The organism is Sphingomonas sp. S2-65 (assembly GCF_021513175.1).
In the GTDB taxonomy this organism is placed as follows: Bacteria; Pseudomonadota; Alphaproteobacteria; order Sphingomonadales; family Sphingomonadaceae; genus Sphingomonas.
Genome location: NZ_CP090953.1, coordinates 1,211,248 through 1,268,161, shown reverse-complemented (window position 1 = coordinate 1,268,161; position 56,914 = coordinate 1,211,248). Strand labels below are relative to the sequence as shown.

Here is a 56,914-nt window from a genome sequence, read left to right as displayed (position 1 = left end):
CAAAGCCAGACGACGAGCTGGACCTTGAAGCCGAGCGAAAGCCCGTCGCCGCCGACATTGATGAGGACCGTGAGCAGCAGCGCCACGCACGCGGTGACGAACATCACCGGATTGCGGACGAGCTCGTTCGGATTGAGTTTCTTGAAGGCATCCTTGATCGCCGGAACGATCAAGTCTGCCGTGAACAGCGATTTTGTCGCGGTGCGAGCCATGGTGGCGCTCCCGTCAGAACAGTTGGCCGCGGATCATCGCGAGATGATCGGCGATGGGACCGAGTGCGAGGCTCGGCAGGAAGGTCAGGCCACCCAGGATCAGGATGATGCCGACGAGCAGACCGATCCACAGTCCTCCGGTGGTGGGGAATGACCCCGCGCTGGCCGGCGTGTACTTCTTCGCCGCGAGGCTACCGGCGATCGCCAGCATCGGCACGATGATGAAGAAGCGGCCCAGCCACATCGCAACGCCGAGCAGACCATTGTACCAGGGGGTGTTCGCGGTCAGGCCGGCAAAGGCCGAACCGTTGTTGGCGACGCCGCTGGTAAAGGCATAAAGGATCTCGCTGAAGCCGTGCGGTCCCTTGTTGAGCGGACCTGCCAAGCCTTGGCCGGTTACCGCCGACAGTGCGGTGAAGCCGAGGATGACGAGTGGCAGGATGGCAATGGCGAGCACCGCCAGCTTCACTTCGCGGCTTTCGATCTTCTTGCCGACATATTCCGGCGTGCGCCCGACCATCAGCCCGGCGACGAAGACCGCCAGGATCGCGAACAGCAGGAAGCCGTAAATGCCTGCCCCGACGCCGCCGATCACGACTTCGCCCAATTGCATGTTGAACAACGGGATCATGCCGCCCAGCGCGGTGAAGCTGTCGTGCATCGCGTTGACCGCGCCGCACGAGGCCGCGGTGGTGACGACCGAGAAGAGCGCGGTGGCGGCGATGCCGAAGCGGACTTCCTTGCCCTCCATGTTGCCGCCGGCGATGCCCAGATTGTGCAATACCGGGTTGCCCGCGGCTTCCTGCCAGTAAGTCACGCCGGTACCAGCGAGGAACAGGATCATCATTGCGGCCAGGATCGCCCAGCCCTGGCGCGTGTTGCCGACGGCCTTGCCGAAGCACCAGGTGAGGCCCACGCCGATCAGGAAGATCGACAGCATCTGGATGAAGTTGGTGAGTGCGCCCGGGTTCTCGAACGGGTGCGCGGAATTGGCGTTGAAGAAGCCGCCACCATTGGTGCCGAGCATCTTGATCGCCTCCTGGCTGGCGACGGGGCCAAGCAGGATCGATTGCTGGGCGCCTTCCAGCGTGTTGACGCTGACCGCGCCGCCCATCGTCTGCGGAACGCCGCTGGCGATGTAGAAGACGGTCAGGATTACGCAGAGCGGCAGCAGCAGGTATAGCGTGACGCGCGTGCAGTCGGCCCAGAAATTGCCGATCGTCGCCGCGCTGCGCCGAGCGAAACCGCGGAACAGCGCGAACGCCAGCGCAATACCGGTCGCGGCGCTCAGAAAGTTGTGGATGGTGAGGCCGAGCATCTGGCTGAGGTTCGACATGGTCGACTCGCCGGCATAGCTCTGCCAGTTGGTGTTGGCGCCGAAGCTGATGGTAGTGTTGAACGCCAGGTGCTCGCCGACGCCGGGGAGTCCTTGCGGGTTGCCGGGCAGCACGCCTTGGAGGCGCAGCACGGCGTAGGTGAACAGCATCAGCACGGCGTTGAAGATCAGCATGTGCACTGCGTAGCGGCGCCAGCTTTGCTCAGCGTCGGGATCGATGCCGGCCAGCTTGTAGAAGCCGCGCTCGACGGGGCCGAGCACCACGTGCAGTGGCGTGCGGCGGCCTTCGTACAGCGCGAACAACCAGGCGCCCACCGGTTTGGTGAGCGCCAGGAGGACGCCGACAAAGGCGAGGATCAGGATCCAGCCCTGGAGTGTCATGGTTCCGCTCCCTTCAGAAGCGTTCGGGGCGGATGAGCACCGCCACCAGGTATAGGAGAAGGCCTAGCGCCGTGATGGCGGCCAGCCAGAGGTCGAGCGTCATGGGTGCCGCCTCCTCACGCTTTGTCGCACAGGCGGACATAGGCCAGCGTCAGCGCCAGCAAGCCCCCCATGATGCCGATCCAGAGCAGATCCTGCATGGTTCGTTCCTTTCGTCAGAAGGCTGCGGTGAGCGAAACCAAGCCGGTGCCACCGGCGATGTTACCGGTGCCGTCCTGGCCCTTGCTGAAGCTGGGGCGCAGATAGGCCGCGTCGCGGTCGGAGATGTCGGTGCCGACATAAGCGACGCCCAGCGTCAGGTTGCGCCAGGTGGCATCAACGCCGACCGACCAGTCCCAATAGGTACCGGTCGGCGCCAGACTGGTGGCGTTGGGGCCGAGGCCGGAATTGCCGTCGGAGTAGCCCAGGTGTGCCTTGGCGGTCAGCGGCGTGCCGGTCAGAGCAACGGCGGCGTCTCCCCACAGGTAGAGATTGTCTTCCTTGTCGCCCGCGTCGGTGTAGACGCCTGCCGCAGCTTCGGCGCCCGTACGGTACCAGCGGCCGAGCGCTTCCTGCGCGGGGGCATAGGCGACGCCGGCAGTGAGCGTGGCAGGGCCGCTGGTGCCGGTCAGCTTGGCATAAGGCTCGACAAAGTCGGTCTCGTCCGCGCCGCCCGGGTACATGTACCAGGTCGCACCAACGTCGAGCGTCGCGTTGTCCGACAGCTTGGCCTTGTAGCCGGCGATCAGATCCAGTTCCATGTTGGCGCCGCCGAACGTGCCCCAGCCGGAGAGGTTCGACGCCCAGGTTCCGACGTAGGCGCCGCTTTCATGCGCGACGGTGATGCTGCCTTGCACGGCCATCTCCTGATCGGACTGTGACACGCCGCGGAAGCGGTAGTCGGAGGTGATCGATGCCGATCCGGACACGGTCACGGCGGGCGCGGGTGCTGCTTCGTCGGACTGGGCCAGCGCCGGAGCGGCGGCAGTCAGGGCGGCGAGAACGGCGATGCTACGAATACTCACGGTACTTCCCCCACGAAGTCCATCGCCGCTGCCGGGAAATCCGGCGCAGCGTGTCTTCACAGGCCAGCCAATTAGGCCGCGTGCACGTAGCTATTCGAGACCGATTGCACAGAAGCCGCGTATGTTTCGCATATGTTTGCGGGAGGCCGCCGAGGTCGAGAGGCGGCCGACGGCGATAACCTTGCGCTAACCCTATGGCAGGGTGGACGCTGCGGCAGCGGCGGTGGTATGGAGATGGCTGGTAAGTGTCAGCGTAAGCATCAGAAAAATGAAGGTACTTGTAGCGGAGGACGATCCGCTCACCCTCGCGGGGATCGAGATCCTCCTGGACAGGACGAACTTCGAAGTGGTGGCCACCGTGAATACGGGCGTGGCCGCGCTCGATGCGCTGGCGAAATGCCGTCCCGACATGTTGATCATGGACAATGGGATGCCGGAGCGGACAGGGCTCGACGTGCTACGAACCCTGCGCAATCGGGGCGACAACCGCCCGGTCATCCTGCTGACTGGCAGCATCAACGATCAGCTTTCCAAGGAAGCGATGCAATTGGGCGTCAATGGCATCGTCATAAAGTCCACGGCGCCGCGCGATCTGCTGACTTGTCTGGAAAGCGTTGCGCAGGGCCGCCGCTGGCTCGACCAAGAGGTGATGCAGCGTGCGATGGATCTGGCGATGTCTCCCGATGCGGCACGGGATCCGCTGGAGGCATTGAGCGGACGTGAGCGGGCAGTGGCGTCGCTTGTTCAGCGGGGCCTGCGCAACAAGGAGATCGCCGAGGAACTGGGGCTCACCGAAGGCACTGTGAAGGTTCACCTCCACAAGGTTTTCGACAAGCTCGGCGTGCGAAGCCGGACCGAACTGATCCTCCTGGCGCAGGGGCGCGAGGACTAGACTATATCGAAAGCAATAGCCGCTTTCGGCCTTTGGTAAGGATCATTCTCACCGGCGGTTGAATGTTTCCGGCCTCTTTCATGGTGCATCTCTCCATCATTCGGCGGACCTGACCGCCACGTGATAGGCGAGAGATGAAGCGGGTTTGCGTGCAGATGTTGGCGATATTGGTGGCGATCTTTGCCATCAGCCAGCCTGCGCGTGCGCAGGTCACCGCTTACGCTGCCGGCCAAGGCGCAGTGAATAGCGTGGAAGTCGGCATCGAGGTGCGTGCATCGGTGCGTAGCCGCTGCGGGTTCGCAACGGGCGGTACTCCTTCGGGAAGCGTCGACCAGGTGGACTTCGATCAGACCGGGTTTACCAAGGATTTCGCGATCCAGCTCAATTGCACGGCCGCTTCCCGCATCGCCGTCGCCTCCGCCAATGGTGGCATGGCGGCTCAGGGTTCTGCCAGCGCCGGCTATGGGAGCAAGGCGCCCTATCAGGTGGCGCTGCGTATGATCGCCGACAACGGCACCAGCGCGTCCGGGTCGTGCGAAGCCGCGGGTTTGTCTGCCGGCGGTAGCTGCAGCTTCGCAGGCATCGCGGGTACGGCAACGGGGCTTCGGCTCGGCGCAGCGTCTACCAAGGTCAACGGCTCGTACCTCCGCGTGAGCGCACCGACCTATACCGGCTCGGCGCCGTTGGTGTCGGGCCGTTACTCGGACACTCTCACTATTACGGTTAGCGTGACTCCTTAAAATGCCGATAAGTATTTAATCCTATGAACTATTCACGCGTCGGGGCGTATAGCCTGCGATATGAAGCGGGTAGCGGATCTTTGTCGTCACCTTTCGCCGAAGGTAGTCGGTGTGGCCATTGTGTTGGGCGGGGCGACTTTCGCGGTGCCGGCTCAGGCGCAAACCTCTCAGCTCGACCTGTTCGGCTATGTTGCTCCCCGCTGTTGGGTGTCGAGCGGTTCTACCCTGCCGAATACGGATGGAGCGGTGCTTCCGCCACGTGCGATCTGCAACCAGTCGGCGCCGCGGCTGGAATCGCGCATGCGCACGCTGAACGCCGACGGCACGCTGACGGCTCAGATGATCCCCGTCGCGCTGACGACGCAGGACGCGACGCAACAATCGAGTCGCGCCGCTTTGGAGATCGTCGTAACTCCTCAACTATGAGGGTTAGGCGTAGCGCGTTAGCACTGGGAGTATTCATCGGCACGGGCGCGCTCGCATCGCCCGCTGCCGCGCAGACGCAAATCTCCGCGGTCTGCGGCGTGAGCGGCAGCGCTACCGCCCCGGCCAGCATCACCTACGATCCCTTTTCTGCCGCCGGTCTGTCCGACGTCACGATCCCGTTGGTGCTGCGGCGTAATCGCGGAGTATTAACGGGCCGCACGAACGAAGTGAGCCTAATCCTGGTGGCGCCAACCGGCACGCCGCCACTGAATGTCACGTACAACGGGTACAAGGTACTCTATCAGGAAGGCTCGACTGCAGGACGTCCACGTGCGCTCAGTTCACGCGACAATGGCGCGGGGGCAGCGGGCGAGATTCGCTATGACTTTGGCGGGTTGTTCGCATCGGATATCTCCTCGGCCTTGAATCTGCGCGTATCGGTGCCGCCGGGTACCGATCTGTCCGCAGGTCAGCCGATAGTGTTGGACATGCTTTACATCTGTTCAGGTGAAGGCGGCACGCTAAGCGTGCCCACGCCGACCCGCGAGGTCGGAGCAGTCCGGATCGACGTCAACACCGTCAGTGCGCTGCAGGCTTATTATGCCGGATCCCTCCTCGATTTCGGTGAGATAGGCGATGCGACTACCGCTGCCGTCCTGGCAGCCCCCGATCGATACACCACTTCGTCTGCCAATTCGCTCCGGGTCCGCAGCTCGGGGCCCTTCGAAGTGCGCGTGCGATCGCAGAACGATTTCCGCCTGACCTTCCCGGGCGGCAGCTTGACGGACGCAGCCCAGACGATCCGCTACAGCGCCCGCTTCCTTGGGCAGGACATTGCCTCCAACTCCTCGTTTGGCACGCGCACCTGCGCGCGTGCCGGTGTTGGCGGGGAGGCCGGAACCTTGCCGCTGCGTGCCACGCTGAAAGAGGGCGGTTCGGCCAAGACGCCAGCGCCCGACTATGCTGACGTCATCAGCATCACCTTTACGCCGATCGTTACCAGTTCCACGACGACGAACTGCGCGGCGCTTTGAACGCCCATTCTATATCCTCCGCTATAGGCGCTTGTGGCTGAAGGTTAGCCGCCTTTTGGCCGCCCGCTAAATGGGGAGCGCCGCCGATTCGAGTCATAAGAAGGTCATCGGGCAAGAGCCCAACGCATTCCTTCGGAGACTTAAGATGAAGAAGCTGGTTCTGTCCGCCCTGATCATTGGTTCGACCTTTGCCGCTGCCCCGGCCTTCGCTCAGGCCACTGGTTCGGTTGATGTGACCGGCACCGTGTCGGCACGTTGCTCGGCGGTGACGCCGCTGAACGGCAGCATCACGCTGGGTGAACTCGCCAAGGCCGATGGCACCATCGACACCGCGTTCTCGGGCAACACCGGTGGCCTCAGCCGCAACTTCACGGTGAAGTGCAACGGCTCGAACCCGAAGGTGTCGGTTGAAGCCAAGCCGCTGGTCAACGCATCTGCCGCCACCACCGCGCCAGGATACACCAACACCGTCCACTACACCGCGACCGTGGTTGCAATGGGCGCCAAGGGCGGTTCGGCCAGCATTGCCGATCAGTCGCTGACCTCGGGTGCCACTTCGGCGCAGATCGGCGACCGCCTGGCCGCTGTCACGAACAACATCGCTCTTACCGTCGGCACCGGTGCGACCAGCGAAGCCACGGCGATCCTCGATGCCGGCACCTATGCCGGCAAGGTTGAGATCACGATCGCTCCGACTGCCTGAAGCTGAAGTGCTCCGGCAGGCCCAGCAATGGGCCTGCCGGATGCCTTGTGTGCCGCATGGAGCTCGAGACGCCTCAAAGACTTGCGACCGAGCTTCGGGCTCGGGCGCTTTCAGCAACCGACGAGGAGCGATTCGACCTGCTATTCCTCGCCAGCGAATATGAGCGGCTTGGAGATGTGCTGAGCTGCGACATCGGCTACCGGCCGCTACAGGTTTACCTGCCCAAGTAATCTAGTGGAAATGAACACCCTTCACCCTTGGGTTCTTCCTGGCTTGGCGGAAGTGTCCGATCCAGCCATTAGTGAGCCGCCCGCATCCGGTGATCGATGCAAAAGCGTGTAGGAGTAGGTGTGTGAAGCTGCAGCGTAGATCCTTTGTTCGCATGGCGATGGCGTCGGTAGCGATGATCGGCATTTCGACTGCGGTTTACGCGATGACCGTCCAGCCGGTGGTTATTGATCTCACCACCTCGGGCCGCGGCATGAGCCAAGTGGTCACCGTGGAAAACAGCTTCGATCGACCGCTTCCGGTGGAGCTTCGCATGGAGACGCTCGACCTGACCTCAGACGGCGTCAAGGCGACGGGGCGGGACAGCGGCGAACTGGCAGTCTTTCCGCCGCAGGCGCTGATCGCTCCTGGGCAGCGCCAGAACTTTCGCGTGCAGTATGTCGGGGATCCGGCGCTTGCCCGGAGCAAGCACTATTTCGTGACCGTCGCGCAGCTGCCGGTCCAGTCTAACGACACCCGGTCGAACATCCAGCTCCTCTACAATTTCCAGGTGCTGGTCAGCGTGTCGCCCGACGGCGTAAAGCCGGCGCTGAAGGTAGGTTCTGCCGAGATCGGCAAGGACGCGGACGGGCGGCCTGTGCCGGTGATCACCGTGTCGAATGCCTCGGCCGCCCATGGATATCTATCGCGCGGGCGCTTACGAATCGTGCAGACCGCGCCAGACGGCCGCGAGCTTCTTTCCAAGCAGATCAGCGGGCCCGAGCTCCAGCAGTCGATCGGCTATGGCCTGATCGGCGGCGGGCAGACGCGGCGCATCACGCTGCCGCTGCGCCTGCCTCAGGCCTCTGGCCGGATCGAGGCGCAGTTCACGCCTGAAACCTGAGGCCTTCGTCTGGCATGACTTTGCACGGCTCCGCGGCTGTGGTGCTGATCGCCGCCGCGCTGCTATCGCCAGTTGCTGCGCAGGCGCAGACCGGCGACGCGGCGCCGGCGCGCGTGGTGATCGATCCTGAGGGCAATCCTGCCGCCATAAACCCCACCGGCAAACCCATCGTCCTGACCGCGCCTGTATTGGATGGTCAGGCTTATCTAGGCGACGTGACGCTGACGCTGGACGCCGGGGGGCGCGCCAGCTTCGCGGCGGCGCGGCTGATCGCCTTGTTGGAGCCGCGCATCGCCGCGCCGTTGCTTGCGCGGTTGCGCGCGCGCGTAATGGAGCGCGGGCAACTCGATCGAAGCGACCTTCAGGGCGCAGGCGTGACCGCGCGCTACGATTCCCAAGCGCTGCAACTTACGCTGGAGATCGCCGCTGCCAGCCGCATCAGCCGGGCGGTAGCTCTGAGCGACAATGGCGCACATGGGCCGGCGAGCTATGTCAAACCCGCCGAGCTCAGCGCCTATCTCAACATCCGCGGGACTCTCGACTGGGTTCAGCAGGGTACGGACGAAGGGCTGACCGCGCCGGTCACCTTCCTCGATGGTGCGGTTCGTGCGGGTCAGGTGGTGCTGGAAAGCGAGGCGAACTGGCAGTCTGGCGCCGCCGGTGCCGACTTCCAGCGGCGCGGCACGCGGCTGATTTACGACGATCGTCACAACCTGGTGCGGTGGACCGCCGGTGATTTGCAGACGCTTGCCCGTGGCTTCCAGTCCGCGCCGGAGATAGCGGGCCTATCAGTATCGCGCTTCTATTCATTGCTCGATCCACAAGCGATCATCCGCCCGCGCGGCAGCCGCAGTTTCCAGCTCGATCGCCGCTCGACGGTTGAGGTCCGCGTCAACGAACAGTTGGTACGCCGGCTGGAGCTCGACCCGGGCACCTTCGACTTGCAGGACTTCCCGTTCACGCAAGGGGCGAACGACGTACGGTTGACGATTACCGACGACGCCGGGCGGACGGAGTCGATGAACTTCAACATCTTTCTCGACCAATCCCAACTCGCCAACGGGTTGAGCGAGTTCGGCTTCTATGCCGGAACGCTTGCACCCACCGGCGCGCGGGGTCCGGTCTATAGCGACGATCTCGCGTTCAGCGGCTTCTATCGTCGCGGCGTGACCGACCGTTTGACCCTGGGCGCCAACGCGCAGGTCGACAATGGCGGCTGGATGGGCGGCGTGGAGACCGTGATCGCGACACCGATAGGCTCGCTCGGCAGCTTCGCCTCCGCCTCGCACATAAACGGCGTTGGATCGGGCTGGGCGTCGATCACGACGTTCCAGCGTACGATCACGCGAAGCGGCAACCGGGCTGATGCGTTGTCGCTGTCGTTCGAAGCGCGCAGCCGGAACTTCGCGCCGATCGGCACCCGCGCACCTTCCAACCCGTATCGCTACATCGCCGGGCTCAGCTACAACGCCACGATTACCGACGCCGTTTATGGCGGACTGGATCTGCGGTTCTCGCGCGGCCGCGAACAAGAGAGTGACGTTCGCAGCATCCGCCTGACGGGGGGCTGGCGCGTCAGCCCGGATTTGAGCTTCACCGGAGACCTAGGCTATGAGCAAGATGGACGCGGCAGACGCGTTGCCGCCTTCCTGTCGCTGACATATCGGCTCGGCCGATCCTCCAGCCTTCGTGCGGATTACGACAGCCGGTCCAATCGGACTCGGCTCGGGTATCAGAGCTATCACGGCTCAGGTACGGGAGCGTACAATTTGAACGCCGACATCGAGCGCAGCGACCTGGGCGCGGGGGCCAATCTGAACGGCGTCTATTATGCCAATCGCGCCGAGCTGGGCTTCAGCCACTACGGTACATTCGAGCGCGATCTTGGTGGCTCGACGGGACAGCGCACGTCGCTGCGGTTCGGCACCGCGCTGGCGATGGCCGATGGGACGTTCTCGGTCGGCAGGCCGATCCAGGACAGCTTCGCGATCGTCCGCGCGCATCGCTCATTGGAGGGGGTAGACGTTCTTGTTGACGCGAACGGTAGTGGTTTCGCGGCGTCGACCGGCATGCTGGGCACGGCGGTGCAGCCGAGCCTGAGCAGCTATAGCGAGCGGAACGTGCAGGTTACTGCGCCCGATGCGCCGCTGGGGGCAAATTTGGGGGAGGGGGCGTTTCGCCTGCTGCCTCCCTATCGCGCAGGGTATCGGCTTACCGTGGGATCGGACTACATGGTCAGCGTGGTCGGGCGGTTGCTTGACGCGTCGGGGGAGCCGGTCGTGCTGATCGCGGGGACGGCCACCGAGGCAGCGCACCCGGAGCGTGAGCCGGTTGCGCTCTTCACCAACGCCGCCGGGCGGTTCGGCGCGACCGGGCTGGCGGCTGGCAAGTGGCGGATCACGCTCACCGATCCTGACCGCACCAGCTATGCGATCGACATTCCCGCCAGCGTCTCCGCGACGATCGCGCTGGGAGACCTGCGTCCGGTCGCCAAGTAATCCGGCATATGTTCAAAAACGCGCAAGTTGTTCAAAGTTGCCAATAAATTCGCATTCGGCTAATTGTGGACCGGTGTCCCGCCGGTACCCTGCGCTGCATTGGCAGCTGAACTTGGACGGCGGGCGTGCTTGCGTGGAAGCTCTTTGCCGATGTCGCTGATACCTATCGCTCGTCGCCCGCCTCTTGCGCGATTGACCGTGATCGCGGCAGCCATCGGTACCCCCTTGCTGCTGGTGATCGTCACGCTGCTGGTCGGTCGTGGTTTCGACGAAACCGCGGCGCTGCGGCGCGAAGTGGTCAGATCCTATGAGGCGCGTGCGGAATTGCAGCGCATCCTTTCGCTGCATCAGGACCTGGAGACCGGCCAGCGCGGGCTGTTGATCACCGGCGACCAGCGCTTTCTCGCGCCCTATTCCGAAGCCGCGAAGCAGATCGATTCGGCTTTCGCCGACCTCGAGCGCAGTATGCCGAGCAATGGGGCGCACCGGCACGACCTGGCCGAATTGCGCCGCGTGTCGCGGGACGAACGTGATTTCGTCGATCGGGCGATCGGGTTGAGCCAGCGCGGCGAGCGCGGTGCGGCGCAGCGGCTGGTCGCGGTCGGCGAGGGGAAGCGGTCCATGGACCGTATCCGGGCGTTGATCGCTCACATTTCCAGCGCCGAGCGTGGTGCGCTCGAACGCGCGACCCGGGGCGTGGAGGCCGCAAGGATCCGGTTGCGGATCGAGACCTTCGCGCTACAGGCCATCCTGCTGCTTCTGGTGGCGGGCGCAGGCCTGCTGGTCATGCGCAGCAATGCAGCGCGGGACGCGGCGCGGCGCCGGTCCGAAGACATGGCTGCCCGCCAGGCGGCGATATTCGACAGCGCGAAGGACGGCATGATCGTGCTGAACCATAGCGGCAGCGTCGAGAGCCTCAATCCCGCGGCAGCGCGGATGTTCGGCTATGGCATCGACGAACTGCTCCGCCGCGACATCGGGATATTGTTCGAAGTGGCGCCCGACCGCGGCCGGATCGAAAGCTTCCTGCGCCGGCTGCAGGAGCATCGCGGGACAGTCACGGGTGCCATGCAGGAGTTCGTTGGCCGGAGGCGGGACAACTCGCTCTTTCCGCTGGAAGTGTCGCTCAGCTCCGTGCCGATTGCCGACACGCCCCTGTTCCTGGCGGTGTGCCGAGACATAAGCGAACGCCGCGAGATCGAGCAGATAAAGGCTGAGTTCGTCGCGACCGTCAGCCATGAGCTTCGCACGCCGCTCACGTCGATCGCCGGCTCGCTGGGCCTGGTTGCCGGTGGGGCCGCCGGCGCCATTCCGCCGAAGGCCTTGCGGCTCGTGCAGATCGCCCAAAGCAACTCGACGCGGCTGGTGCGGCTGATCAACGATATTCTCGACATCGAGAAAATCGAGGCGGGCCGCATGACGTTCGACCTCAAGCCGATCGAATTGGAGCCTTTGCTGAGGCGGGTGGCTGGCGACAATGCCGGTTTCGCCGCCGAATATGGCGTGCGCATCGAGGTGGAGACACCCCCGCGCGGTGCCGCGATACTCGCCGACGAGGATCGGTTGATCCAAGTCCTGACCAACCTGGTGTCCAACGCAGTCAAATTTTCGAGGCCGGAAGGGACAGTGAGGCTGCGGGTCACGCCGCTGGATCGCCGGTTTCGGATCAGCGTGGTGGATGAAGGCGAAGGCATAGCCGAAAGCTTCCAGGACCGGATCTTCGGCAAGTTCGCACAGGCCGACAATACGGATGCGCGGAAGAAGGGCGGCACGGGCCTGGGGCTCAGCATCGTCCGCGAGATCGTCACGCGGCTGGGCGGGGCGGTCAGCTTCGAGAGCATACCGGGCGAAGGCGCGACCTTTTATGTCGACTTGCCTGCCGCCACCGCGATCGCTGCACCCGGGATGCAGCCGCAGCCTAGTCACGCCGTCTCGGGCGCGACGTCGATCCTGCATGTCGACGACGATCCCGACATGCTGCGGGTCCTGGCAAGCGTGTTCGAAGGGCGCGCGGAGCTGTTTTCCACCCCGAGCGTCGTCGAGGCAAAGGCGGCGATCCGCAATCGTACCTTCGATGCGGTGATCCTCGACATCGGCCTGGCCGACGGCAGCGGGCTGGAACTCGTACCGCTGATCCGCGCAGGCAACCCGTCGATCCCGATCATCATCTTCACCGCGCAGGAACTGGATCGCGTGCGATCGGAAGGCGCGGACCTGGTGCTGGTCAAGTCGCGCGCGAGCCTCGATCAACTGGTAGCGGCGGTAATGGAGCGCGTGAGCGAGCAGCGGAGCGGACCGGTCCGATGACACGGATCCTCTATGTAGACGATGAAGCCGATATCCGCGAAGTCGCGGAGATGTCGCTAGAGCTGGATCCGGAGTTCGAGGTTCGGACCTGCGCGACGGGACCGGAGGCGATCGCGCAGGCATCGGCATGGCAACCGGATCTGGTGTTGCTCGATGTGATGATGCCGGAGATGGACGGACCCACGGTGTTCGCACATCTTCGAGCGGCGCCGCAGACTGCAGCAATCCCGGTAGTGTTCATCACCGCCCGGACCCAGGCTTCGGAAGTGCGCGGGTTCGAAGCGCTGGGCGCCCGTGGCGTGCTGGCCAAACCCTTCGATCCGATGACGCTGGCGATCAAGGTTCGGGAACTCATCGATTGAGCGACTTCCAGCAACGGATGCAGGCCTTGCGGCAACGCTTCATCGGCGAAGCAGAGGGCGACGCAGCAGAACTCGAACGACATGCCGCGGGGCGGGCGTGGACGCAGGTACGCGATATCAGCCACCGAGTGGCGGGACGTGCGGGTATGTTCGGATTTCCGGAGCTTACCGATCTGGCACGGGAGCTTGAAGAGAGCGTCGACGCGGCCGCACCGTCGGCAGCGCTGCACAGCCTGGCCGAGGACCTGATCCGGCAACTTCGCGGCTTGGGCGGCTGACGCGCGGGATCCGCGAGGGCCGGCACAGCAGAAGATTTCAAGAGGTCGGGGACATGCTTCCCGCACTCAGCCAGGAAGGTCGCTGCAATGGTCGGGGCGATAGGATTCGAACCTACGACCCCTGGACCCCGAGACCAGTGCGCTACCAGACTGCGCCACGCCCCGACACATTGCAGGGTGGTGCCCCTAGCGGGGGGCTTGTCGGCGATCAAGCAAAAACGACGCCGCCGTGTGCGGGGTCACGCGGGCGAACCCTCCTCCAGAAGGGAGAGCGCGTTCCCGGTCGCGGCGCCGCTGGCGGTGTTGTCGAAGATGACCCAGCACTCGCCGGCCGTGGCGGCGTCGGCTGCTTCGCTCCAGCGCGCCAGCGCGTCGGGTTCGTAGCTCGACCAATAGATGCGCGGGCTGCCGTGCAGGCGGAAATAAGCGAGCCCCGGCCAACCCCCGGGCCGCGCGGCTTCGGGCACCTTGGCCGGATCGGCGGCGACTCGCGCGACCTGGTGTTCGACGAGCAATGCGTCGGCCTCGGCTTCGAACCAGCTGGCATGGCGCGGCTCGCAGACGAGCTGCGCGTCCGACGCGGCGCGGAACTCCCGCAGGAAGCGCGCCGCCACCGCATCGTCGAAGGCGAGCTTTGGCGGCAGCTGGAGCAGGACCGGACCCAGCCTGGTGCCGAGCGCGTGCGCCTGGTCCAAGAAGGTCGCCAGCAATGCGCCGCAATCCTGAAGCTTCGCCTCATGGCTGATCGTTTTGGGCAGCTTTACCGAGAAGCGGAAATCGGCGCCGACGGTGTCTGCCCAGCGCGCATAGGTGCCGGGCCGGTGCGGGCGGTGGAAGCTGCTGTTGATCTCCGCAGCGTTGAACCGCGCGGCATAGCGGGCGAGGTTGCTCACCTCTTCGGGGAAGCGGTCGCGTACCGCGGTGGGGAGCGCCCAGCCGGCCGTGCCGATGCGGAGGTTCGAGGCCATGGCTGCGCAATCCACCGGGGCTTGGTCGGGTTCCCGCGCGCGAGGTCGGGCCGGCTCCGCAGAGGGAGGAGAGGGAGCCGGCCCTGGAACGCCGCAAGAGGGGGGAGGGCGGCGTTCTGGAACTCGACTATCTCGTTGACGCCCGAAGCGATGCTCGGGAAATCGACGGTCCGGGTTTCTGCGTAAATCCAACAGCCTCTTCGCACGGGCGCTCCGCCCTGCTAACGCGCGGCGATCATGGCCACCGAACTCTCCAAGATCCGCAACTTCTCGATCATCGCGCATATCGACCATGGCAAGTCGACGCTTGCCGACCGGCTGATCCAGCGCACCGGCGGCCTGACCGAGCGCGAGATGAGCGCGCAGGTGCTCGACAACATGGACATCGAGAAAGAGCGCGGCATCACCATCAAGGCGCAGACCGTGCGCCTGGAGTGGAAGGGCCATGTCCTCAACCTGATGGACACACCGGGCCATGTCGACTTCGCCTACGAAGTCTCGCGCAGCCTGGCGGCATGCGAGGGCGCGCTGCTGGTGGTGGACGCGGCGCAGGGCGTGGAAGCCCAGACGCTGGCCAATGTCTATCAGTCGATCGAGCATGATCACGAGATCATCCCGGTGATCAACAAGATCGATCTTCCCTCGGCCGAACCCGAAAAGGTGCGCCACGAGATCGAGGAGATCATCGGCATCGACGCGTCGAACGCAGTGCTCGCCAGCGCCAAGTCGGGCATCGGCATCGAGGAGATACTGGACGCGATCGTCGAGCGCATCCCGGCACCCAAGGGCGATCCCGAAGCGCCGCTCAAGGCGATGCTGGTCGACAGCTGGTACGACCCGTATCTGGGCGTCGTGATCCTGGTCCGCGTGATCGACGGGTCGATCAAGAAGGGCCAGCAGATCAAGTTCATGGCGGCGGGCACGACGCACCTGATCGACCGGGTCGGCGCGTTCCGCCCCAAGATCGAGCAGCTGCCCGACCTGGGCCCCGGCGAGATCGGCTTCATCACCGCGCAGATCAAGGAAGTGGCGCAGGCGCGCGTCGGCGACACGCTGACCGACGCCAAGCGCCCGACGTCACAGGCGCTGGAGGGCTTCAAGGAAGTCCAGCCGGTGGTGTTCTGCGGGCTGTTCCCGGTCGATGCCGCCGATTTCGAGAAGCTGCGCGAGTCGATCTCGAAGCTGCGGCTCAACGATGCGTCGTTCTCGTTCGAAATGGAAACCTCGGCAGCGCTCGGCTTCGGCTTCCGCTGCGGGTTCCTGGGACTGCTCCACCTGGAGATCATCCAGGAGCGGCTGACGCGCGAATATGACCTCGACCTGATCACCACCGCCCCGTCGGTGGTCTACAAGCTGAAGCTGACCAAGGCGGCGGGCGAAGCGTCGGCGCGCGAGATCGAGCTGCACAATCCGGCCGACATGCCCGATCCCAACCGGATCGAGATGATCGAGGAGCCGTGGATCAAGGCGGTGATCTATGTCCCCGACGAATATCTCGGCTCGATCCTCAAGCTGTGCCAGGATCGCCGCGGCATCCAGCGCGACCTGACCTATGTCGGCGGGCGCGCGCAGCTCACCTATGAGCTGCCGCTCAACGAAGTGGTGTTCGACTTTTACGACCGGCTGAAGAGCATCAGCCGCGGCTATGCCAGCTTCGATTATGAGCAGATCGGTCACCGCGAAGGCGACCTGGTCAAGATGAGCATCCTGGTGAACAACGAGCCGGTCGACGCGCTGTCGATGATCGTCCACGCTTCCACCGCGGAGACGCGCGGCCGGGGCATGTGCGAGCGGCTGAAGGACCTGATCCCGCGCCACCTGTTCAAGATCCCGATCCAGGCGGCGATCGGCGGCAAGGTGATCGCCCGTGAAACCATCGCGGCGCTGCGCAAGGACGTGACTGCGAAATGCTATGGCGGCGACATCAGCCGCAAGCGCAAGCTTCTGGAAAAGCAGAAGGAAGGCAAGAAGCGGATGCGCGAGTACGGCTCGGTGCAGATCCCGCAGGAAGCCTTTATCGCCGCGCTGCGGATGGGCGAGGAATAATGCGCGCGCTGGCATTGGCGGGGCTGCTGGCGACGGCGGCGGCGCCGGTGCCGGCCCCGATGGCGGCAACGCCAGGGTTCGATGTGGTCGTGCTCGGCGCGCGCGGCGGGATCGAGGACGGCAATCTCAGCAGCTATTTGGTGCGTCCGCAGGGGGATGCGCGCGGCGTGACCTGCGATGCGGGCACGCTGGTGCAGGGGCTGCGCGTCGCCGAGGCGAAGGGCGCGTTCGAGGATGTGCGGGTGCCGGCGGGGGAGGGGCTCAGCCGCGTCGGTTATGTCCTCAAGCACGACATCAAGGGGTATCTGATCAGCCACCCGCATCTGGACCATTTGTCAGGGCTGATCATCGCCTCGCCCGACGACAGTCCCAAGCCGATCTATGCGCTGGCTTCGGTCAACGCCGAGATCGCCCGCAGCTATTTCCGGCCGGGTCCGTGGAGCAACTTCACCGATCGCGGCGCCGAGCCGCGGCTGGGCAAATATCATGTCGAGGATCTGAAGCCGGGTATGCCGACGCCGCTGGCGGGCACGGCGATGACCGTGACGCCGTTTCCGCTGGCGCATGGCGGGATGGAGTCGACCGCGTTCCTGATCGAGCACGGCGCGGACGCGATGCTGTGCTTTGGCGACACCGGCGCCGATGCGGTCGAGCATGGCGACAAGCTCGCGCGCGTCTGGGCGGCAGTGGCCGAGCGCGTGCGCGCCAAGCGGCTCAAGGCGATCGTGATCGAAGTGTCGTTCGCCAACGACCGGCCCGACGACAAGCTGTTCGGGCATCTGACGCCGCGGCACCTGTTGGCCGAGCTCCGCACGCTTGAGGCGCTGACGGGGAAGGGCAGCCTGCGCGGCATGCCGATCGTCGTCGCGCATATCAAATACGCGCTAGGCGATACGCAGCCGCAGCGGCAGATCCTGTCCGAATTGCAGGCCGGCAACGACCTGGGCGTGCGCTTCGTGATCCCCGAGCAGGGCCAGCGCTTGCGGTTTTGAGCCGTGGCCTCGCCGCCGGGCGGGATTGCCGTTTCCTTTGTCATCCCGGCCTGGAGCCGGGGTCCCGCTGCCTAACCGTCGGCAGAAGAAGCGGGATCCCGGCTCAAGGCCGGGATGACGGGTATGTTCCAGGGCTACGTCGTCGCCGGAGATGCAAAGAAAAAGGGCGAGCCGCTTGCGCGGCCCGCCCCTTTTTTCAACCGCTATGCGCGATCAGAAGCGGACGTGGCCGCCTGCCGACAGAACGATCGCGCGGGCATTCTCGACCGTGCCGCTGGTGCGAACGACCGTGGCCAACGGCGTGTTGAGGCCCGTAGCCGTCGGACGGTCGATCGTGGCGTCTTCGAAGTCGACATAGTTGGCGCTCAGGTCGAGCCCGAAGCGCTGGTTCACTTCGTACGACGCGCCGACGCCGTAGTTCCAGCGGTCCGAATCCGGGACGCGCGCGTCACGCTCGCCGTCGCGGGTCGGGGTGGTGGCGTGCTGGACGCCAGCGCGCAGCGTGAAGCTCGGCGAGACGGCATAGTCGAAGCCGCCGGCCAGGCTCCAGCTGTCCTTGTAGTTCTCCGGGATCGCCTGGTTGATCGGCGCCCCCAGACGGATCGCGTCGAACTTGCTCCACTGATAGTTGATTGCCTGCGCGTTCAGCGTCAGCTTGTCGCCGAGGCGGAAACGGCCGGCGACGATCGCCTGGGCCGGGGTGTAGAAGCTGGCTTCGGCGTCGTCGACCGAGATGTTCTGCGCGGCGGGGATCGGCGCCAGCAGGCCGCTGACCTCCAGCGTGCCGTTCAGCGTGTGCTTGATCGCCGACTTGTAGCTGAAGCCGATCGTCGCGACTTCGTTGTGCATCTGGAAGCCGGCGGTCCAGCCGAAGTCCCAGCCATTGCCGTTGAGTTCCTGGCGGCCGTCGGGCTGCAGCGGCGAGACGTTGGGCAGCGCGTTGCTGAGGCTGGCATCGGTATACTCGATGTTCGCAGCGCCGCCGACGCGGAGCCAGTCGGTGACCGCGAAGGCGATCGAAGGCTGGATGTCGATCGTCAGCAGCTTGGTACGGTCGGCGCTGTAGCGCGCCCAGCTGTCGCTGGCATAGTCGGTGGTGAAGCTGAACGGCGAGGTCACCGCGAGGCCTACCGCGACGCGGTCGTTGAGCGGCACGGCGATCGCGCCGGCGGGCAGCACGCCGTTGTTGATCGGGTTGCGCGAATCCTGTTCGCCGCCCACCGGGGCGAAGGCCTGGCCGGGACGGCGGATCACCGTGCCGTTGTTGCGCACGTCGCCCTTTGGCAGGATCAGCGTGGCGGAGACCACGGCATCACCCTCGGTCGCGCCGCCAATGGCGGCCGGGTTCCACCACAGCGACGCGGCGCCGGTGTCGGCAGCTTCGCCCGAAAAGGCGCGGCCGGCGGCGCGGGTCGACTGTTCCTGGAGGTAGAAGGCCTGGGCGTGGGCGACGCCGGCGGAGCCGAACAGGGCGATGGTTGCCGACGTGGCCGCCAGCACGGTTTTACGATTGAACATGGGGAACCCCTTTACTCTACTGTACTAAATCGAAGGACGCGGCGCTTGTCAGCGCACGCGCGTCCAGGTCTGGGTCTTGCAGAACGGCTTGAACACGCAGCCGCGCAGCTTGAGCGCGTTCGGCCCGGCCGGCGTCACATCCGCGGTGTACGTCTTGCCATCCTCCGCATTGTAGATCTTGCCGTTGGTCCAGCCATTCCCGCTCTGCTGGAAGCCGCTGAGGATCTGCAGTCCGCGTAGCTGCCGATTGCGCAGGTTCGCGTCCTTGTTGTTGGCGTCCTTCAGGTTGGGATTGGTGCGCAGCGCATCCGAGCTGATCAGCCGTCCGCAGATGGACGGTCCGCAACGCTGGATCTCGATGATTCCGTTGCGGGTCTCGGCCTTCCAGCGGCCCAGCACGGAGTCCGCGGCCTGCGGTGGCGGTGCAACAAGCGCCAGTGCGGCAAGCGTAAACAGCATGTACTCTCCTCGTTCCGCAAGCCGCCTTCAGATGAATGGCCGGCAGGGGTTATGGTTGACCGGGCCCTTAGCCTTCTATCTCGCGCGTGGGAACCACGATCCGTACCCTTTGTTCCATCGCGAAGCTTTCCGCTGCATGAACATACGATACCGGAGGTTCAGTCCGGGTGTTTGCTCAGCCTGCCGTGGCGATCCTGCAACAGCCAGTAGCTCGACCAGCGCTGGATGCGCGGCAGCACGACCCAGGTGAGAAGCGCAGTCAGGATCGGCGATGTGACGCAGAGCTGCACCAGCGGCGGCAATCCTGGAAAAAGCGTTCGCACGGCGGTGTTCAGCGCGAGCAGGATCGGCAGCACCGCGCACCAGGTGACCAGGAAGCGCTTCCATTTGCGTGCGGTCGCCTCGCTCGGGACTTCGAACCGAAGGGCGCTTCCGGTGCCGCGCTGGACCAGCGTCGCGGTGAAGGCGTCGCGCGCCTCCGACAGGCGGCGGTAGCTGTCCGATTTGGTCCAGGCATCGAGGTCGGCGGCAGTTTCGAACCACGAGAACAGATGGTTGAGCCCACCCGGCTGCTCCATCTCCGTGGTCGCGCGGTGCCCGGGCGCGGCGCCGATGGCATCGACATAGGCATCACGCCAGGCGACGAACCTGTCGGTTCGCGTCGGGTGAATGGCATGGCTTTCGACGAGCGTTGCGGGATCGTGCATCGCTGCCCAACGCGTGGCCTTCGGTTCCGGGCGCAGGGCGCGGGTCGCGCGATCCACCCCGTCATTGGCTCCGGTCGTCTCCGATGTGAAACAAAATGGCGGGTTCGTGACTACATAGGGGGTTCAACAGTCAGGAGATTTCGAATGACGAAGTTCGCATCGATTGCGGTTGCCGCGCTGGGCGCCGCCCTGCTGCCCGCCGCAGGGCATGCGCAGACCGCGCCCGCCCCGGCGGCTACGCCCGCTCCTGCGGCAACGTCTGCCGCGCAGACCGCACCCACTGCCGGGGCCACCGTGTTTGACGGTTCCGGCGCCGAGGTCGGCAAGATCGAGACCATCAGCGGTGGCAATGCGGTGGTGTTCACCGGCACCAATCGCGCGACCATTCCGCTCACCAGCTTCGGCACCAGCCCCAAGGGTCCGACCCTGGGCATGACCAGGACCGAACTGGATGCCGCCGCCGCGCAGGCGAGCGCGGCAGCCGCGGGCCAGATCCGCGCCAAGATCGTTCCCGGTGCGCCGGTGCACGGCAGTGCCGGCGCGGTGCTCGCCACGGTGAAGCAAGTGAATGGCGACCAAGTCGTGCTCGCCACCGCCAAGGGCAGCGCCGTCAGCGTGCCGATCGCCGGCATCGGCGCCAATGACCAGGGCCTGTTCGTCAGCATGACCCAGGCCGAATTCGACGCGGCCGTCGCGGCAACTGCGCCAGCCAAGACCAGCAAATAAGCCGAAACGCAGCCGCAGGTCGTCCTGACCTGCGGCTGCTTTACCAAATCTAAGGCGCCGTTTGGCACAACCCCGGCTTTGAGATCGCGCGGATTCGCGGCGGTCCGGCTGGGAGACGTTATGAATCGGCTGCCGTTGATTGCGCCGCAACCGCCGAAGCTGAGCGGAATGGCGGCGCAGCTGCGCGCGATCGAGGCGCGCGGGATCTATTCCAACGGCGGCCCGGTAGTGCGCGGCTTCGAAGCCGAGGCGACGTCGCGGCTCTTTGCGGGCCAGGGCGACTGCCTCGCCGTCGCAAACGCCACGCTGGGGCTGATGATCGCGATCCGCCAGGCTGCGGGACCGCGGGCCGCCACCGGCGCCTATGCACTGATCCCCGCCTTCACCTTTGCCGCCACGGCGCATGCCGCCGAGTGGGCGGGGCTCACGCCGTTGCTGTGCGACATCGACCCCGAGGATTGGGCCGCGAGCGCGCAGGCGGAAGCCCGTGCGATGGCGCGCTACGGAGACCGGATCGCGGTGGTCGTTCCGTACGCGACCTTTGGCGCCGGGATCGATCTCGACCGCTACCGCGGCTATGCCGAGCGTGGGATCGGGGTTGTGATCGACGCCGCCGCCTCGCTGGGCGCGATCGACGCGGCCGGCGGGCAGTTCGGTGCAGGATCGCCGTTCGCCGTCGTGTATTCGATGCACGCGACCAAGGTGTTTGCGACCGCGGAAGGCGGGCTGGTCCATTCGGGCGATGCCGCGCTGATCGACGAGCTTCGGCGCATGGCCAATTTCGGCTTTGCCGGCGGGCGGTCGGCGGAAGGGCCGGGGCTCAACGCCAAACTTCCCGAAGTGCTGGGGCTGCTCGCCGCCGAGCGTCTGGACATGCTCGACAGCGTCGCTGCGCACCGGATGCGGCTCGACGCGATCTATCGCGAGCGGCTGGGTGCGTTCGCCGCGGAGAACGGCTTCGAGTTCCAGCATCTTCGCGGCAGCCGTCCCGCGCTTCAGTTCCAGTCCGTGCTGTTGCCGCGCGCTTTTGCCGGGCACCGGGGCGCGATCCTCACGATGCTGGAGGAGGCCGGCATCGGCGCTGGCCGGTATTTCAGCCCGCATCTGGGCGAGCAGCCCTGGTTCCGCGCGCATGGAGTCAGCGAGCCGCTGCCGGTGACCGAGGATGTTGCGGCGCGCGTGGTGTCGCTGCCGGTCACCGACGGGATGACGCAGGGCGATGTCGAGCGGGTGTGCGAAACGCTGATCGACGCGTGCGTGCGATCCGGGTTGCACGGGCTGGGACGCGAGCGGCGGGGGAGCTTCGTCCACGAGGCGCTGATCGTTGGCGGCGGCCCGGCGGGCACGGCGCTGCTGACCGCGGCCAGCAAGTCGGGTGCGCTGATCCCGCTCGCCGAGCGTGGGCTGGCGGTGGTGGAGCGCGATGCGGTGCTCGGCCGCGGCGAGCTGGGCACCTATGCCATCACTTCGGACAGCACTGCCGAGACTTTCCTGACGGCGGTGAAGGGCAGTGCGCATGATGCCATCGCTGGCCTGACGCAGCATCCGGCCGGACGCGAAGTGGCGCAATATGCCGGCAAGCTCGGCGTGCCGCTTACCCGGGCGACGCCTTTCCTGGAGGCAACCGGCGCGCAGCTGGCGACGCTTGTCACGGGCAATGGCGGTGTGATCGCCACGCGCAGCGAAGTGGTCGACGCGCGCCAGGGTGGCGATGGCAGCTGGACGGCGCGGGTGCGTAACCTGGTCACCGGGCAGGAGCGCACGATGCGCACCCGCAGCCTGGTGATCGCCACCGGGGGCCACCAGTCGCCCCAGGAGATCCGCGCCGAGTGCGTGGCGGGCGTGCCGCTGGGCGAACTTGCCGGCGACCGGCTGATGCCCGGCGATGCGTTCCTGCGAATCGGCGGCCTGGACGCGCTGCGCGCGCGCATCGCCGACAAGCGCTCGCCGCGCATCGCCATCGTCGGCGGATCGACCAGCGCGCTCGCCGCCGCGTGCCTGCTCCTCAAGGCGGCGCCGGCGCTGCCGCTCGGGGCCGGGGGGCTGGCGCTCTACCATCGCCGGCCGCTGCGGCCCTTCTATCCCTCCGCCGAGGCGGCGCGAGCCGACGGCTTCACCGACTTCGGGCCGCAGGACATCTGTCCGCTGAGCGGCTTCGTCTATCGGCTGGGCGGCTTCCGACTGGAAGCGCGCGAACTCGTGCTGCGCATGCTGGGCGTGGGCGGTCGCGCACCCGACCCGCGCATGGCGCTGCGGCAGATCGGTGCGGATGATGGCGAGGCGATCCTTGCCGAGCTGACTTCGGCCGATGTCGTGATCGGCGCGCTTGGCTACCGCCCTCGCGCGCTGCCGCTGTACGACGCGTCCGGCGTGCGCATCGCGCTTGCCGCCGACAGCGGCAGCCGGCCGCGCCTGGTCGACCAGCAATGCCGCGTGCTCGATGCCGAGGGCCGGGTGGTTCCCGGTGTGTATGGCATCGGCCTGGCGTCGGGGCATGTTCCCGAGGGCAAGCTTGGCGGCGAGGCCAGCTTCAGCGGCAAGGCCAACGGCCTGTGGCTGTGGCAGAACGATATCGGCCAGATGATCGTCGAACAGCTGCTGGACCGAAGCGCCCGGGCGGCCGCGTGACCGCCACGCCCGCCGTGTCGGTGGTGATGGCGGTCTATAACGGCGCCGCGCATCTGTCCGAGACGTTGGAGAGCCTGCGCGCGCAGACGCTGAGCGACTGGGAGCTGATCGCGGTCGACGATTGTTCGGCCGACGGCAGCGTGGCGGTGCTCGAAAGCTTTGGCGATCCTCGCATCCGGGTGATCCGGTCGGCCGAGAATGGCGGGCCGGTGATTGCCCGCAACCGGGCGTTCGCCGACGTGCGCGGCCGCTATGTCGCCGGGCTCGACCAGGACGATTTGAGCCTGCCCGAGCGTTTCGCCAGGCAGGTGGCGTTCCTGGATCGGTACCCCGACACCGTGCTGGTCAGCACCGCCGCCGACCAGCTGGTCGAGGGCAAGCGCGTGCCCGGTCACTGGCCGCGTCCACTCAGCCGCGCGCGCATCGACTGGCTGATGCTGATCCGCAATCCGATCGCCTGGTCCTCGGTGATGTTCCGCACCGACGCCGCGCGCCGGCTCGACCCGTTCGAGCGGCCCGAGCGGCGCTATGTCGAGGATTTCGACCTTTACCAGCGGCTGCGCGCATTCGGCCGGATCGACCAGATCGACGAGGTGCTGATGCTCTACCGCGTCCACCCGGGCGGGGCGTCGCAGCGGTTCACCGACATGATGTACGCGCATGCCGAGGAAGTGCTGCGCGACCGGCACCGCGCGTTGCTGGGGGAGGGGACGCCCGATATCGCCGGGCTGCTGGTGCGGCATGTGATGGACGGCGCGCCGGTGCCGGACCGGGCCACGCTGGACCTGCTGTTCGAGACGCTCACTGGGCTGCGCGACGCGCTGACGGCGCAGCATGGCTATAGCCGTGCCGAGCTGGACTATATGGATGGGGAACTGGCGAAGCTGTGGTGGCGCCTGAACCGTACCGGCATCCGCTCGGGCCGGCTGGCGCTGCACCAGAGCTTCGCCCGCAATCGTCCGCGCGTGGCGGCGAGGCAGCTGCCGGACCTGCTCGCCAGCCAGGCGATCGGGGCAGTGCGGCGTCTGCGGACCCGTTCGCTGAAGGGCTAAGACTACTCCGCCCGGGCGAACTTCGTCGTCAGCCAGGTCGGCAGCAGCGACGCGGCCGCCATCTTCGCGGCCGAGAGATGCGGGGCGACGACATGGTCGCGGCCCTTCATCATTGCCTCATAGCCGATTTCCGCGACATGGGCCGGATCGGCCTTGGGTTGCTTGGCCGTCACCGATTGCGGATCCACGCCCGCACGTTCGAAGAAATCCGATTGGGTGAGGTCGGGCATCAGCGCAGTCACGCTGACGCCGGTGTCTATCAGCTCCTCGCGCAGCGCCTCGGCAAAGGCGTACAGGAACGCCTTGGTCGCCGAATAGACGGCCAGCTTGGCCGAGGGGCCGAGCGCGACCACCGACGAGGTGATCAGCACGCGCCCCTGACCGCGCCGGACCATCGCCGGGATGAACAGCTTGGCGGCCTGCACCACCGAGATGTTGTTGACCTGGATCCCCGCCAGTTCGAGCGCCCAGTCGGTCTCGCCCAGGAACTTGCCCCATGCGCCGGTGCCGGCGTTGAGGATGAGGTGATCGATCGCCTCGCCCTGTTCCTCGGCGCGGGCGAACAGCCGGGCGCCGCCATCCTCGCCCGCCAGGTCGATGCTCCAGGCGATCACTTCATGCGCGCCGCTGCCGCGCAGGTCGTCGGCGGCGCGGGCGAGCTTGGACTCATCCTTGCCGACGATGATCACTCGCTGGTGCGCCTTGGCGAAACAGCGGGCGAGTTCCAGGCCGATGCCGCTCGATCCTCCGGTGACGAGGGCGGTCTTTGGCGTGGAAGTGGGCAAGTCGGTCATGGGATTCTCCGTTCGAGACCCCAACCCCCAGGCACCGCGTCGGTTCACTCGCCGCGGCGGGTTGCCCTGCGCGCGAGGCGTGGGCCATAGCGATGCCGCCCGAGTTTCGTGGAGTAGCCGCATGCCGATCGACCGAAGGACGCTTTTGACCGGCATCGGGGCGTTGACGGTCGTGCGGCCGGCGAGCGTTGCCGCCGCCTCCGGGCCGCTGGTTCTCGCCGCCGCCAGCCTGCGGGAGTCGATGAACGCCGCCGCCGATGCTTGGGCGGGCAAGGGGCATGTACGCCCGGTGCTGTCTTTTGCCGGCTCTTCGGCGCTCGCCCGGCAGATCGCCTCGGGCGCGCCTGCCGACCTGTTCGTGTCGGCCGACGAGCCCTGGATGGACTATGTCGAACAACGCGGGTTGCTGGTGCCCGGCAGTCGCGTGCCGTTTCTCGGCAACCGGCTGGTGGTGGTCCAGTCCGCCGCGTCGCCGCGCATCTCTGCCGGCGTGCCGCTCGCCCGGGTGCTGGCGACCGGGCGCATCGCCATGGCCGACGTTGAGGCAGTTCCCGCCGGGAAATACGGCAAGGCGGCGCTCGAGCGGCTGGGGCTGTGGAGCCGGGTATCGCCGCAGGTCGTGCGGGCCGAGAATGTCCGCGCCGCGCTGGCGCTGGTCGAGCGCGGCGCGGCGGAGTGGGGGGTCGTCTACGCCACCGACGCACGCGCGTCGCAGCGCGTCCGCGCGTTCCGCATGTTTCCCGCGAACAGCCATCCGCCGATCCGCTATCCGGTCGCGCGCCTGAAGACCTCGCGCAGCCCCGATGCCGAACCGTTGCGGCGCTTCCTGGTGTCGCGCGAGGGCAGGGCCATCTTCGCGCGGTTCGGCTTCCAGCCGCTGTGATCGGGCTGACACCCGAGGAGTGGGGCATCATAGCCCTGTCGCTGAAAGTCGCGGGAGTGGCGGTGTTCGCGGCGACGCCGTTCGCTTTCGCGCTCGCCTATCTGCTCGCGCGCGGCCGCTTTCCGGGCAAGGTGCTGATCGACGGCCTGGTCCACTTGCCGCTGGTGGTGCCGCCGGTGGTGACCGGCTGGCTGCTGCTGCTCGCCTTCGCGCCTGCCGGGCCGGCGGGCGCGTGGCTGGCGAGGTGGCTGGGGGTGAGCGTGATGTTCCGCTGGACCGGCGCCGCGCTGGCCGCTGCGGTGATGGCGCTGCCGCTGATGGTCCGGGCGATGCGGCTGTCGATCGAGGCGGTCGAGCCGCGTCTAGAGCAGGCGGCTCGGACATTGGGGGCGGGGCGGCTGCGGGTGTTCTGGACGCTGACTCTCCCGCTCAGCCTGCCGGGGATCATCGCCGGGCTGGTGCTCGGCTTCGCGCGGGCGCTTGGCGAGTTCGGCGCTACGATCACCTTCGTATCGAACGTGCCGGGCGAGACCGAGACGCTGCCGCTGGCGATCTATTCGGCGCTGCAGGTCCCGGGGAGCGAAGCGCTGGTGCTGCGCCTGGCGCTGATCTCGGTCGTGTTGGCGCTGGGCGCGCTGGTGCTGTCCGAGCTGCTTGCCCGGCGGTCGAGCAGGGGCCTGCATGTCATTTGACGTTGACGTGACCGCGCGCATCGGCGAGGCGCTGGTGACCTGCCGCATCCCGCCGGCGCCCGGCCTGACGGTGCTGTTCGGCCCGTCTGGCGTGGGCAAGACCAGCGTGCTGAACATGATCGCCGGGCTCCGCATGCCCGACCACGGCCATGTCCGCGTGGGCGATGTGGTGCTGTTCAGCAGCGTGCAGCGGGTGAACCTTGCCCCGGAGCGTCGCCGCGCAGGCTATGTATTCCAGGACGCGCGGCTGTTCCCGCACATGCGGGTGCGTTCGAACCTGCTGTATGGGCACCGCAGCGGTGCCGGCGCGATCGATGCCGACGACACCATCGCGCTGCTCGGCTTGGAGCCGCTGCTCGACCGCTGGCCACGCGGGCTTTCGGGCGGCGAGGCGCGGCGTGTCGCGATCGGACGCGCGCTGCTGTCCAACCCCGACTTCCTGTTGCTGGACGAGCCCTTGTCCTCGCTCGACCGCGGACGCCGGGAAGAAATCATGAGCCTGATCGAGCGGGTCCGCGACGCACTTAAGCTGCCGATCCTGCTGGTGACGCACGACCGCGCGGAGGCCGAGCGCCTGGGCAACCAGATCGTAGAACTCTAACGCGCCGCCGCGGCGGCCAGCAACGCCGCCAGCGCGCGGTTCATCGGGGCGTCGATGCCATGCCGCTCGCCAAGCCGCACGATCACGCCGTTGCGCGCCTCCAATTCCATCGGCCGCTTCGCCAGGAAGTCGGCATGCAGCGAGTTGACCGACTGCGGATGCGCGCGCGTGGTCCACACGACGATCCTGTCTGCCAGGCTGTCGGGAAGGTGTGCGCCCTCGGCCCGGCCGACGGCAATGCATTCGCGCACCAGCGCGCGCATCACCTCGGCAACGCCCGGGTCGTTCGCGACTTCGGCGGGGCGCAGGGTGATAGCGCTGACGATCCCCGAACAGTTGATCGCCAGCTTGCGCCAGGCCGCCGTCAGCCAGTCGGGCGTGGTCTGCGCGTCGAGGATCGTTCCGGCGAACAACTGCACGAATGCCTCTCCCGCCTCGCTATCGGGCACCAGGATGCTGCCGTCGCGCCGCTGCACGATCCGGCCCGGCGCCGTGCGCTCGACGGGCAAGTCGATGACCACCGGCACCGTCCGCTCCGCTGGGACTTGCGGGAAGCGCGACAGATGCTCGACGCCGTTCTGGATGACCGCAAGCCGCGTCTGCGGGCCAATCAATCCCTGCAGCCAGGCCGCAGCGGCGGCGCAGTCATAGGTCTTGGTCGCCGCCAGCACCCAGTCGACCGGCTCGGCCTGCCGGGGATCGGTCAGGACGCCCGGATCGGCGCGGATCGCCCCCTGCGGCGTGTCGACTTCGAGATGGTCGAGCGGCGAACGGACGCACAGCGTCACCTGATGCTCGCCGCTTTGTGCCAGCCAAGCCGCCAGGGTGCCGCCGATCGCGCCGGCGCCGATCACTGCAATGCGGATCATGGGCGGAGGCTTAAGCGGCGCGCGCCGGCTTGGCTAGCGCGCCAGTGGCGAGGAGTCGTAGTCGGCAAGCAGCGCTGCCACATCCGGGTATATCGCGATTGCGCCGGCGTCCCGCAGGGCTTCCTCGGGAAAGCCGCCGGACAGCAGCCCGATCGTATCGATCCCACAGCGCTTCGCGGCTTCCACGTCGTAGGGCGTGTCGCCGATCACCAGGCAGTTCGAGGCGGCCACTCCAGCCTTTTCAACCGCGGCGGCGAAGATGTCCGGATGGGGTTTGGAGTGCTCGACATCGTCCTTGCCGGTGGTGAGCGCGATGATGTCCTTGGCTTCGAGCAGTTCGACATAATGGTCGATGTCGGGCGTGCCGGCGGACGAGGCCAGCACGACTTGCTTTCCCGCTTCGGCCACGCGCGCCAGCAGGTCGTGCGCGCCGGGGAAGGGGCGTACCCGTTCGATATACTGCCCGCGGAACACCTCGCCCTCCGCCTTGCCGAGGGCTTCAACAGCGTCCTCGTCGAGGTCGGGGAGCAGCGTGGGCACCAGATTGTCGCCACCCTTGCCGATCTGCCCGTGGATCCGGTCGCGCGAGATGTCGTGCCCGGCGTCGCGGAACGTCGCCTCCCACGCCGCGACATGATAGTCGTTGCTGTCCACCAGCGTGCCGTCGAGGTCGAACAGAACAGCATCGAGGGGCATCAGCAATCTCCAGGGCAAGGCGTCCCCAACGATCCGTGCAGCGACTTCGTTGCCGGCGCGCACAGGCTGAGTCGCGGAATCAGCGAAAAAAGCGCTTGGCGTGAAAGAGTTCCAGCCGCCCCTTTGACAGCGCGGTGCCGCGCCCCTATATCCGCTTCACACCACAGCACCGGGAAATGATGCGCCGTCGCGCAGTGCATCGATCGAATTGGCGTTGTGGATCTAGAAGGACGCTGGAGCTGCCGAATTCCGAAAGGAGGTCGAGCGGCTTTTTCGCGTCCCTTCGCACGTCCCGGCCCCGGATACGGGCACGAAATTACGGCTGACGAGGCAAGAAAAACCCATGGCAACCAAAGCGATCGAAGACGGCGCACAGCGCCCGGGCTCGGGCGGCACGCTCAAGCGCCGCATCCGCAAGGTGTTCGGCAACATCCACGAAGTGGTGCAGATGCCGAACCTGATCGAGGTTCAGCGCGAATCCTACGAACAGTTCCTGCGCAGCGATCCTTCGATCGGCTATGTGTCGGGCCTGGAGAAGACGCTTCGCAGCGTGTTCCCGATCCGCGACTTCGCCGGCACCGCCGAGCTCGACTTCGTCAATTACGAGCTCGAGCATCCCAAGTTCGACGTCGAGGAATGCCGCCAGCGCGGGATCACCTATGCCGCGCCGATGCGCGTCACGCTGCGCCTGATCGTGTTCGAGGTCGATCCCGATACGGAAGCCCGGTCGGTGCTCGATATCAAGGAGCAGGACGTGTACATGGGCGACATGCCGCTCATGACCGAGAATGGCACGTTCTTCATCAACGGCACCGAGCGCGTCATCGTCAGCCAGATGCACCGCTCGCCGGGCGTCCTGTTCGACCATGACCGTGGCAAGACCCACGCATCGGGCAAGTATCTGTTCGCGGCGCGCGTGATCCCGTATCGCGGCTCGTGGCTCGACTTCGAGTTCGACGCCAAGGACATCGTCAACGTCCGTATCGACCGCAAGCGCAAGCTGCCGGTCACGACGCTGCTGTACGCGCTGGGCCTGAACAGCGAGGACATCCTCAACCACTTCTACAACCGCGTGACCTTTGTCCGCGGCTCGGGTGGCTGGCAGATTCCGTTCCAGGCGGAAAACTGGCGCGGCGCGAAGCCGATGTTCGACATCATCGACGCCAGCTCGGGCGAGATCGTGTTTCCGTCGGGTCAGAAGATCAGCCCGCGTGCGGCCAACAAGGCTGCCAAGGACGGCCTAGCCACGCTGCTGATCCCGACCGAAGAGATCTTCGGCCGCTACAGCGCGTACGACCTGATCAACGAAGCCACCGGCGAGATCTACATCGAAGCCGGTGACGAAGTGACGGCCGAGAATCTCGAACTGCTCGACAAGGCGGGCATCGAGCGTCTCGAACTGCTCGACATCGATCACATCGCTACGGGTCCGTGGATCCGCAACACGCTCAAGGTCGACAAGGCCGAAGAGCGCCAGCAGGCGCTGTCCGACATCTATCGCGTGATGCGCCCCGGCGAGCCGCCGACGCTCGAGACCGCGGAGTCGCTGTTCGCCGGCCTGTTCTTCGATCCCGAGCGCTACGACCTGTCGGCCGTGGGCCGCGTGAAGCTCAACATGCGCCTGGACCTCGACGCCGAGGACACGGTCACGACGCTGCGCACCGAGGACATCCTCGCGGTGGTGAAGACGCTTGTCGACCTGAAGGACGGCAAGGGCGAAGTCGACGACATCGACAATCTCGGCAACCGCCGCGTGCGTTCGGTGGGCGAATTGCTCGAAAACCAGTACCGCGTCGGCCTGCTCCGCATGGAGCGCGCCGTGAAGGAGCGCATGTCGTCGGTCGACGTGTCGACGGTGATGCCGAACGACCTGATCAACGCCAAGCCCGCGGTCGCCGCGGTGCGCGAGTTCTTCGGTTCGTCGCAGCTTTCGCAGTTCATGGATCAGACCAACCCGCTCTCCGAAGTGACGCACAAGCGTCGCGTGTCGGCACTTGGACCGGGTGGTCTGACGCGTGAGCGCGCAGGCTTCGAAGTCCGCGACGTTCACCCGACTCACTATGGCCGCATCTGCCCGATCGAGACGCCGGAAGGCCCGAACATCGGTCTGATCAACTCGCTGGCGTCGTTCAGCCGCGTCAACAAGTATGGCTTCATCGAGACCCCTTATCGTCGCATCATCGACGGCAAGGTGACCAACGACGTCGTCTATCTGTCGGCGATGGAAGAGGCCAAGCACACGATCGCGCAGGCTTCGGCCGAGCTCGACGGCGAAGGCCGCTTCACCGAGGATCTGGTGTCGTCGCGTCAGGCGGGCGAATTCCTGATGGCGCTGCCGGACTCGGTGACGCTGATGGACGTCTCGCCCAAGCAGCTCGTGTCGGTCGCGGCATCGCTGATCCCCTTCCTGGAGAAGGACGACGCGAACCGCGCGCTGATGGGATCGAACATGCAGCGTCAGGCCGTGCCGCTGGTGAAGGCGGAAGCGCCTTTCGTCGGCACCGGCATGGAAGAGACCGTCGCTCGTGACTCTGGCGCCGCCATCTCGGCACGCCGCGGTGGCGTGATCGACCAGGTCGACGCGACCCGCATCGTGATCCGCGCCACCGGCGAAGTGAATGCGAGCGAGAGCGGCGTGGACATCTACACGCTGATGAAGTTCCAGCGCTCGAACCAGTCGACCTGCATCAACCAGCGCCCGCTGGTGAAGGTGGGCGACGTGGTGAAGGCCGGCGACGTGATCGCCGACGGCCCGTCGACCGAGTTCGGCGAGCTGGCGCTGGGCCGCAACGTGCTCGTCGCGTTCATGCCCTGGAACGGCTACAACTATGAGGATTCCATCCTCATCAACGAGCGGATCGTGAAGGACGACGTGTTCACGTCGATCCACATCGACGAGTTCGAAGTGATGGCCCGCGACACCAAGCTCGGGCCGGAAGACATCACCCGCGACATCCCGAACGTCGGCGAGGAAGCCCTGCGCAACCTCGACGAAGCGGGCATCGTCTATGTCGGCGCCGAAGTGGAGCCGGGTGACATCCTGGTCGGCAAGATCACGCCGAAGGGCGAATCGCCGATGACGCCGGAGGAAAAGCTCCTCCGCGCCATCTTCGGCGAGAAGGCTTCGGACGTGCGCGACACCTCGCTGCGCCTGCCCCCGGGCGTTGCCGGCACGATCGTCGACGTTCGCGTCTTCAATCGCCACGGCATCGACAAGGACGAGCGCGCGATGGCGATCGAGCGCGAGGAGATCGAGCGCCTGAAGAAGGACTCGGACGACGAGCGCAACATCCTCAACCGTGCGACCTGGTCGCGGCTTCGCGAGATGCTGCTCGGCCAGACCGCCACGGCGACGCCCAAGGGCCTGAAGAAGGGCGGCGCGATCGATGCCGACCTGCTCGACAGCGTGGACCGTCACGAGTGGTGGAAGTTCGCGGTTGCGGACGACGCTGTGCAGGGCAACCTGGAAGCGGTGAAGGGCCAGTATGACGAGGCCGTGAAGCGCATCAAGGACAAGTTCGAGGATCGCCGCGAGAAGCTGGAGCGTGGCGACGAGCTGCCGCCGGGCGTGCTGAAGATGGTCAAGGTGTTCGTCGCGGTGAAGCGCAAGCTACAGCCGGGCGACAAGATGGCCGGCCGTCACGGCAATAAGGGCATCATCAGCCGCATCCTGCCGCAGGAGGACATGCCGTTCCTCGAGGACGGTACGCCGGTCGACTTCGTGCTCAACCCGCTGGGCGTGCCTTCGCGCATGAACGTCGGGCAGATCTTCGAGACCCATCTGGGCTGGGCCGCACGCGGCCTGGGCCGCAAGATCGGCGACGCGCTCGACGCATGGCGCTCGGCTAACCCGAACCCGGAAGCCGGCGCGCCGCCGGAAGCCGTTCGGGAGCTGCTGAACACCGTGTACGGCGAGAACTATGTCGACGAGATCGCGGAGCGGTCGACCGACCAGCTGCTCGATCTGGCCCAGAACGTCCGTTCGGGTGTTCCGATGGGTACGCCGGTGTTCGACGGTGCCGTCGAAGCCGACGTGTCGGCGATGCTGAAGCTGGCGGGTCTCGACGACTCGGGCCAGGTGACGCTGTTCGACGGCCGCACCGGTGGTGCGTTCGACCGCAAGGTGACGGTCGGCTACAAGTATGTGCTCAAGCTGCACCACTTGGTCGACGACAAGATCCACGCGCGTTCGATCGGACCGTACTCGCTTGTTACCCAGCAGCCGCTGGGTGGTAAGGCGCAGTTCGGTGGCCAGCGCTTCGGTGAAATGGAAGTGTGGGCGCTCCAGGCATATGGCGCGGCGTACACCCTCCAGGAAATGCTGACGGTGAAGTCGGACGACGTGGTCGGCCGCACCAAGGTCTACGAAGCGATCGTCAAGGGCGACGACACCTTCGAGGCCGGCATCCCGGAGAGCTTCAACGTGCTCGTCAAGGAAATGCGCTCGCTGGGCCTGAACGTCGAACTGAAGAATTCCGAACTCGGGTTCGACAGCGACGGCGTGCAGATCGCAGCGGAGTAAGCAATCTCCCTCTCCCGCTTGCGGGAGAGGGCCGGGGTGAGGGTGAGACGGGGCCGGTTGCAGACCGGGCGCCTGAATCACCCGACAGACCCTCACCTTCCCACCCGCTGGCGCGGGCGGGCCCCTCCCTCTCCCGCAAGCGGGAGAGGGGTTGAAGGATGAAAAGAATGAACGAACTGACCAATTTCGCGAACCCGGTGGCCAAGCCGGAGACCTTCGACCAGATCCAGATCGGCATCGCGTCCCCGGACCGTATCCGTTCGTGGTCGTTCGGCGAGATCAAGAAGCCCGAGACCATCAACTATCGCACGTTCAAGCCCGAGCGTGACGGCCTGTTCTGCGCGCGCATCTTCGGTCCGATCAAGGATTACGAGTGCCTGTGCGGCAAGTACAAGCGCATGAAGTACAAGGGCATCGTCTGCGAGAAGTGCGGTGTCGAAGTCACGGTGTCGAAGGTCCGCCGCGAGCGGATGGGCCATATCGAGCTCGCCGCGCCGGTCGCGCACATCTGGTTCCTGAAGTCGCTGCCGTCGCGCATCGGCCTGCTGCTCGACATGCAGCTCAAGCAGCTTGAGCGCGTGCTCTATTTCGAGAGCTACATCGTCACCGAGCCCGGCCTGACGCCGCTGGAGAAGTTCCAGCTGCTGACCGAGGACGAGCTGCTCGACGCGCAGGATGAATATGGCGAGGACGCGTTCTCGGCCGGCATCGGCGCCGAAGCGGTCAAGATCATGCTCATGGACCTCGACCTCGAGGGCGAGCGCAAGGATCTGCTCGAAGAGCTGGCGACGACCAAGTCGGAGCTGAAGCCCAAGAAGATCATCAAGCGGCTGAAGGTCGTCGAGAGCTTCATCGATTCGGGCAACCGTCCCGAGTGGATGATCCTGGACGTCGTCCCGGTCATCCCGCCCGAGCTGCGCCCGCTGGTGCCGCTGGACGGCGGCCGCTTTGCGACGTCGGATCTGAACGATCTGTATCGCCGCGTGATCAACCGTAACAACCGCTTGAAGCGCCTGATGGAGCTGCGCGCGCCGGACATCATCGTCCGCAACGAAAAGCGCATGCTGCAGGAAGCCGTCGACGCATTGTTCGACAACGGTCGCCGCGGTCGCACGATCACGGGCGCCAACAAGCGTCCGCTCAAGTCGCTGTCCGACATGCTCAAGGGCAAGCAGGGCCGCTTCCGCCAGAATCTTCTGGGCAAGCGCGTCGACTATTCGGGCCGTTCGGTCATCGTTACCGGTCCGGAGCTCAAGCTGCACCAGTGCGGCCTGCCCAAGAAGATGGCGCTCGAGCTTTTCAAGCCGTTCATCTACGCCCGCCTCGACGCCAAGGGTCTCTCGATGACCCTCAAGCAGGCGAAGAAGTGGGTCGAGAAGGAGCGCAAGGAAGTCTGGGACATCCTGGATGAGGTCATCCGCGAGCACCCGGTCCTCCTGAATCGCGCGCCGACGCTGCACCGTCTGGGCATCCAGGCGTTCGAGCCGGTGCTGATCGAAGGCAAGGCGATCCAGCTCCACCCGCTGGTCTGCTCGGCCTTCAACGCCGACTTCGACGGTGACCAGATGGCCGTCCACGTTCCGCTGAGCCTCGAGGCCCAGCTGGAAGCGCGCGTGCTGATGATGTCGACCAACAACATCCTTAGCCCCGCGAACGGCAAGCCGATCATCGTGCCGTCGCAGGACATGGTTTTGGGTCTCTATTATCTTTCGATGATGAAGGAGAACGAGCCGGGCCAGGGCATGCTGCTGGGCGACATGGCCGAAGTGCACCAGGCACTGGAAGCCGGCGCGGTTACGCTGCACACCAAGATCATCAGCCGCGTTCCGCAGACTGACGAGCAGGGCAAGCAGTACCTCAAGCGCTATGAGACGACGCCGGGCCGCATGCTGCTGGGTGAGACGCTCCCGCAGTCGCACAAGGTGCCGTTCGAGACCGTCAACCGCCTCCTCACCAAGAAGGACGTGGGTGACGTGATCGACGAGGTCTATCGTCACACCGGCCAGAAGGAGACCGTGCTGTTCGCCGACGCGATCATGGCACTGGGCTTCCGTCACGCGTTCAAGGCCGGCATCTCGTTCGGCAAGGACGACATGATCATCCCGGCGTCGAAGGACGCCACGGTCGACGAGACCAAGGCTCTGGTGAAGGACTTCGAGCAGCAATATCAGGACGGCCTGATCACGCAGCAGGAGAAGTACAACAAGGTGATCGACGCCTGGAGCCGTTGCGGCGACCAGGTGGCGAACGCCATGATGGACGAGATCAAATCGGTTAAGCATTATGAGGACGGCCCCGACAAGGGCCGCGAGAAGCCGATCAACTCTATCTACATGATGGCGCACTCCGGTGCCCGTGGCTCGCAGGCGCAGATCAAGCAGCTTGCCGGCATGCGCGGCCTGATGGCCAAGCCTTCGGGCGAGATCATCGAGACGCCGATCATCTCGAACTTCAAGGAAGGTCTGACCGTCCTCGAATACTTCAACTCCACCCACGGTGCTCGTAAGGGCCTGGCGGATACGGCGCTCAAGACGGCGAACTCGGGATACCTGACCCGCCGTCTGGTCGACGTGTCGCAGGACTGCGTCGTCATGGAAGAGGATTGCGGTACCGAGCGCATGCTCGAGATGAAGGCGATCGTGCAGGGCGGTTCGACCATCGCCTCGCTGGGCGAGCGCATCCTGGGCCGCACCACGGCGCAGGACGTGATCAACAGCAAGACCGGCGAAGTCGTCATCCCGTCGGGCACGCTGCTCGACGAGGCGATGATCACCCAGATCGAGGCGCTGAACGTACCGGGCATGAAGATTCGCAGCCCGCTGGTCTGCGAAGCGAAGCTCGGCGTGTGCGGCAAGTGCTATGGCCGTGACCTTGCGCGCGGTACGCCGGTGAACATCGGCGAAGCGGTCGGCGTCATCGCGGCACAGTCGATCGGCGAGCCGGGCACGCAGCTGACCATGCGTACCTTCCACATCGGTGGTGCGGCGCAGCTGAACGAGCAGTCGAACCTCGAAGCGCCGGTCGACGGCACGATTGAGTATCGCGACCTGCGCCTGATCACCGACCAGCGCGGCCGCCGCGTGGTGCTCAGCCGTTCGGGCGAGATCGCGATCGTCGACATGGATGGCCGCGAGCTGTCCGTGGATCGCATCCCCTACGGTGCGTACGTCACGGTGGATGATGGCCACATCATCAGCGCGGGCGACCGGATGGCCGAATGGGATCCGTTCACCATGCCGGTGATCACCGAAACCGGTGGCGTCGTGAAGTATCAGGACGTGATCGAAGGCAAGACCCTCACCGAGCAGGTCGACGAAGCGACGGGTATCGCCCAGCGCGTCGTCACCGAGAACCGCGGTGGTTCGGCCAAGAAGGAGGACCTTCGTCCGCGCCTGACCCTGACCGGCGAAGCTGCTGCCGAGGCTGCCCGCTACATGCTGGCACCGGGTGCAGTGATCTCGGTCGAGGATGGTGCGACGGTGCAGGGCGGTGACGTTCTGGCCCGTGTGGCGCGCGAGTCTGCCAAAACCCGCGACATCACCGGTGGTCTGCCGCGCGTTGCCGAGCTCTTCGAGGCGCGCAAGCCCAAGGAGAACGCGATCATCGCCAAGGTTTCGGGCCGTGTCGTGTTCGGCAAGGACTATAAGGCCAAGCGCAAGATCGGCATCCAGCCCGAGGACGGTGGCGACATCGTCGAGTATCTGGTGCCGAAGTCGAAGGTGATCGACGTTCAGGAAGGCGACTACGTCAAGCGTGGCGACAACCTGATCGGCGGTTCGCCCGATCCGCACGACATCCTGGAAGTGCTCGGCATCGAGCCGCTGGCCGAGTATCTGGTCAGCGAAATCCAGGAGGTCTATCGTCTGCAGGGCGTGAAGATCAACGACAAGCACATCGAGGTGATCGTTCGCCAGATGCTGCAGAAGGTCGAGATCACCGATGCGGGCGACACCACCCTGCTCGCCGGCGAGCAGGTGGACCGTTCGGAGATGGACGAGACCAACGGCAAGCTGGAGAAGGGCCAGGCTCCCGCACAGGGCAAGCCCATCCTGCTCGGCATCACCAAGGCGTCGCTGCAGACTCGCAGCTTCATCTCGGCGGCGTCGTTCCAGGAGACCACTCGCGTGCTCACCGAGGCAGCGGTCCAGGGCAAGCAGGACACGCTGATCGGCCTGAAGGAGAACGTGATCGTCGGCCGTCTCATCCCCGCCGGTACCGGCGCGGGCATGAACCGGTTGCGGGTCGCCGCATCCTCGCGCGATGCCTCGCTCCGGGTGGCGCAGCGCGCGATGCAGGGTGCTGCGATCATCGCGGCGAACTCGGCCGAGGAACTGCGTGCGGCGGAGAAGGCCCGCAGCGTACGCGAAGAAACCGGCACGGGCGACGACGCACTGGCGAGTGTGGTCCCGAGCGGCCACGGCACCGATGCGGATGCGGGCGAGTATCTGAACGAGGAGTGAGAACCCCTCGTCGGCCGCTTCAAGCGCTGACCTGAAAAACCGCCGTCCGGGAAACCGGGCGGCGGTTTTTGCTTGTCGGGAGCGGTTGGGAGCAAGCGGCGTACGGCGGGTATGAGAAGATCGGCTTGGCGGCTGCTCCGGTTTCGGGCTTAAAGGCGCAAATCCTTCGGAAGGCTCGCCGCATGCACAAGATCCACGTCGCTCTTCTGGCCGCCACGATGCTCGCGGGCGCCGCTCAGGCCCAGCAGGCAAGCTTCAACGACATCCCCCCGGCCTTCACGGCGCCCAACCAGGCGAATGATTATATCCGTCGGGAGGTGATGGTGCCGATGCGCGACGGCACCAAGCTGTTCACCGTCATCATGATCCCCAAGGGCGCGACGAACGCGCCGATCCTGCTTACCCGTACGCCCTACAACGCGGCCGGCCGCACGCGCCGGATGGACAGCACCAAGATGACCTCGATGTTGTCCGAGGGCGATGAGGTCTTCGTGAAGGCGGGTTATATCCGCGTGTTCCAGGACATCCGCGGCAAGTATGGCTCGGAGGGTGACTACGTCGTCACGCGGCCGCCGGTCGGCCCACTCAACCCCACCAAGGTCGACCATACCACCGACGCCTGGGATACGATCGACTGGCTGGTGAAGAACACGCCGGAGAGCAATGGCAAGGTCGGCATGCTCGGCTCTTCGTACGAGGGCTTCACCGTCGTCATGGCGCTGCTCAACCCGCACCCGGCGCTCAAGGTGGCGGCGCCCGAAAGCCCGATGGTCGATGGCTGGATGGGGGACGACTGGTTCCACCACGGCGCCTTCCGCCTCGCGAACATCGGCTGGATCGCCAGCCAGACGGGCTACAAGGGTGCAGGCAAGTCGCCCCCGGGCGGCGGCTATGACGATTACGACACCTTCCGCCGCGTCGGCTCGGCAGGCGATTGGGCCAAGCAGTTCGGCTATGACCAATTGCCCTTCTGGAACCGCATGGCCGCGCATCCGGCCTATGACGCGTTTTGGCAGGGGCAGGCGCTCGACAAGCTGCTCGCCAAGAACCCGTCCAACGTCCCCACTCTCTGGGAGCAGGGGCTGTGGGACCAGGAGGACATGTACGGCGCGATCCATGCCTTCGAGGAGCTCCAGAAGACCGGGCAGGCCAACAACAACTTCCTGATCATGGGCCCGTGGCGGCATTCGGGCTTCAACTATAACGGTTCGTCGCTGGGCGCGCTGAACTTCGAAGGCGACACCGCGCTCCAGGCGCGCCGCGACGTCCTGCTGCCTTTCTTCAACGCCTATCTGAAGGACGGCGCGCCCGCCTTCTCTCCGCCCAAGGCGATGCTCTACAACACCGGCGAGAACCGCTGGGACCGCTACGACCAGTGGCCGCTCACCAGCAAGCTCACCCCGATCTATCTGCAAGCCGGGTCGGCGCTCGGCTTCGATCCTTCAGGCCGGGGGGAGGACAGCTATGTCTCCGATCCCGACAAGCCCGTGCCGCATCTGCCGCGCCCGGTGAACTTCGATGACGGGCGCTGGAAGACCTATCTGTTGTGGGATCAGCGCTTCGTCGACGGCCGCCCCGACGTGCTGACCTATTCGACGCCGGTGCTCGACAGACCCGTCCGCGTGACCGGCGCGCCGATCGCCGACATCTTCGCCAAGACCACCGGCACCGATGGCGACTTCGTGGTCAAGGTGATCGACGTCTATCCCGACGAGATGGCGAACACGCCCGAGATGGGCGGCTATCAGCTGCCGATCAGCATGGACATCTTCCGCGGACGCTACCGCAACAGCTTCTCGAACCCGTCGCCGATCCCCGCGAACAAGGTTCAGGAATACAAGTTCCGCCTGCCCGCGGTGAACCATGTGTTCCAGCCCGGTCACCGGATCATGGTCCAGATCCAGTCCTCGCAATTCCCGGTATACGATCGCAACCCGCAGAAATACGTGCCGAATATCTTCTTCGCGAAGAAATCGGATTACCAGAAGGCGACGGTGTCGATCGTCTATGGCGGCGCGCAGTCGAGCAGCGTCATGCTGCCGGTGGTTCCGATCGGCCCGCGGTAAGGGCGCGACGAAACCCCTCAATCCTGTGTGCAGCGGACGACTAGCCTATCGTCCGCTGATACGCGAAATCAGCGTCCCAGCGACGCCAGCGACTCCGCCGCGCGGACCTTGGACTCCACCACCGCGGCGGTGAACCGCTCGATCGCGCGCCGCGTGCGGCGCAGCGGCGTGTCGGCCTCCGCGCGCTCGTCCAACAGCTGGCTGCCCCAGCCATGCGCCAGCGCGCGAACCTGCGGCGCCAGGTCCAGGCGCGGTATTGCCGCATCAAGGACGACCGAGGGGAAGGGCAGGGCGGTGCGCGGCGAGGCGAACCGCTCGCGCAGCGCCTCCACATGCTCGTGCTCCTCGTCCATCGGCGCCAGCAGCAACGCGCCAGCCACCCGCGACACATAGGCAGCGGGAGACAGGCGCGCCCACCACGCCGCTGCGAAGCAAGCCGCGCCTTCGGCCACCAGCACCACCGCCCGATCCGCCTGCGTCACTGCAGCGTCGATGCGCGCCCCCAGCAGGTTACGCTCCGCTGCGGTATCCGCCCTGAACGGCACATAAGCCTGCCGGCTCGTCTGCAAGCCGATCATGGCCGCCAGATCGATCGGCCCATGGGCGGACAGGGTCACCAGCGAGAAATCCCGGGCTATAAGAGCGGTCACGGCACTTCCTTCCGACACGACGGCGCTCAACCTACTCGGCAAGCCGCATCCCGCGGTACAAACGGTCGCTTGCCCGCGCGAAAGCGGAGCTTCACAATCGGCGCCGCGCTTCGCGGAAGGTGGCACCATGCGTCTCGCTCACTGGTTGTTCTCCTACGGGACCCTGCGACAGACGGAGGTGCAGCGCGAACTCTTCGGGCGTGTCCTGGAGAGCGAAGCCGACGTCCTGCCGGGCTTTCGGAGCGAAATGCTGCAAATCACAGACCCCGACGTGCTCGCGCTGAGCGGCTTGGCGCAGCATCCCGTGCTCCGTCGGGGATCGCCTAGCGACCTCGTCTCAGGCGCGGCACTTCGCGTGACGGATGAGGATCTGGCGCGCGCTGATACATATGAAGTCGCGGACTATGCCCGCATCGCCGTGACCCTTGGCTCTGGCCGCAGGGCGTTCGTCTATGTGCACCGCGACGACGCGCCGTAGAGAGCGCTTGCGCCGCCTTCGCGGCACGCTACTCCGGACAGGAACCACCGGGAGGGACTGACCGAATGAAGACCTGGAGCATCGCGCTGGCGCTGGCTTCCGCCGCGCTACCGGCCGCCGCGCAGGCGCAGGCAGCACCCTCGGCAGCCGCCCGGCTGAACGTGGAGCATCGCTATTTCACTCTGCCCAACGGGTTGAAGGTCGTGCTCACCAGGGACGAAATCGCGCCGACGGTCACCGTCGCAGTCTATTATGGCATCGGCTTCCGGGTGGAGCCGCGCGACCGTACCGGGTTCGCGCATCTGTTCGAGCATCTGATGTTCCAAGGCTCGAAGCACGCGCCCAAGGGCGTGTTCGACACCACGATCACCAATGCGGGCGGGATCAACAACGGCTCCACGCGGTTCGACTTCACCAACTATTATGAAGTGGTGCCGTCGGGCGCGCTCGAGCGGATGCTGTGGCTGGAGGCCGACCGGATGGCCAATCCGGTGATCGACCAGGCGGTCCTCAAGAACCAGCAGGGCGTCGTCGGCAACGAAGTGAAGGTCAACGTCCTCAACCAGCCTTACAGCACCTGGCCGTGGATCGACCTGCCGATGCTGGCCAACACCAACTGGTATAACAGCCACAATTTCTATGGCGACTTGAGCGAGATCGAGTCCGCCACGGTCGCCGACGCGCAGAGCTTCTCCAAGGCGTTTTACCGCCCGGGCAACGCCGTGCTCGTGATCGCGGGCGACATCGACTATGATGCGGCCCGCGCGATGGTGAACAAGTATTTCGGGCCGCTTCCCTCGGCTGCGCCGGTGGCGCTGCCCGACATTGCCGAGCCCCGCCAGACGGCCGAGAAGTTCAAGAGCCGTGTCGACGCGCTCGCCCCGAAGCCTGGCTATGCCGCCGGCTATCATGTGCCGCCGCGCGGTACGCCGGAATGGTATGCGATGGGCTTGATCGACCAGATCCTGCTCCAGGGCGACGACAGCCGGCTGTACACCAAGCTGGTCCAGGAAGAAGGGATCGCCGGGGAGGTCGACGGCGGCATCAATGGCGATCTGGGCAACATGTTCAATTATCGCGGACCGATGCTGTGGAGCTTCAGCTTCGCGCACGATCCCGGCCACTCCACCGCGGCGATCACCCAGGCGGTCGACGCGGTGATCGAACGGATCCGAACCACGCCGGTGTCGGAGGCCGAGCTCCAGCGGGCCAAGACCAAGATGCGCTCGGACCTGTATGGCGAGATCGACTCCGGGGGCCGCATCGGACTGGTCGATCTGCTCGCGGTCCACGCGTTGTTCGACAATGATCCCGGCGCGGTGAACCGGCTGGAGGACGGCTTCGCCAAGGTGACGCCGGCGCTGATCCAGAAGACCGCGCAGGAGTATCTGCGCAAGACCAACCGATCGATCTACGTCGTCGAGCCCGGCGCCGCCGCCGGTACCGCCCAGCGCCAGGGAGCCAAGTGATGAAGCGCTCGATGTCCGCCGTTTTCCTGACGCTTTGCATGGCCGCGCCTGCGCTGGCGCAGGACTTCCCGCCGCCTCCGCCGATCGCGGAGCCCAAGCCGTTCCGGCTGCCGGCCACCGAAACCTATACGCTGCCCAACGGCATGCAGGTGACGCTGATCCCCTATGGGCTCGCGCCCAAGACGGTGGTGTCGCTCCACGTCCGCGCAGGCGAGGTCACCGAAGGTGACTTGACCTGGCTCAGCGAGCTTAGCGCTGCAATGCTAAAGGAAGGGACGGTGGGCCGGAGCGCAGGGCAGCTCTCCACCGCCGCGGCAGACATGGGCGGCAGCCTGAACGTAAGCGCCGGCCAGCAACTCACCATCATAGGCACCGACGTCCTCTCGGAACATGTCACCGACGCGATTACGCTCATTAGCGATGTGGCAATCCGCTCTGACTTTCCTGCAGAGGCTCTCCCGCGGGTCAAGGCGAACCTAGGCCGCCAGCTGTCGGTCGCCCTCTCACAGCCGGGCACGCTTGCTGATATTGCGTTGCAGCGTACGGTCTATGGGCCCAATCATCCCTACGGTCGGGTTGTGCCGACACAAGCGCAGCTCAACGGCTACACGCTGGACCAGGTTCGCGGCTTCCACCGCAGCCAGTTTGGCGCGCGTCGTGCGCATCTCTATATCGCCGGGCGTTTCGACGCGGCTGCGGTCAAGGCTGCTGTGGCGCAGCGCTTCTCCAGCTGGACGCCAGGCCCGGAACCGCTGACAATCGTCGCTCCGCACCAGCCTGGACCAAAGGTCATACTGGTCGACCGGCCGGGTGCGCCGCAGACCACCCTGCGGCTCGCCTTCGATGCGGCACTGGCCGGCACCGAGGCGGACATCCCGCAGCGCGTGACCAACTCGCTGCTGGGCGGTGCATTCAGCTCACGCATCACCACCAACATCCGCGAGACCAAGGGTTACACCTATTCGCCAAGCTCTTCGATCGGCTTCACGCCGGGCGAGGCCTTGTGGAGCTTCGATGCCGACGTGACTACCAACGTTACCGGCGCAGCGCTGAGCGAGGTGTTCAAGGAAGTGCGGCGCATGCAGACCGAGGCCGTGCCCGAAGAAGAGGCGAGGGGCATCCGGACATATATGGCGGGCACCTTCGCGATTGGGAACTCCACTTCGCCCGCGGTAGTGAGCACGCTGGCCCAGCGCGACCTGCTGGGGCTGCCGGTCGACTGGACCGAGCGGTATGTGCCCGCGGTGCTGGCGGTCACGCCGGCGCAGATGATGGCATCCGCCAAGGCGTCCTATCCGCTGAACAAGATGACGCTGATTGTCGTCGGCGATTTGAAAACGGTGGTTCCGCAGCTGAAGTCGGTGCCTGAGCTCAAGGGCATTGCATTCCAGACTGTCACCGTACCCTGACCCTCAACTCCGCCGCCAAGCTGCGGCGAGCGGTTGTGCAAACGAGGCTGCGTGCAGCGCAAGTTCAGCTTGAAACGGGTAGGGCTGCGTGGTGCATGCTGTGAGGAACAAGCGCGCGTTCGCACGCGCATCGTTGCGGGCGATCGCTGCCGGGCTGGTGAGTGCCGCGGGGCCGCTATGGGCTCAGGACGTTCCGGTGCCCGCTACCCCGCCCAGTTCGGAGACGACCCTGCCCGGCGTGGTGCCGGAACGCTTCAGTCTCGCGCCGCCTCGGCCTACTCCGACGCCTACACCCGTCCCCAGCCCGACACCTGCGCCGAGCCCTGCCGCTGCGGCACCTGCGCAGGAACGCCGGGCCCCGCAGCCTGTCCGAACGCCTGAGCCGCGGGCGTCGAGCCCTGCGGCCGTGACCCCGTCGCCAGCTGTCCCGACTGTTGTCCCTACGCCCGAGTCTGTGGCTGCCGCACCGCAGGTGCCCGTTGCAACGCCGGAAGCGGTCGCAACGCCTGCCCCTTCAGCGCCGCCTGCCGGGGGTTGGCCGGCGTGGTTATGGGCATTGGTGGGGGCCGCCGGGGCGGGGCTGGCATTTGGCGTCTATCGTCTGGTTTTGCGGAGGCGGGAGGCGGATGAAGTGCCCGTCGAAGCCGAGCCCGCGCCCATTCTTCCAAGCGCGCCTGTACGCGATCCGGTTCGCGTTCCCCCGGTACGTCCGGTCGCCAGGAAGCCTGTACCAGCGCCCAGCCCTCAGCCAGCGCCCGCAGCCCCGCCGGCGAGCGCCGAACCCTTCGAGATCGTTGCGCGGCCACAGCGACTGGATTTCACGTCTGAGGACCTGGTGCTGGAACTCGAACTGCTGATCGGCAACCGCCAGGTGGAGGCCGCGGAGAACGTCCGCGTCCAGCTAGCACTGATCAGTGCCAGCCCCGATCAGGACCGCCACGCCGCCAGCTTCCATGCCGCCACGATGTTGGGCGACAGCGCAGTGCCGGCGTTCGATCTCGCCGCTGGCGCGGGTGGGCGCCTGCCGGTGCGCCTTGCCCTGCCGCGGGATGCGCTGCACATCGTGCAGGCCGCAGGACGGCCGATGTTCGTGCCGATGGTACTGATCGATCTGCGCTGGCGCGCGGGGATCTCGATCCGGCGGTTTGGTGCCGACTTCATGGTCGGAACGGCGGGGCAGGGGCCCAAGCTCGGGCCGATCTGGCTGGAACGGCCGACGAGCGCGCCGCTCGCAGCCACCCGGTACCTGCCGCGCCAGGTTGCCGCCGCGTAGGTCGCGGATCGATGCTATTATTGGAGGCGCTGCGTGTCCGTCGTTGGCTGACGTGCTTTCCAGGAACATCCGGGCTCTTTTTGAAGCGCTTGAGCCTCATCTTGAGGCGACGCCTGTGCTCGGCCTCGGAAGGTCGCGCCATCTCGGGGGCGCCGAATAGATCTGGCGCCATAAGAAAAGGGCGGCCCGTTGCCGGGCCGCCCTCTCCATTTCGTCTGCCGTGAAGCAGAAGAAGCTTACTTGACCTCGACGGTCGCGCCGGCTTCTTCGAGCTGCTTCTTGATCTTCTCGGCTTCGTCCTTCGACACGCCTTCCTTGACCGGCTTCGGAGCGCCTTCGACGAGCGCCTTGGCTTCGGTCAGGCCGAGCGAGGTGATCGCGCGGACTTCCTTGATGACGTTGATCTTCTTGCCACCGTCGCCGGTGAGGATCACGTCGAACTCGGTCTGCTCTTCAGCAGCCGGAGCAGCGGCGCCGCCGCCAGCGGCCGGAGCAGCTGCAACGGCAGCAGCGGCCGAGACGCCCCACTTCTCTTCGAGCAGCTTCGACAGCTCGGCTGCTTCGAGAACGGTCAGCTCGGACAGCTGGTCGACGATTGCGTTAAGGTCAGCCATGATAAACTCCAATCAAATCAGATAGGTTGTTGAATATTGGTCTCGAAGGAAGGGGCCGCTTAGGCGGCTTCCTTCTCCGCATATGCCGAAAGGACGCGCGCAATCTGCGCGGCCGGCGCCTGGGTGATGGTTGCGATCTTGGTCGCGGGAGCAACGATGAGCCCCACGATCTTGGCACGCAGTTCATCCAGCGACGGCATCGTCGCGAGCGCCTTCACGCCCTCCACATCAAGCAGCGTCGCGCCCATTGCTCCGCCGACGATTTCGAGCTTGTCGTTCGTCTTGGCGAATTCCGCGATGACCTTGGCCGCAGCCACGGGATCGGCGGAAGAGGCGAGCGCCGTCGGACCCGTCAGCAGGTCCGAGATCACCGAATAGTCGGTGCCCTCTGCGGCAATCTTGGCAAGCTTGTTCTTCGAGACCTTATAGCTCGCACCGGCGTCGCGCATCTTGTTGCGGAGGTCCGTCGACTGCTTGACGGTCATCCCGAGGTTGCGGGTGACAACCACCACGCCAACTTCGTTAAAGGTGCGATTCAGCTCGGCAACGGCGTCAGCCTTCTGGGAACGATCCATGCCGGTCTCCTCGTTAATGAAGCCTGTAAGGGCTCCGGTTACACAAGTCCGAGGGGCACGATCGTCAGCCGGAGAGTAAACCCTGGCATGACCCGGAAGCTCCAGTGAAGGAACTCCGTGAAAATCTGTCCCCGTCTTGGCGAGAAATTAAGACCGGCATATTCCGGTCACTCGCTGTCTCGGACGGAACGCCGTGGGCGCAAGCACCCAGGCGAAGCCGCGCACTTACACTCGCGGGATCAGAAGTCAACCGATTCTCCGGCTTTGCGCCGGGTTAACGGGTCTCGCCCCTGTGCCCCGCCGGCACAGCTGGAATCGGGGGGTGGGCAGACGGCGAAACAGCGGCAATATCCCGGGTCATGATGCAGTCACACCCGCTTCTCGCCTCCCTTCGCCGAGCAGCCCGCCTGCTTGTTCTGCTGACCCTGTTGTCGCCGCTGTTCCTGGCGAGACCCGCGCTGGCCGGGCAGGGGCCGATCGTTACCGAGATACTGGCCCCCGATGCCGATCTGGAGCCGGGAGAGTATCTCTGGGAGCCCGCGCGTGCGGCTGCCGGCCGTCTGGAGATCGTCGCGGACGTGGCTCGGGACCGGCTGTACGTTTATCGCGGCGGCGTAGAGATCGGACGCACGATCCTGATCTACGGCAACGACGACAAGCCGACGCCGCTGGGATCGTTCAAGATCCTGGAGAAGGATCGCGATCACGTCTCCAATCTCTACAATGCGCCGATGCCGTACATGCTGAGGCTCACCTGGACGGGGATCGCGCTCCACGGCAGCGGCGACACGGTCGACAACCGCTATGCCACGCATGGCTGTATCGGCCTGCCCGACGAGTTCGCCGCCTTGCTGTTCCGGTCGGCCAAGCTGGGCGACCGGGTGACGGTGACGCGCAACTGGCTGCCGCAATTCTACAGCTAAGCTACTGAGACAAAAGAAAAGGGCCGGGATCGCTCCCGGCCCTTTCTGATTCAGGTCCTGCGAAGGATCAGACCGCGGCGACTTCCGCCGTGTCGACCTTCACGCCCGGGCCCATCGACGACGAGAGCGCGACCTTCTTGAGGTACTTGCCCTTGGCGCCGGTCGGCTTGGCCTTGACCACGGCGTCAACCAGAGCGTCAAAGTTCGCGCGCAGGTCCTCAGCCGGGAACGATGCCTTGCCGATGCCGGAGTGGATGATGCCGGCCTTTTCGACGCGGTACTCGACCTGACCGCCCTTGGCGGCTTCGACGGCGGCAGCGACGTTCATGGTCACGGTGCCGAGCTTCGGGTTCGGCATCAGGCCCTTGGGACCCAGAACCTTACCGAGGCGGCCGACGAGGCCCATCATGTCCGGGGTGGCGATGCAGCGATCGAAGTCGATCTTGCCGCCCTGGATGGCTTCCATCAGGTCCTCGGCACCGACGACGTCCGCGCCGGCAGCCGTGGCTTCCTCGGCCTTCGCGCCGCGGGCAAACACGCCGACGCGAACGGTCTTGCCGGTGCCCTTGGGCAGGGTCACCACGCCGCGGACCATCTGGTCGGCGTGGCGCGGATCGACGCCCAGGTTCAGCGCGACTTCGACGGTCTCGTCGAACTTGCTGGTTGCGTTGGACTTCACCAGCGCGATCGCTTCATCGACGCCGTGCAGCTTCTCGCTGTCGATCGCCCAGGTCTTCTGCTTCTTGGTCAGCTTGCTCATCGGTTCAGCCCTCCACGACCTGAAGACCCATCGCGCGGGCCGAGCCCTCGATGATCTTCGTGGCCGCCTCGATATCGTTGGCGTTCAGGTCCTTCATCTTCGCTTCGGCAACCGCAGCGACGGCCGAACGCTTGATGGTGCCCGCGGAAACCTTGCCCGGCTCCTTCGAGCCCGACTTGAGGTTGGCGGCCTTCTTCAGGAGATACGTCGCCGGGGGCGTCTTGGTCTCGAACGAGAAGGAGCGGTCCGCATAGACGGTGATGACGGTGGGAAGGGGCGTGCCCTTTTCCTGGTCACCGGTCGACGCGTTGAACGCCTTGCAGAATTCCATGATGTTCACGCCGCGCTGACCCAAAGCAGGGCCGATCGGGGGCGAAGGGTTGGCGGCGCCGGCCGGCACCTGCAGCTTGATATAGCCGGTAATCTTTTTTGCCATTTTCACTCACTCTGTAGAGGACGGGCCGAAACCGCGTCCGTTCAAGTTTAGCGGTGCAAGCGACGATCCGAAGACCGCCTCCCGCGGGGTACGCCTGCTACTGGGGGCTTTCGCCCCGACTTTGCCCTCGCTCTCCCACCGAAGTTAGGAAAGTTCAGGCCAAAGACCTGTTTTTACTTCACGCGCTCGACGTCTTCGAAGCCGAGTTCCAACGGAGTCGCGCGGCCGAAGATCGAGATCGACACCTTTGCACGGCTCTTGTCGTAGTCGAGTTCCTCGACGACGCCCGAGAAGGTCGCGAAGTTGCCCGAGATGACGCGGACGGTGTCGCCAATGTCGTAATCGACCTTGAGCTTCGCCTTGGGCGCAGCGGCTGCGGCCTCATCCTTGGTGTTCAGGATGCGCGCGGCTTCGGCCTCGCTGATCGGCTGCGGCTTGCCCGAGGAACCAAGGAAGCCCGTCACCTTGGGTGTGTTCTTCACGAGGTGATAGACGTCGTCGTTCATCTCGAGCTTTGCGAGCACATAGCCCGGGAAGAACTTGCGTTCCGATTGCACCTTCTTGCCGCGGCGAACCTCGGTGACGGTCTCGGTCGGAACCTCGACCGCATCGACCAGCCGGTCCAGGCCGAGGCGCGTGGCGTCGGCCATGATCTGGTCGCGAACCTTGCCTTCGAAACCCGAATAAGCGTGAATGATGTACCAGCGCGACATTTGTTTTTCCTTATTTCGCGAGGCTGAGGAGGAAGCGCACGATCGCGTCGAACATGGCGTCGACGCCGAAGAAGAACGCGCCGAGCATCGTGGTCATAATCATGACCATGACGCCGGTCATCACCGTCTCGCGACGCGATGGCCACACGATCTTCTTGGTCTCGGCCTGGACCTGCTTCACGAATTCGACGGGACTGGTCTTGGCCACCGGTGGCTATCCTCGCTTCAAACTTTGTTCCTAAAGCGAGGCATGGGTCCGCTGCCGGGTCCTTCGAGAGGAGCCGGCGGTTTCCCATCACGCTGTCGGATTGGGTTGCGTACCTAGCGAGGTGATCGGGAAAAAGCAAGACGCCGCGGGAGAAGAGGGCGTGCGGACCGAGCGCGACTTGATCAGAGAAAGGCCAGCGCCGCAAACCCGCCGACGAGGAGGATCAGGAACCCCCATGCAAAATAGTTCAGCCGCTTTTCGATGAACGCCTGGACCGGCTCGCCGAACCGCTTGAGGAGCGCGGCGATGATGAAGAAGCGAGCGCCTCGAGTGATGGCAGCGAGGATCACGAACAGCGGGAAGTTGAACTTGGCGATTCCGCTGGCGATCGTCACCAGCTTGAACGGGATCGGCGTCAGCCCCTTCAGCAGGATGATGGCCGCGCCATATTGGCCATACATCGCCTGAAACTGACCGACTTTGTCCTGCATATGGTAGAGGTTGATGACCCACTGGCCGACGCTTTCCAGCAGGAAATAGCCGATCGCGTAGCCGAACATGCCGCCGATCACCGATGCGATCGTGCACACCGCAGCGATGCGGTACGCCTGGTCGCGGCGCGCGAGCACCATCGGCACCATCATCACGTCTGGCGGGATGGGGAAGAAGCTGCTTTCCGCGAACGACACCGCGGCAAGGCTGCGCATGGCATGGCGATGATGCGCCAAGCGCAGGACCCAGTCGTACAAGGCGCGGAACATCGGAACTCCGGAGCAGATCGGCGGGGCCCGCCGCGCCCATCCGCAGGCGCGGAAGGTGGATGCGACGGTGCGGAATGCGTTGCACCGCCTATGGCAGCGAGGCGTGCCCGTGGGAAGAGGCTGGCAGCGTGGGCTCGCCAGCCTCAGAGGTTCGTCGACAATCGCACCCTAGTGGGCGCTGGCCTTCTCCGCGCCTATTCCGGTTTCCGACCGAATGCGCTGCGCGAGGTATCCGCCGCGATCGACCGCCGCGCGTCCGCTCCTGTCCAGCAGCGACACGAGCCAAATCGTCAGGAAAGCGGCCGGCATCGAGAAGAGCGCCGGCGAACCATAAGGGAAAACAGCCTGAGCATTGCCCAGCACGGCAACCCACACCGCCGGCGACAGGATCGTCAGCCCCAGTGCGAGCGTCAGCCCGACGCTTCCGCCTGCCACGACTCCCTTGGTGGTGCAATCTCGCCAAAGCAGCGACATGATCAGCACCGGGAAGTTGGCGGATGCGGCCAGCGCAAAGGCGAGCGACACCATGAAGGCGACGTTCTGCTTTTCGAACACGATCCCCAAGGCAATCGCCACGGCCGCAAGCACGAGCACGGTCGCGCGCGACACTCGAAGCTCCGCCGCCTGATCGGTGCGGCCGCGGCGGAAGACGCTGGCATACAGGTCATGGCTCACCGCCGATGCGCCGGACAGAGTGAGGCCGGCCACAACCGCCAAGATCGTCGCGAACGCGACCGCCGAGACGAAGCCGAGGAAGAGATCACCGCCGACTGCGTGGCTGAGATGGATCGCGGCCATGTTCCCTCCGCCACGGATCGCGCCGCCCACTTCCAGATAGGACGGGTCCGTTGCCACCAGCACGATTGCGCCGAAGCCGATCACGAAGGTGAGGATGTAGAAATAGGCGATCCAGCCCGTCGCCCAGAGCACCGAGGTCCGGGCAGCCTTTGCGTCGGGCACGGTGAAGAAGCGCATGAGGATGTGGGGCAGCCCCGCGGTGCCGAACATCAGTGCGAGGCCGAGCGAGATCGCGGACACCGGATCCTTGATGAAGCCGCCCGGACCCATGATGCTGCGGCCTGCCGCTTGTGCCTCCGCCGGGGATGCGCCGGAGGCTAGCGCCGCCGAGGTCTTCACTTCTACGGCGCGGGCGAACAGTGCCTCGGGCGAGAAGCCGAAGCGCCACAACACGGCGGCGGCGATGAAGCTCGCCGCTCCTAGCAGCAGGACCGCCTTGACGATCTGTACCCAGGTGGTGGCGATCATTCCGCCGAAGAGGACGTAGAGCGTCATCATGACGCCGACGATCGCCACCGCATAGGGATAGGGTAGTCCGAACAGCAGCCGGATGAGCTGCCCGGCGCCGACCATCTGAGCAATGAGGTAGAACAGCACCACGAGCAGGGTCGATGCGGCGGCCAGACAGCGGACCGGAGTTTGCGCGAACCGGAAGGATGCCACATCGGCAAAGGTGTAGCGGCCGAGGTTGCGCAGTCGTTCGGCGATCAGGAACAGCACGATGGGCCAACCCACCAGAAAGCCGATCGAGTATATCAGGCCGTCATAGCCATCGGCATAGATCTGCGCGGAGATCCCCAGGAAGGACGCCGCGGACATGAAGTCTCCGGCAATGGCGAGGCCGTTCTGGAAGCCGGTGATGCCGCCGCCTGCGGCGTAGAAATCGGCGGCCGTCCGCGTGCGGCGGGCGGCCCAACGCGTGATTGCCAAGGTGATCGCCACGAAAGCGGCGAACATGGCGATGGCGGGCCAGTTGGTCGCGCCGCTCATGGTCGAACCTCGCGACCGAGCGCCGCCACTTCGGGGTCGAATTCGGTATTGGCGCGCCGGACATAGAAGCCGGTGAGTGCGAGCGCGACGAGGATCACGCCCAACCCCAATGGTATGCCAAGCGTGGTGGCGCCGCCCGCGATCGGCTGCGCGAGCAACGGCTTGGCAAAGGCGACCAGCAGGATGAAGCCGAAATAGGTGACGAGCATCAGCGCCGTGAGTATCCAGCCGAGCCTTCCGCGCCTACGCACAAGCCGCTGATATCGTGGGTTGTCGGTCAGCTCGGTCAGGCTGGACTCGGTCGGCGCCATCTAGCTGTTCCCCTTCATCAGCGAGCGAAGGCATAACGGCAGGCAGCAGGCTGGAAGGCAAGCGATTGTTGAACTGCGCCCGCCCGCTGGTGGAGCGGCGGCACAGATCCATGCCGCCGGTCAGGCGAAAACTAACGCAAATCCTACGCCGAATAACGGGCCCCGACATCGAATTGCTATGCGGCAGGGCATAAATCCCGCCTGCATGGAAACCCGAACCCACTCGCACGGGGCATGGCCTTAGCCTGCCTGCGCTAACGCGTTCGAGTCAGCCGTGCCTGTGCAACAATATCAGGAGCGTCCCAAGTGGCGTCGATCAACGATCCGGAGCCCGACCAACGCGGCTCGATATTCTTTGTAGGTCAGGATGTCGCCGGCCATTGGCTGGTTCAGGAAAGCAACGGGCAAATGGAGGGGCGGTTCGTCTCCTTCGCAGCGGCCATGGGGTTCGCGCGCGCCGAACGGCACGCCTTCCACGCTGAGGTCGTCGTGTCCGCCAGCCCGCTCGTGCCGCACGTCCCGTTCACGCCGGTAGGTGCGGACGAGCGGGCGATGGCACGCGCCGCCTGAGCCTTAGCCTCCAGGAGTTTCAGATGATCGCGAATATAGCCCCCGTGGCGCGTCGCCGGCGCCCACTTTCCGTCCGGCCGAAGCAGCAAGCAGACCACCTTCGTGGGTTCCCTGCGCAGGACAGTCGCGCAGCGGGGATCAAACAAGCGCTTGAAGATTTGCACGAGGCAGGCCGCCACAGCGTCCGCATCGTGGACTTGGATTGCGGCGCCGGATGCCTGCTGATCCACGCCGCGAGGTACGCGCGCGCGCTGGGTTTCACGGCGGTGGAGGGCCGAGGCATCGATGGCGTGCCGCAACTGATCGGGCGCGCGCGTGCCGCCGCAGCGCGGCTCCACGAGCCGGCGATCGGCCTGAGCTTCGACGTGGAAGACGTGGGAATGGCACTGGAGCACGAAGCGGAATTTCCAGCCGACATCGTGCTCTGGCGCCGCTCCCTGGCTTTTGAAGAGGGCGGGATGCTTCAGGCGCTGCGGCGATGCGGGCGTCATGTCCTGATCGACGATGGCGCGTGCAGCCTCGGGACGGGGCGGCGCGGGTGACCAAGCGGGATCTGCGTTGGCGCTTGGGCGGCGTTGCTCTGTTCGCCGCTGCCGCCGGGCTTGGGCTCGCCTCGAGTGCCGGTGTGTTGGCCGAGCTGCCGGGCCTGAGCATCTCGCTCGGGCTGGTGGCCTTCCTCTTGTACATGGCCGGTGCCGTGCTCGTCATCCAAGGCGAGCGCCTTCCGACCGCCTGGCGGAGCCTGGGCGCTGGCAGGCGGCCACAGCCGCTGCCTAGCCGGCAGGGTGCCGAACGCGCACGGCTTTCGCCGACCCGGCGCCGGGACATGCGCCACGCCCGCCATCACCACTAGGCCGCCATCGCCGCCGCCGCGCGTGCTCCGCGACGGACGAAGATGGCAGGTTCGGAGACCGATATGCGCTTCTTCCACGATCAAAGCGGGATACTGCACGCCGAAAATGTGTCGCTTGCCGAGGTGGCGCAGGATGTCGGGACGCCAGTCTATGTCTATTCGGCTGGGGCGCTGCGGGCCGCTGCCCGCGAGTTCCGCGCGGGGCTGCACGGCATAGCGCGCAAGCACATCGCGTTTGCGGTCAAGGCGAACCCCAACGTCGCCGTGCTGCACCTGCTGGGCAATGAAGGCTTTGGCGCAGACATCGTGTCCGACGGCGAAATGCGTCAGGCGCTTGCCGGGGGGATGCGGGCGGAAGACATGATGTTTTCCGGAGTCGGCAAGACCGATGGCGAGATGATCGCGGCACTGGATGCCGGAGTCGGGCAGTTCAATCTGGAGCTCGAAGCGGAAGGCGTGCTTCTCTCGTCGCTGGCACAGGCGCGGGGAAAGCGCGCTTGTGCCGTGTTGCGGATCAATCCCGACGTAGCGGCAGGCACGCACCCGAAGATATCGGCCGGCCGGAGCGCCAACAAATTCGGGGTACCGGTCGGCGAGGCAGGCGCCGTGTATCGCCGCCTGGCGCAGTTGCCTGGGCTGGATCTTCGAGGGATAGCGCTCCACATCGGCAGCCAGATCGGCGATCTCGCCCTGCTGGAAGATGCCTATCGAGCGGCTGGCGCCTTTGTACGCGCGTTGCGTGCGGAAGGTCATTCCGTCACCCATGTCGACCTTGGCGGCGGGCTGGGCGTGGCGTATCACAGCGCCGAACACTTTCCGGCACCGGCAGCCTATGGCGCGATGGTTCAGCGGGTGACCCGAGATTGGGACGTCACCTTGATGTTCGAGCCGGGCCGGCTGATCGCGGCAGCCGCCGGCGTGCTCCTCACCCGCGTGATTTGGGTGAAGCCGGGCGCCGAGTGCCCGCATGTCATCGTCGATGCCGCGATGAACGATCTCGCCCGGCCGGCCCTCTACGATGCCTATCACCATTTCGCCGCCGTGCGGCCGACCCGTCACCAGTTCGGCGCGAATGTCGCAGGGCCCGTGTGCGAAAGCGGCGACACCTTCGCCAAGGCGCGGTCGATCGATGCCGTGACGCGCGGTGACCTGGCGGTTTTCCATACTGTGGGTGCCTACGGAGCCTCAATGGCTTCGACCTATAACAGCCGCGCACTGGTGCCCGAGGTGCTTGTCGACGGAGACAGGTACAGCGTGGTCGCGGATCGCGTGGAGCAGGGCCAGGCATTGCTGCGTCAGCACTTGCCGAATTGGCTTGTGGAACACGCGCCCGCCTGAAGCCGTCGTGATGCTGCCGGGCCTAAGGCCTATCTTCAGCCCGGGCGGCTGAAAACACGTTCGTCATGTGGAGGACGAGCAGATCCTCGCGGGGCCTGGGAGAAGCCGTGTGGAGGCGAAGAAACAACACGCCTTCGATCGTCCACATTATGGGAACGACATCGAATGGCAGGGGCGCTCGGATTCGAACCGAGGGCCTTCGGTTTTGGAGACCGACGCTCTAACCAGCTGAGCTACGCCCCTGTGCGGGTCGTGGCATTAGCGAGCCGCGGCACGCTGGGCAAGAGCGATCATGCAGCCACGCTGCCGCCGACTTGCCGCATCGCCAGAACGCGGGCCTCCTGGACAGGGAGCGGGCGCCCGAAATAATAGCCTTGCACCTTCGAGCAGCCGAGCTGCTGGACCATGTGGTGCTCCTCCTCCGTCTCGACGCCCTCGGCCGTGGTAGCCATGCCGAGGCTGTCGGCGAGTGCGACCACCGCGCGGATGATGGCGATGGCTTCCTTGGTTCCCCTGGAAGCACCCTGAACGAAGCTGCGGTCGATCTTGATCGAGCTGAACCGAGTGTGCGCGAGATAGCCGAGCGACGAATAGCCGGTTCCGAAATCATCGAGACTGAGGCGGACGCCCAGATCGAGAATGCGTTCGAGCACCTGAAGCGCCTGCGTGCCTTCGCGCATGAATACGCTTTCGGTCACTTCGAGTTCGAGCCGCTCCGGCGGCAGCCCGGATTGGGCGAGTGCCTGCGCCACGACCGATACGAAGGCCGGGTTGTGCAGTTGTTCGGGGCTGACATTGACCGCGACTCGGACGGGCAGGTCCCAGCGCGCCGCCTCGTCGCAGGCGGTGCGCAGCACCCATTCGCCGATCGGCGCGATCAGCCGTGCTTCCTCTGCCAGCGGTACGAACTTGGCCGGAGAGATGTTGCCGAGTTCGGGATGGGTCCAGCGCAGCAGCGCCTCGAAGCCGGTGAGTTGGCCGCTCGCGGCGTTCACCACCGGCTGATAATTGAGATGCATCTCGCCATTCTCGAGCGCGGCGCGAAGCGCGATCTCCAGCACGCGCCGTTCCTCGGCGACGACGTGCAGCTGCGGCTCATAGGCATGATATACGCCGCCGCCCGCGTCCTTGGAGCGGTAGAGTGCAAGATCGGCCGACCGGATCAGCATCTCGGCGCTGCGGCCGTCGCGCGGTCCGATCGCGACGCCCACCGATGCTCCGATGTAAAGCGTGTGCTGATCGACTTCATATGGGCGCGAAAGGACGTCGATGATGGTGTGGGCGAGCCGCTCGGTACGGGCGGTGTCCGTGGCGTCGCGAACGACCACCGCGAACTCGTCGCCGCCGAGGCGACCGATCATCTCGTTCTCATTCACCAGCGTCTGTAGCCGTTCGGAAACGCGCCCGAGCAGCCGGTCGCCGACAGGGTGGCCCAGCGTGTCGTTGACGGCCTTGAAGCGATCCAGATCGATCATCATGAACGCGCAGCGCGAGCCCCATTTCTCCGCTTCCTGCATCGCGCGCTGCAGCGTTTCATTGATCAGCAGGCGGTTGGGCAGGCCGGTGAGCGTGTCGAACCGCGCCATCTTGTTGATCTTGTCGGTCGATTGGCGCTGCTCGGTGACATCCGAGCCGACTCCGCGAAATCCGCAGAACGCGCCGCGTTCATCGAAACGCGGCGAGGCCGACATCTGCCACCAGCGCTCTTCGCCGTCGACGAAGACGGGTAGCAGGAGATCGCGGAACGCTTCGCGGCTCTTGA

Annotated in this window: 53 protein-coding genes and 2 tRNA genes (2 of these 55 running past the window's edge); 31 read left to right on the top strand and 24 right to left on the bottom strand. The window is 65.7% G+C overall.

Annotated elements, in window-relative coordinates; translation table 11 throughout:
- The 4 genes from kdpB to LZ586_RS05915 all read right to left on the bottom strand — a co-directional run.
- Positions 1-212: the start of a potassium-transporting ATPase subunit KdpB gene (kdpB, locus tag LZ586_RS05930; RefSeq protein WP_235078740.1), read on the bottom strand. The gene continues 1,819 nt to the left of window position 1, outside the view; only the first 212 of its 2,031 coding nucleotides appear in the window; its start codon is at positions 210-212; the stop codon falls past the left edge of the window.
- A gap of 13 nt (positions 213-225) precedes the next feature.
- The gene (gene kdpA / locus LZ586_RS05925) at positions 226-1,929 is read right to left on the bottom strand and encodes a potassium-transporting ATPase subunit KdpA (protein WP_235078739.1); all 1,704 of its coding nucleotides are present in this window, start codon (positions 1,927-1,929) and stop codon (positions 226-228) included.
- A 13-nt stretch (positions 1,930-1,942) separates the two neighbouring features.
- Positions 1,943-2,032, bottom strand: a complete 90-nt coding sequence (gene kdpF, locus LZ586_RS05920; protein ID WP_039095929.1) for a K(+)-transporting ATPase subunit F — start codon at positions 2,030-2,032, stop codon at positions 1,943-1,945.
- A gap of 112 nt (positions 2,033-2,144) precedes the next feature.
- A complete protein-coding gene (locus LZ586_RS05915) occupies positions 2,145-2,993 on the bottom strand; it encodes a TorF family putative porin (protein WP_235078738.1) in 849 nt (282 codons plus the stop codon).
- Positions 2,994-3,195: 202 nt separating this feature from the next.
- Between LZ586_RS05915 and LZ586_RS05910 the strand changes: the two genes are divergently transcribed.
- The 11 genes from LZ586_RS05910 to LZ586_RS05860 all read left to right on the top strand — a co-directional run bounded on the left by LZ586_RS05910 (position 3,196) and on the right by LZ586_RS05860 (position 13,344).
- Complete coding sequence (locus tag LZ586_RS05910; RefSeq protein WP_235078737.1) at positions 3,196-3,885, top strand: response regulator transcription factor; 690 nt, start codon at positions 3,196-3,198, stop codon at positions 3,883-3,885.
- A 134-nt stretch (positions 3,886-4,019) separates the two neighbouring features.
- Positions 4,020-4,625, top strand: coding sequence for a hypothetical protein (locus tag LZ586_RS05905; protein WP_235078736.1), 606 nt, complete (start codon positions 4,020-4,022; stop codon positions 4,623-4,625).
- Between the two features lie 60 nt (positions 4,626-4,685).
- Complete coding sequence (locus LZ586_RS05900; RefSeq protein ID WP_235078735.1) at positions 4,686-5,051, top strand: hypothetical protein; 366 nt, start codon at positions 4,686-4,688, stop codon at positions 5,049-5,051.
- A 98-nt stretch (positions 5,052-5,149) separates the two neighbouring features.
- Positions 5,150-6,085, top strand: a complete 936-nt coding sequence (locus LZ586_RS05895; protein WP_235078734.1) for a hypothetical protein — start codon at positions 5,150-5,152, stop codon at positions 6,083-6,085.
- Positions 6,086-6,230: 145 nt separating this feature from the next.
- Complete coding sequence (locus LZ586_RS05890; RefSeq protein WP_235078733.1) at positions 6,231-6,788, top strand: hypothetical protein; 558 nt, start codon at positions 6,231-6,233, stop codon at positions 6,786-6,788.
- Positions 6,789-6,844: 56 nt separating this feature from the next.
- Entirely contained in the window at positions 6,845-7,018 is a 174-nt protein-coding gene (locus tag LZ586_RS05885) for a hypothetical protein (protein WP_235078732.1), read from the top strand.
- 122 nt (positions 7,019-7,140) lie between these two features.
- Complete coding sequence (locus LZ586_RS05880) at positions 7,141-7,899, top strand: fimbria/pilus periplasmic chaperone (RefSeq protein ID WP_235078731.1); 759 nt, start codon at positions 7,141-7,143, stop codon at positions 7,897-7,899.
- A 14-nt stretch (positions 7,900-7,913) separates the two neighbouring features.
- Complete coding sequence (locus LZ586_RS05875) at positions 7,914-10,397, top strand: fimbrial biogenesis outer membrane usher protein (protein ID WP_235078730.1); 2,484 nt, start codon at positions 7,914-7,916, stop codon at positions 10,395-10,397.
- A gap of 198 nt (positions 10,398-10,595) precedes the next feature.
- Positions 10,596-12,704: an ATP-binding protein gene (locus LZ586_RS05870; RefSeq protein WP_235078729.1), complete on the top strand. Its 2,109-nt coding sequence runs from the start codon at positions 10,596-10,598 to the stop codon at positions 12,702-12,704.
- Positions 12,701-13,066, top strand: coding sequence for a response regulator (locus tag LZ586_RS05865; RefSeq protein ID WP_235078728.1), 366 nt, complete (start codon positions 12,701-12,703; stop codon positions 13,064-13,066). The genes LZ586_RS05870 and LZ586_RS05865 overlap by 4 nt, the downstream gene beginning before the upstream one ends.
- Entirely contained in the window at positions 13,063-13,344 is a 282-nt protein-coding gene (locus LZ586_RS05860; protein WP_235078727.1) for an Hpt domain-containing protein, read from the top strand. Before LZ586_RS05865 ends, LZ586_RS05860 begins: the two co-directional genes overlap by 4 nt.
- Positions 13,345-13,432: 88 nt before the next feature.
- Here LZ586_RS05860 and LZ586_RS05855 read toward each other — a convergent pair.
- Together LZ586_RS05855 and LZ586_RS05850 are read right to left on the bottom strand one after the other, a co-directional pair.
- Positions 13,433-13,509: transfer RNA gene (locus LZ586_RS05855), tRNA-Pro, on the bottom strand.
- A gap of 74 nt (positions 13,510-13,583) precedes the next feature.
- Positions 13,584-14,312 (bottom strand): DUF72 domain-containing protein, encoded by a 729-nt coding sequence (locus tag LZ586_RS05850; RefSeq protein WP_235078726.1) that lies wholly within the window; start codon positions 14,310-14,312, stop codon positions 13,584-13,586.
- Between the two features lie 237 nt (positions 14,313-14,549).
- Here LZ586_RS05850 and lepA point away from each other — a divergent pair, with 237 nt between their 5' ends.
- Together lepA and LZ586_RS05840 are read left to right on the top strand one after the other, a co-directional pair.
- Entirely contained in the window at positions 14,550-16,358 is a 1,809-nt protein-coding gene (lepA, locus tag LZ586_RS05845; protein WP_235078725.1) for a translation elongation factor 4, read from the top strand.
- Positions 16,358-17,350 carry an MBL fold metallo-hydrolase gene (locus LZ586_RS05840; protein WP_235078724.1) on the top strand — a complete coding sequence of 331 codons (993 nt, stop codon included), beginning with the start codon at positions 16,358-16,360 and terminating at the stop codon, positions 17,348-17,350. Before lepA ends, LZ586_RS05840 begins: the two co-directional genes overlap by 1 nt.
- A gap of 213 nt (positions 17,351-17,563) precedes the next feature.
- Here LZ586_RS05840 and LZ586_RS05835 read toward each other — a convergent pair whose 3' ends face one another.
- The 3 genes from LZ586_RS05835 to LZ586_RS05825 all read right to left on the bottom strand — a co-directional run bounded on the left by LZ586_RS05835 (position 17,564) and on the right by LZ586_RS05825 (position 20,034).
- The gene (locus LZ586_RS05835; RefSeq protein WP_235078723.1) at positions 17,564-18,868 is read right to left on the bottom strand and encodes an OmpP1/FadL family transporter; all 1,305 of its coding nucleotides are present in this window, start codon (positions 18,866-18,868) and stop codon (positions 17,564-17,566) included.
- Between the two features lie 48 nt (positions 18,869-18,916).
- Positions 18,917-19,327: a DUF2147 domain-containing protein gene (locus LZ586_RS05830; protein WP_235078722.1), complete on the bottom strand. Its 411-nt coding sequence runs from the start codon at positions 19,325-19,327 to the stop codon at positions 18,917-18,919.
- 158 nt (positions 19,328-19,485) lie between these two features.
- The gene (locus LZ586_RS05825; RefSeq protein WP_235078721.1) at positions 19,486-20,034 is read right to left on the bottom strand and encodes a hypothetical protein; all 549 of its coding nucleotides are present in this window, start codon (positions 20,032-20,034) and stop codon (positions 19,486-19,488) included.
- 144 nt (positions 20,035-20,178) lie between these two features.
- On the opposite strand from LZ586_RS05825, the gene LZ586_RS05820 reads away from it, so the two are divergent.
- From LZ586_RS05820 to LZ586_RS05810, 3 genes are all read left to right on the top strand, one after another.
- Positions 20,179-20,760, top strand: coding sequence for a hypothetical protein (locus LZ586_RS05820; RefSeq protein WP_235078720.1), 582 nt, complete (start codon positions 20,179-20,181; stop codon positions 20,758-20,760).
- Positions 20,761-20,880: 120 nt separating this feature from the next.
- A complete protein-coding gene (locus LZ586_RS05815) occupies positions 20,881-23,388 on the top strand; it encodes a DegT/DnrJ/EryC1/StrS family aminotransferase (RefSeq protein ID WP_235078719.1) in 2,508 nt (835 codons plus the stop codon).
- On the top strand, positions 23,385-24,440 hold the full coding sequence (locus LZ586_RS05810; protein WP_235078718.1) for a glycosyltransferase family 2 protein: 1,056 nt from the start codon (positions 23,385-23,387) through the stop codon (positions 24,438-24,440). Before LZ586_RS05815 ends, LZ586_RS05810 begins: the two co-directional genes overlap by 4 nt.
- 2 nt (positions 24,441-24,442) lie before the next feature.
- On the opposite strand, the gene LZ586_RS05805 is transcribed toward LZ586_RS05810, so the two are convergent.
- Entirely contained in the window at positions 24,443-25,234 is a 792-nt protein-coding gene (locus LZ586_RS05805) for an SDR family NAD(P)-dependent oxidoreductase (RefSeq protein WP_235078717.1), read from the bottom strand.
- A gap of 121 nt (positions 25,235-25,355) precedes the next feature.
- Between LZ586_RS05805 and modA the strand changes: the two genes are divergently transcribed.
- Genes modA through LZ586_RS05790 form a run of 3 tightly spaced genes read left to right on the top strand, consistent with a single transcriptional unit; the run spans position 25,356 to position 27,410 of the window.
- Positions 25,356-26,117, top strand: a complete 762-nt coding sequence (gene modA, locus LZ586_RS05800; protein ID WP_235078716.1) for a molybdate ABC transporter substrate-binding protein — start codon at positions 25,356-25,358, stop codon at positions 26,115-26,117.
- 5 nt (positions 26,118-26,122) lie between these two features.
- The gene (gene modB, locus LZ586_RS05795) at positions 26,123-26,809 is read left to right on the top strand and encodes a molybdate ABC transporter permease subunit (RefSeq protein ID WP_235079742.1); all 687 of its coding nucleotides are present in this window, start codon (positions 26,123-26,125) and stop codon (positions 26,807-26,809) included.
- Complete coding sequence (locus LZ586_RS05790; RefSeq protein ID WP_235078715.1) at positions 26,799-27,410, top strand: ATP-binding cassette domain-containing protein; 612 nt, start codon at positions 26,799-26,801, stop codon at positions 27,408-27,410. The genes modB and LZ586_RS05790 overlap by 11 nt, the downstream gene beginning before the upstream one ends.
- On the opposite strand, the gene LZ586_RS05785 is transcribed toward LZ586_RS05790, so the two are convergent.
- A complete protein-coding gene (locus LZ586_RS05785; RefSeq protein ID WP_235078714.1) occupies positions 27,407-28,279 on the bottom strand; it encodes a 2-dehydropantoate 2-reductase in 873 nt (290 codons plus the stop codon). The genes LZ586_RS05790 and LZ586_RS05785 overlap by 4 nt on opposite strands.
- Before the next feature lie 33 nt (positions 28,280-28,312).
- Positions 28,313-28,975 (bottom strand): HAD family hydrolase, encoded by a 663-nt coding sequence (locus LZ586_RS05780; protein ID WP_235078713.1) that lies wholly within the window; start codon positions 28,973-28,975, stop codon positions 28,313-28,315.
- 343 nt (positions 28,976-29,318) lie between these two features.
- On the opposite strand from LZ586_RS05780, the gene rpoB reads away from it, so the two are divergent.
- The 3 genes from rpoB to LZ586_RS05765 all read left to right on the top strand — a co-directional run bounded on the left by rpoB (position 29,319) and on the right by LZ586_RS05765 (position 40,023).
- The gene (gene rpoB / locus LZ586_RS05775; RefSeq protein ID WP_235078712.1) at positions 29,319-33,497 is read left to right on the top strand and encodes a DNA-directed RNA polymerase subunit beta; all 4,179 of its coding nucleotides are present in this window, start codon (positions 29,319-29,321) and stop codon (positions 33,495-33,497) included.
- A 167-nt stretch (positions 33,498-33,664) separates the two neighbouring features.
- Positions 33,665-37,957 (top strand): DNA-directed RNA polymerase subunit beta', encoded by a 4,293-nt coding sequence (gene rpoC / locus LZ586_RS05770; protein WP_235078711.1) that lies wholly within the window; start codon positions 33,665-33,667, stop codon positions 37,955-37,957.
- A 182-nt stretch (positions 37,958-38,139) separates the two neighbouring features.
- Complete coding sequence (locus LZ586_RS05765; protein WP_235078710.1) at positions 38,140-40,023, top strand: CocE/NonD family hydrolase; 1,884 nt, start codon at positions 38,140-38,142, stop codon at positions 40,021-40,023.
- 68 nt (positions 40,024-40,091) lie between these two features.
- Here the strand turns inward: LZ586_RS05765 and LZ586_RS05760 are convergent, their stop codons facing one another.
- Positions 40,092-40,673, bottom strand: a complete 582-nt coding sequence (locus LZ586_RS05760) for an alpha/beta hydrolase (protein ID WP_235078709.1) — start codon at positions 40,671-40,673, stop codon at positions 40,092-40,094.
- A gap of 127 nt (positions 40,674-40,800) precedes the next feature.
- Here LZ586_RS05760 and LZ586_RS05755 point away from each other — a divergent pair, with 127 nt between their 5' ends.
- The 4 genes from LZ586_RS05755 (at position 40,801) to LZ586_RS05740 (ending at position 45,302) form a co-directional block, all read left to right on the top strand.
- On the top strand, positions 40,801-41,151 hold the full coding sequence (locus LZ586_RS05755; RefSeq protein ID WP_235078708.1) for a gamma-glutamylcyclotransferase family protein: 351 nt from the start codon (positions 40,801-40,803) through the stop codon (positions 41,149-41,151).
- A gap of 65 nt (positions 41,152-41,216) precedes the next feature.
- Positions 41,217-42,620, top strand: coding sequence for a M16 family metallopeptidase (locus LZ586_RS05750; RefSeq protein ID WP_235078707.1), 1,404 nt, complete (start codon positions 41,217-41,219; stop codon positions 42,618-42,620).
- Positions 42,620-44,029 (top strand): M16 family metallopeptidase, encoded by a 1,410-nt coding sequence (locus LZ586_RS05745; RefSeq protein WP_235078706.1) that lies wholly within the window; start codon positions 42,620-42,622, stop codon positions 44,027-44,029. Before LZ586_RS05750 ends, LZ586_RS05745 begins: the two co-directional genes overlap by 1 nt.
- A gap of 835 nt (positions 44,030-44,864) precedes the next feature.
- A complete protein-coding gene (locus LZ586_RS05740) occupies positions 44,865-45,302 on the top strand; it encodes a hypothetical protein (protein WP_235078705.1) in 438 nt (145 codons plus the stop codon).
- Positions 45,303-45,538: 236 nt separating this feature from the next.
- Here the strand turns inward: LZ586_RS05740 and rplL are convergent, their stop codons facing one another.
- Both rplL and rplJ read right to left on the bottom strand, forming a co-directional pair.
- Entirely contained in the window at positions 45,539-45,916 is a 378-nt protein-coding gene (gene rplL / locus LZ586_RS05735; RefSeq protein WP_231028463.1) for a 50S ribosomal protein L7/L12, read from the bottom strand.
- Positions 45,917-45,975: 59 nt separating this feature from the next.
- The gene (rplJ, locus tag LZ586_RS05730) at positions 45,976-46,491 is read right to left on the bottom strand and encodes a 50S ribosomal protein L10 (RefSeq protein ID WP_235078704.1); all 516 of its coding nucleotides are present in this window, start codon (positions 46,489-46,491) and stop codon (positions 45,976-45,978) included.
- 359 nt (positions 46,492-46,850) lie between these two features.
- On the opposite strand from rplJ, the gene LZ586_RS05725 reads away from it, so the two are divergent.
- Positions 46,851-47,414, top strand: coding sequence for a L,D-transpeptidase family protein (locus LZ586_RS05725; protein ID WP_235078703.1), 564 nt, complete (start codon positions 46,851-46,853; stop codon positions 47,412-47,414).
- A 67-nt stretch (positions 47,415-47,481) separates the two neighbouring features.
- Here LZ586_RS05725 and rplA read toward each other — a convergent pair whose 3' ends face one another.
- From rplA to LZ586_RS05690, 7 genes are all read right to left on the bottom strand, one after another.
- On the bottom strand, positions 47,482-48,174 hold the full coding sequence (gene rplA / locus LZ586_RS05720; RefSeq protein WP_235078702.1) for a 50S ribosomal protein L1: 693 nt from the start codon (positions 48,172-48,174) through the stop codon (positions 47,482-47,484).
- Between the two features lie 4 nt (positions 48,175-48,178).
- Entirely contained in the window at positions 48,179-48,610 is a 432-nt protein-coding gene (gene rplK, locus LZ586_RS05715; RefSeq protein ID WP_235078701.1) for a 50S ribosomal protein L11, read from the bottom strand.
- 173 nt (positions 48,611-48,783) lie between these two features.
- Positions 48,784-49,323, bottom strand: coding sequence for a transcription termination/antitermination protein NusG (nusG, locus tag LZ586_RS05710; RefSeq protein WP_235078700.1), 540 nt, complete (start codon positions 49,321-49,323; stop codon positions 48,784-48,786).
- 10 nt (positions 49,324-49,333) lie between these two features.
- A complete protein-coding gene (gene secE, locus LZ586_RS05705; RefSeq protein ID WP_235078699.1) occupies positions 49,334-49,531 on the bottom strand; it encodes a preprotein translocase subunit SecE in 198 nt (65 codons plus the stop codon).
- Positions 49,532-49,713: 182 nt separating this feature from the next.
- A complete protein-coding gene (locus LZ586_RS05700) occupies positions 49,714-50,292 on the bottom strand; it encodes a YqaA family protein (RefSeq protein ID WP_235078698.1) in 579 nt (192 codons plus the stop codon).
- Between the two features lie 168 nt (positions 50,293-50,460).
- On the bottom strand, positions 50,461-52,080 hold the full coding sequence (locus tag LZ586_RS05695) for a cation acetate symporter (protein WP_235078697.1): 1,620 nt from the start codon (positions 52,078-52,080) through the stop codon (positions 50,461-50,463).
- Positions 52,077-52,391 carry a DUF485 domain-containing protein gene (locus tag LZ586_RS05690; protein ID WP_235078696.1) on the bottom strand — a complete coding sequence of 105 codons (315 nt, stop codon included), beginning with the start codon at positions 52,389-52,391 and terminating at the stop codon, positions 52,077-52,079. The genes LZ586_RS05695 and LZ586_RS05690 overlap by 4 nt, the downstream gene beginning before the upstream one ends.
- 306 nt (positions 52,392-52,697) lie before the next feature.
- Between LZ586_RS05690 and LZ586_RS05685 the strand changes: the two genes are divergently transcribed.
- The 4 genes from LZ586_RS05685 to lysA all read left to right on the top strand — a co-directional run bounded on the left by LZ586_RS05685 (position 52,698) and on the right by lysA (position 55,152).
- Positions 52,698-52,961, top strand: a complete 264-nt coding sequence (locus tag LZ586_RS05685) for a hypothetical protein (protein WP_235078695.1) — start codon at positions 52,698-52,700, stop codon at positions 52,959-52,961.
- A gap of 23 nt (positions 52,962-52,984) precedes the next feature.
- Entirely contained in the window at positions 52,985-53,503 is a 519-nt protein-coding gene (locus LZ586_RS05680; RefSeq protein ID WP_235078694.1) for an SAM-dependent methyltransferase, read from the top strand.
- Positions 53,500-53,814, top strand: a complete 315-nt coding sequence (locus LZ586_RS05675; protein WP_235078693.1) for a hypothetical protein — start codon at positions 53,500-53,502, stop codon at positions 53,812-53,814. Before LZ586_RS05680 ends, LZ586_RS05675 begins: the two co-directional genes overlap by 4 nt.
- 63 nt (positions 53,815-53,877) lie before the next feature.
- Positions 53,878-55,152 (top strand): diaminopimelate decarboxylase, encoded by a 1,275-nt coding sequence (gene lysA / locus LZ586_RS05670; protein ID WP_235079741.1) that lies wholly within the window; start codon positions 53,878-53,880, stop codon positions 55,150-55,152.
- Positions 55,153-55,318: 166 nt separating this feature from the next.
- Here lysA and LZ586_RS05665 read toward each other — a convergent pair.
- A tRNA-Trp gene (locus LZ586_RS05665) sits at positions 55,319-55,395 on the bottom strand.
- A 47-nt stretch (positions 55,396-55,442) separates the two neighbouring features.
- Positions 55,443-56,914, bottom strand: the 3' portion of a protein-coding gene (locus tag LZ586_RS05660) for a putative bifunctional diguanylate cyclase/phosphodiesterase (RefSeq protein WP_235078692.1). 886 nt of this gene lie beyond the right edge of the window; only the last 1,472 of its 2,358 coding nucleotides appear in the window; the start codon falls outside the window, past its right edge; its stop codon occupies positions 55,443-55,445.

What these genes read in the sequence shown, in the direction of transcription:
- kdpA (WP_235078739.1), bottom strand. Translation starts at nt 1,929, where the DNA reads ATGACACTCCAGGGCTGGATCCTGATCCTCGCCTTTGTCGGCGTCCTC.
- kdpF (WP_039095929.1), bottom strand. Translation starts at nt 2,032, where the DNA reads ATGACGCTCGACCTCTGGCTGGCCGCCATCACGGCGCTAGGCCTTCTC.
- LZ586_RS05905 (WP_235078736.1), top strand. Translation starts at nt 4,020, where the DNA reads ATGAAGCGGGTTTGCGTGCAGATGTTGGCGATATTGGTGGCGATCTTT.
- LZ586_RS05900 (WP_235078735.1), top strand. Translation starts at nt 4,686, where the DNA reads ATGAAGCGGGTAGCGGATCTTTGTCGTCACCTTTCGCCGAAGGTAGTC.
- LZ586_RS05890 (WP_235078733.1), top strand. Translation starts at nt 6,231, where the DNA reads ATGAAGAAGCTGGTTCTGTCCGCCCTGATCATTGGTTCGACCTTTGCC.
- LZ586_RS05885 (WP_235078732.1), top strand. Translation starts at nt 6,845, where the DNA reads ATGGAGCTCGAGACGCCTCAAAGACTTGCGACCGAGCTTCGGGCTCGG.
- LZ586_RS05875 (WP_235078730.1), top strand. Translation starts at nt 7,914, where the DNA reads ATGACTTTGCACGGCTCCGCGGCTGTGGTGCTGATCGCCGCCGCGCTG.
- LZ586_RS05865 (WP_235078728.1), top strand. Translation starts at nt 12,701, where the DNA reads ATGACACGGATCCTCTATGTAGACGATGAAGCCGATATCCGCGAAGTC.
- LZ586_RS05850 (WP_235078726.1), bottom strand. Translation starts at nt 14,312, where the DNA reads ATGGCCTCGAACCTCCGCATCGGCACGGCCGGCTGGGCGCTCCCCACC.
- lepA (WP_235078725.1), top strand. Translation starts at nt 14,550, where the DNA reads ATGGCCACCGAACTCTCCAAGATCCGCAACTTCTCGATCATCGCGCAT.
- LZ586_RS05840 (WP_235078724.1), top strand. Translation starts at nt 16,358, where the DNA reads ATGCGCGCGCTGGCATTGGCGGGGCTGCTGGCGACGGCGGCGGCGCCG.
- LZ586_RS05835 (WP_235078723.1), bottom strand. Translation starts at nt 18,868, where the DNA reads ATGTTCAATCGTAAAACCGTGCTGGCGGCCACGTCGGCAACCATCGCC.
- LZ586_RS05830 (WP_235078722.1), bottom strand. Translation starts at nt 19,327, where the DNA reads ATGCTGTTTACGCTTGCCGCACTGGCGCTTGTTGCACCGCCACCGCAG.
- LZ586_RS05825 (WP_235078721.1), bottom strand. Translation starts at nt 20,034, where the DNA reads ATGCACGATCCCGCAACGCTCGTCGAAAGCCATGCCATTCACCCGACG.
- LZ586_RS05820 (WP_235078720.1), top strand. Translation starts at nt 20,179, where the DNA reads ATGACGAAGTTCGCATCGATTGCGGTTGCCGCGCTGGGCGCCGCCCTG.
- LZ586_RS05815 (WP_235078719.1), top strand. Translation starts at nt 20,881, where the DNA reads ATGAATCGGCTGCCGTTGATTGCGCCGCAACCGCCGAAGCTGAGCGGA.
- LZ586_RS05805 (WP_235078717.1), bottom strand. Translation starts at nt 25,234, where the DNA reads ATGACCGACTTGCCCACTTCCACGCCAAAGACCGCCCTCGTCACCGGA.
- modA (WP_235078716.1), top strand. Translation starts at nt 25,356, where the DNA reads ATGCCGATCGACCGAAGGACGCTTTTGACCGGCATCGGGGCGTTGACG.
- LZ586_RS05790 (WP_235078715.1), top strand. Translation starts at nt 26,799, where the DNA reads ATGTCATTTGACGTTGACGTGACCGCGCGCATCGGCGAGGCGCTGGTG.
- LZ586_RS05785 (WP_235078714.1), bottom strand. Translation starts at nt 28,279, where the DNA reads ATGATCCGCATTGCAGTGATCGGCGCCGGCGCGATCGGCGGCACCCTG.
- LZ586_RS05780 (WP_235078713.1), bottom strand. Translation starts at nt 28,975, where the DNA reads ATGCCCCTCGATGCTGTTCTGTTCGACCTCGACGGCACGCTGGTGGAC.
- rpoB (WP_235078712.1), top strand. Translation starts at nt 29,319, where the DNA reads ATGGCAACCAAAGCGATCGAAGACGGCGCACAGCGCCCGGGCTCGGGC.
- rpoC (WP_235078711.1), top strand. Translation starts at nt 33,665, where the DNA reads ATGAACGAACTGACCAATTTCGCGAACCCGGTGGCCAAGCCGGAGACC.
- LZ586_RS05765 (WP_235078710.1), top strand. Translation starts at nt 38,140, where the DNA reads ATGCACAAGATCCACGTCGCTCTTCTGGCCGCCACGATGCTCGCGGGC.
- LZ586_RS05755 (WP_235078708.1), top strand. Translation starts at nt 40,801, where the DNA reads ATGCGTCTCGCTCACTGGTTGTTCTCCTACGGGACCCTGCGACAGACG.
- LZ586_RS05750 (WP_235078707.1), top strand. Translation starts at nt 41,217, where the DNA reads ATGAAGACCTGGAGCATCGCGCTGGCGCTGGCTTCCGCCGCGCTACCG.
- LZ586_RS05745 (WP_235078706.1), top strand. Translation starts at nt 42,620, where the DNA reads ATGAAGCGCTCGATGTCCGCCGTTTTCCTGACGCTTTGCATGGCCGCG.
- rplL (WP_231028463.1), bottom strand. Translation starts at nt 45,916, where the DNA reads ATGGCTGACCTTAACGCAATCGTCGACCAGCTGTCCGAGCTGACCGTT.
- rplJ (WP_235078704.1), bottom strand. Translation starts at nt 46,491, where the DNA reads ATGGATCGTTCCCAGAAGGCTGACGCCGTTGCCGAGCTGAATCGCACC.
- LZ586_RS05725 (WP_235078703.1), top strand. Translation starts at nt 46,851, where the DNA reads ATGATGCAGTCACACCCGCTTCTCGCCTCCCTTCGCCGAGCAGCCCGC.
- rplA (WP_235078702.1), bottom strand. Translation starts at nt 48,174, where the DNA reads ATGAGCAAGCTGACCAAGAAGCAGAAGACCTGGGCGATCGACAGCGAG.
- rplK (WP_235078701.1), bottom strand. Translation starts at nt 48,610, where the DNA reads ATGGCAAAAAAGATTACCGGCTATATCAAGCTGCAGGTGCCGGCCGGC.
- nusG (WP_235078700.1), bottom strand. Translation starts at nt 49,323, where the DNA reads ATGTCGCGCTGGTACATCATTCACGCTTATTCGGGTTTCGAAGGCAAG.
- LZ586_RS05700 (WP_235078698.1), bottom strand. Translation starts at nt 50,292, where the DNA reads ATGTTCCGCGCCTTGTACGACTGGGTCCTGCGCTTGGCGCATCATCGC.
- LZ586_RS05695 (WP_235078697.1), bottom strand. Translation starts at nt 52,080, where the DNA reads ATGAGCGGCGCGACCAACTGGCCCGCCATCGCCATGTTCGCCGCTTTC.
- LZ586_RS05690 (WP_235078696.1), bottom strand. Translation starts at nt 52,391, where the DNA reads ATGGCGCCGACCGAGTCCAGCCTGACCGAGCTGACCGACAACCCACGA.
- LZ586_RS05680 (WP_235078694.1), top strand. Translation starts at nt 52,985, where the DNA reads ATGATCGCGAATATAGCCCCCGTGGCGCGTCGCCGGCGCCCACTTTCC.
- lysA (WP_235079741.1), top strand. Translation starts at nt 53,878, where the DNA reads ATGCGCTTCTTCCACGATCAAAGCGGGATACTGCACGCCGAAAATGTG.